The organism is Streptomyces sp. NPDC088400, from assembly GCF_044753355.1.
Classification (GTDB): domain Bacteria; phylum Actinomycetota; class Actinomycetes; order Streptomycetales; family Streptomycetaceae; genus Streptomyces.
Window position 1 is genome coordinate 198,656 of sequence record NZ_JBIVMZ010000010.1, and the last position, 57,455, is coordinate 256,110.

General features: G+C 71.1%; 48 protein-coding genes, 3 pseudogenes and 1 riboswitch (2 of these 52 running past the window's edge). Of the genes and pseudogenes, 25 read left to right on the forward strand and 26 right to left on the reverse strand.

What is annotated here, in order from left to right:
• Positions 1–1,357 carry the 5' portion of an endonuclease/exonuclease/phosphatase family protein gene (locus tag ACIQD6_RS25010; RefSeq protein WP_401885946.1) on the reverse strand. 476 nt of this gene lie to the left of the window's left edge, so the window shows 1,357 of its 1,833 coding nt (coding positions 1–1,357); its start codon is at positions 1,355–1,357; its stop codon lies off the left edge, out of view.
• Positions 1,358–1,567: 210 nt separating this feature from the next.
• Here ACIQD6_RS25010 and ACIQD6_RS25015 point away from each other — a divergent pair, with 210 nt between their 5' ends.
• A complete protein-coding gene (locus ACIQD6_RS25015) occupies positions 1,568–3,076 on the forward strand; it encodes a hypothetical protein (protein WP_401885948.1) in 1,509 nt (502 codons plus the stop codon).
• 83 nt (positions 3,077–3,159) lie between these two features.
• On the opposite strand, the gene ACIQD6_RS25020 is transcribed toward ACIQD6_RS25015, so the two are convergent.
• Positions 3,160–3,924 (reverse strand): SDR family NAD(P)-dependent oxidoreductase, encoded by a 765-nt coding sequence (locus ACIQD6_RS25020; protein WP_401885951.1) that lies wholly within the window; start codon positions 3,922–3,924, stop codon positions 3,160–3,162.
• Between the two features lie 200 nt (positions 3,925–4,124).
• Between ACIQD6_RS25020 and ACIQD6_RS25025 the strand changes: the two genes are divergently transcribed.
• Positions 4,125–5,090 carry an NAD(P)/FAD-dependent oxidoreductase gene (locus ACIQD6_RS25025; protein ID WP_401885953.1) on the forward strand — a complete coding sequence of 322 codons (966 nt, stop codon included), beginning with the start codon at positions 4,125–4,127 and terminating at the stop codon, positions 5,088–5,090.
• Between the two features lie 411 nt (positions 5,091–5,501).
• Positions 5,502–5,729, forward strand: a complete 228-nt coding sequence (locus ACIQD6_RS25030) for a hypothetical protein (protein ID WP_401885954.1) — start codon at positions 5,502–5,504, stop codon at positions 5,727–5,729.
• A gap of 149 nt (positions 5,730–5,878) precedes the next feature.
• Here ACIQD6_RS25030 and ACIQD6_RS25035 read toward each other — a convergent pair whose 3' ends face one another.
• Both ACIQD6_RS25035 and ACIQD6_RS25040 read right to left on the reverse strand, forming a co-directional pair.
• Complete coding sequence (locus tag ACIQD6_RS25035; RefSeq protein ID WP_401885955.1) at positions 5,879–7,075, reverse strand: TerD family protein; 1,197 nt, start codon at positions 7,073–7,075, stop codon at positions 5,879–5,881.
• A gap of 122 nt (positions 7,076–7,197) precedes the next feature.
• Positions 7,198–8,007 carry an NAD-dependent epimerase/dehydratase family protein gene (locus ACIQD6_RS25040; protein ID WP_401885957.1) on the reverse strand — a complete coding sequence of 270 codons (810 nt, stop codon included), beginning with the start codon at positions 8,005–8,007 and terminating at the stop codon, positions 7,198–7,200.
• A gap of 240 nt (positions 8,008–8,247) precedes the next feature.
• On the opposite strand from ACIQD6_RS25040, the gene ACIQD6_RS25045 reads away from it, so the two are divergent.
• A complete protein-coding gene (locus tag ACIQD6_RS25045) occupies positions 8,248–9,240 on the forward strand; it encodes a 5-dehydro-4-deoxyglucarate dehydratase (RefSeq protein WP_401885959.1) in 993 nt (330 codons plus the stop codon).
• Complete coding sequence (locus tag ACIQD6_RS25050; RefSeq protein ID WP_401885961.1) at positions 9,237–10,424, forward strand: hypothetical protein; 1,188 nt, start codon at positions 9,237–9,239, stop codon at positions 10,422–10,424. The genes ACIQD6_RS25045 and ACIQD6_RS25050 overlap by 4 nt, the downstream gene beginning before the upstream one ends.
• Positions 10,425–10,447: 23 nt before the next feature.
• Here the strand turns inward: ACIQD6_RS25050 and ACIQD6_RS25055 are convergent.
• Together ACIQD6_RS25055 and ACIQD6_RS25060 are read right to left on the reverse strand one after the other, a co-directional pair.
• Positions 10,448–10,651, reverse strand: a pseudogene (locus ACIQD6_RS25055) (MFS transporter); the annotation flags it as partial.
• A gap of 166 nt (positions 10,652–10,817) precedes the next feature.
• Positions 10,818–11,150: pseudogene (locus tag ACIQD6_RS25060) on the reverse strand (MFS transporter); the annotation flags it as partial.
• Between the two features lie 290 nt (positions 11,151–11,440).
• On the opposite strand from ACIQD6_RS25060, the gene ACIQD6_RS25065 reads away from it, so the two are divergent.
• Positions 11,441–13,039: a protein kinase gene (locus ACIQD6_RS25065; protein ID WP_401885963.1), complete on the forward strand. Its 1,599-nt coding sequence runs from the start codon at positions 11,441–11,443 to the stop codon at positions 13,037–13,039.
• 52 nt (positions 13,040–13,091) lie between these two features.
• On the opposite strand, the gene ACIQD6_RS25070 is transcribed toward ACIQD6_RS25065, so the two are convergent.
• Together ACIQD6_RS25070 and ACIQD6_RS25075 are read right to left on the reverse strand one after the other, a co-directional pair.
• Entirely contained in the window at positions 13,092–14,540 is a 1,449-nt protein-coding gene (locus ACIQD6_RS25070) for a penicillin-binding transpeptidase domain-containing protein (protein ID WP_401885965.1), read from the reverse strand.
• 78 nt (positions 14,541–14,618) lie between these two features.
• Entirely contained in the window at positions 14,619–15,389 is a 771-nt protein-coding gene (locus ACIQD6_RS25075; protein ID WP_401885967.1) for an IclR family transcriptional regulator, read from the reverse strand.
• A 213-nt stretch (positions 15,390–15,602) separates the two neighbouring features.
• Between ACIQD6_RS25075 and ACIQD6_RS25080 the strand changes: the two genes are divergently transcribed.
• The gene (locus ACIQD6_RS25080) at positions 15,603–17,135 is read left to right on the forward strand and encodes an aldehyde dehydrogenase (NADP(+)) (protein WP_401885969.1); all 1,533 of its coding nucleotides are present in this window, start codon (positions 15,603–15,605) and stop codon (positions 17,133–17,135) included.
• Positions 17,136–17,242: 107 nt separating this feature from the next.
• Here the strand turns inward: ACIQD6_RS25080 and ACIQD6_RS25085 are convergent, their stop codons facing one another.
• Positions 17,243–17,692 (reverse strand): DUF6010 family protein, encoded by a 450-nt coding sequence (locus ACIQD6_RS25085; RefSeq protein ID WP_401885972.1) that lies wholly within the window; start codon positions 17,690–17,692, stop codon positions 17,243–17,245.
• A gap of 528 nt (positions 17,693–18,220) precedes the next feature.
• Here ACIQD6_RS25085 and ACIQD6_RS25090 point away from each other — a divergent pair.
• The 4 genes from ACIQD6_RS25090 (at position 18,221) to ACIQD6_RS25105 (ending at position 22,648) form a co-directional block, all read left to right on the forward strand.
• Complete coding sequence (locus ACIQD6_RS25090) at positions 18,221–19,279, forward strand: iron-siderophore ABC transporter substrate-binding protein (RefSeq protein ID WP_401885974.1); 1,059 nt, start codon at positions 18,221–18,223, stop codon at positions 19,277–19,279.
• 191 nt (positions 19,280–19,470) lie between these two features.
• Positions 19,471–20,550 carry a FecCD family ABC transporter permease gene (locus ACIQD6_RS25095; RefSeq protein ID WP_401885977.1) on the forward strand — a complete coding sequence of 360 codons (1,080 nt, stop codon included), beginning with the start codon at positions 19,471–19,473 and terminating at the stop codon, positions 20,548–20,550.
• Positions 20,547–21,695 (forward strand): FecCD family ABC transporter permease, encoded by a 1,149-nt coding sequence (locus ACIQD6_RS25100; protein ID WP_401885980.1) that lies wholly within the window; start codon positions 20,547–20,549, stop codon positions 21,693–21,695. Before ACIQD6_RS25095 ends, ACIQD6_RS25100 begins: the two co-directional genes overlap by 4 nt.
• Before the next feature lie 152 nt (positions 21,696–21,847).
• On the forward strand, positions 21,848–22,648 hold the full coding sequence (locus ACIQD6_RS25105; RefSeq protein ID WP_401886181.1) for an ABC transporter ATP-binding protein: 801 nt from the start codon (positions 21,848–21,850) through the stop codon (positions 22,646–22,648).
• Between the two features lie 382 nt (positions 22,649–23,030).
• Here the strand turns inward: ACIQD6_RS25105 and ACIQD6_RS25110 are convergent, their stop codons facing one another.
• Both ACIQD6_RS25110 and ACIQD6_RS25115 read right to left on the reverse strand, forming a co-directional pair.
• Entirely contained in the window at positions 23,031–23,225 is a 195-nt protein-coding gene (locus tag ACIQD6_RS25110) for a hypothetical protein (protein WP_401885983.1), read from the reverse strand.
• A gap of 111 nt (positions 23,226–23,336) precedes the next feature.
• Positions 23,337–24,512, reverse strand: coding sequence for a helix-turn-helix domain-containing protein (locus ACIQD6_RS25115; RefSeq protein WP_401885986.1), 1,176 nt, complete (start codon positions 24,510–24,512; stop codon positions 23,337–23,339).
• Between the two features lie 227 nt (positions 24,513–24,739).
• On the opposite strand from ACIQD6_RS25115, the gene ACIQD6_RS25120 reads away from it, so the two are divergent.
• The 4 genes from ACIQD6_RS25120 (at position 24,740) to ACIQD6_RS25135 (ending at position 28,771) form a co-directional block, all read left to right on the forward strand.
• Positions 24,740–25,099, forward strand: coding sequence for a hypothetical protein (locus ACIQD6_RS25120; RefSeq protein WP_401885988.1), 360 nt, complete (start codon positions 24,740–24,742; stop codon positions 25,097–25,099).
• Positions 25,100–25,203: 104 nt separating this feature from the next.
• Positions 25,204–25,443: a hypothetical protein gene (locus ACIQD6_RS25125; RefSeq protein WP_401885990.1), complete on the forward strand. Its 240-nt coding sequence runs from the start codon at positions 25,204–25,206 to the stop codon at positions 25,441–25,443.
• 140 nt (positions 25,444–25,583) lie between these two features.
• Positions 25,584–26,639 carry an aminotransferase class V-fold PLP-dependent enzyme gene (locus ACIQD6_RS25130; protein ID WP_401885992.1) on the forward strand — a complete coding sequence of 352 codons (1,056 nt, stop codon included), beginning with the start codon at positions 25,584–25,586 and terminating at the stop codon, positions 26,637–26,639.
• Positions 26,640–26,776: 137 nt separating this feature from the next.
• The gene (locus tag ACIQD6_RS25135) at positions 26,777–28,771 is read left to right on the forward strand and encodes a sulfatase (protein WP_401885994.1); all 1,995 of its coding nucleotides are present in this window, start codon (positions 26,777–26,779) and stop codon (positions 28,769–28,771) included.
• Positions 28,772–28,919: 148 nt separating this feature from the next.
• Here ACIQD6_RS25135 and thpD read toward each other — a convergent pair whose 3' ends face one another.
• The 5 genes from thpD to ACIQD6_RS25160 form a co-directional block, all read right to left on the reverse strand.
• Positions 28,920–29,816 carry an ectoine hydroxylase gene (gene thpD / locus ACIQD6_RS25140; RefSeq protein ID WP_401885997.1) on the reverse strand — a complete coding sequence of 299 codons (897 nt, stop codon included), beginning with the start codon at positions 29,814–29,816 and terminating at the stop codon, positions 28,920–28,922.
• Between the two features lie 3 nt (positions 29,817–29,819).
• Entirely contained in the window at positions 29,820–30,218 is a 399-nt protein-coding gene (locus ACIQD6_RS25145) for an ectoine synthase (RefSeq protein ID WP_401885999.1), read from the reverse strand.
• Between the two features lie 264 nt (positions 30,219–30,482).
• On the reverse strand, positions 30,483–31,751 hold the full coding sequence (ectB, locus tag ACIQD6_RS25150; RefSeq protein WP_401886000.1) for a diaminobutyrate--2-oxoglutarate transaminase: 1,269 nt from the start codon (positions 31,749–31,751) through the stop codon (positions 30,483–30,485).
• Between the two features lie 202 nt (positions 31,752–31,953).
• Entirely contained in the window at positions 31,954–32,493 is a 540-nt protein-coding gene (gene ectA / locus ACIQD6_RS25155; protein WP_401886002.1) for a diaminobutyrate acetyltransferase, read from the reverse strand.
• A gap of 476 nt (positions 32,494–32,969) precedes the next feature.
• The gene (locus tag ACIQD6_RS25160; RefSeq protein ID WP_401886004.1) at positions 32,970–34,082 is read right to left on the reverse strand and encodes a pyridoxal-phosphate-dependent aminotransferase family protein; all 1,113 of its coding nucleotides are present in this window, start codon (positions 34,080–34,082) and stop codon (positions 32,970–32,972) included.
• 225 nt (positions 34,083–34,307) lie between these two features.
• Between ACIQD6_RS25160 and ACIQD6_RS25165 the strand changes: the two genes are divergently transcribed.
• Together ACIQD6_RS25165 and ACIQD6_RS25170 are read left to right on the forward strand one after the other, a co-directional pair.
• Entirely contained in the window at positions 34,308–35,399 is a 1,092-nt protein-coding gene (locus ACIQD6_RS25165; RefSeq protein WP_401886006.1) for an amidohydrolase family protein, read from the forward strand.
• A 421-nt stretch (positions 35,400–35,820) separates the two neighbouring features.
• Positions 35,821–36,759, forward strand: a complete 939-nt coding sequence (locus tag ACIQD6_RS25170; protein ID WP_401886008.1) for an SCO1860 family LAETG-anchored protein — start codon at positions 35,821–35,823, stop codon at positions 36,757–36,759.
• Positions 36,760–36,861: 102 nt separating this feature from the next.
• On the opposite strand, the gene cobC is transcribed toward ACIQD6_RS25170, so the two are convergent.
• Together cobC and ACIQD6_RS25180 are read right to left on the reverse strand one after the other, a co-directional pair.
• Positions 36,862–37,965, reverse strand: coding sequence for an Rv2231c family pyridoxal phosphate-dependent protein CobC (gene cobC / locus ACIQD6_RS25175; RefSeq protein ID WP_401886010.1), 1,104 nt, complete (start codon positions 37,963–37,965; stop codon positions 36,862–36,864).
• A gap of 293 nt (positions 37,966–38,258) precedes the next feature.
• Positions 38,259–38,738 (reverse strand): annotated as a pseudogene (locus ACIQD6_RS25180) (cobalamin biosynthesis protein); the annotation flags it as partial.
• Positions 38,739–38,810: 72 nt separating this feature from the next.
• Here ACIQD6_RS25180 and ACIQD6_RS25185 point away from each other — a divergent pair.
• Positions 38,811–39,665 (forward strand): ZIP family metal transporter, encoded by an 855-nt coding sequence (locus ACIQD6_RS25185; protein ID WP_401886012.1) that lies wholly within the window; start codon positions 38,811–38,813, stop codon positions 39,663–39,665.
• Between the two features lie 83 nt (positions 39,666–39,748).
• Here ACIQD6_RS25185 and ACIQD6_RS25190 read toward each other — a convergent pair whose 3' ends face one another.
• From ACIQD6_RS25190 to ACIQD6_RS25220, 7 genes are all read right to left on the reverse strand, one after another.
• Complete coding sequence (locus tag ACIQD6_RS25190; protein ID WP_401886014.1) at positions 39,749–41,152, reverse strand: cobyrinate a,c-diamide synthase; 1,404 nt, start codon at positions 41,150–41,152, stop codon at positions 39,749–39,751.
• The gene (gene cobO, locus ACIQD6_RS25195; protein WP_401886016.1) at positions 41,146–41,745 is read right to left on the reverse strand and encodes a cob(I)yrinic acid a,c-diamide adenosyltransferase; all 600 of its coding nucleotides are present in this window, start codon (positions 41,743–41,745) and stop codon (positions 41,146–41,148) included. Before cobO ends, ACIQD6_RS25190 begins: the two co-directional genes overlap by 7 nt.
• Positions 41,745–43,853, reverse strand: coding sequence for a putative cobaltochelatase (locus ACIQD6_RS25200; RefSeq protein ID WP_401886018.1), 2,109 nt, complete (start codon positions 43,851–43,853; stop codon positions 41,745–41,747). Before ACIQD6_RS25200 ends, cobO begins: the two co-directional genes overlap by 1 nt.
• 175 nt (positions 43,854–44,028) lie before the next feature.
• Complete coding sequence (locus ACIQD6_RS25205; RefSeq protein WP_401886021.1) at positions 44,029–45,573, reverse strand: cobyric acid synthase; 1,545 nt, start codon at positions 45,571–45,573, stop codon at positions 44,029–44,031.
• Positions 45,570–46,652 carry a cobalamin biosynthesis protein gene (locus ACIQD6_RS25210; RefSeq protein WP_401886023.1) on the reverse strand — a complete coding sequence of 361 codons (1,083 nt, stop codon included), beginning with the start codon at positions 46,650–46,652 and terminating at the stop codon, positions 45,570–45,572. Before ACIQD6_RS25210 ends, ACIQD6_RS25205 begins: the two co-directional genes overlap by 4 nt.
• Before the next feature lie 34 nt (positions 46,653–46,686).
• A riboswitch (cobalamin riboswitch) is annotated at positions 46,687–46,832 on the reverse strand.
• Positions 46,833–47,019: 187 nt separating this feature from the next.
• Positions 47,020–47,271, reverse strand: a complete 252-nt coding sequence (locus ACIQD6_RS25215; protein WP_401886025.1) for a hypothetical protein — start codon at positions 47,269–47,271, stop codon at positions 47,020–47,022.
• Positions 47,272–47,283: 12 nt separating this feature from the next.
• Entirely contained in the window at positions 47,284–48,567 is a 1,284-nt protein-coding gene (locus tag ACIQD6_RS25220; protein WP_401886027.1) for an anion permease, read from the reverse strand.
• 190 nt (positions 48,568–48,757) lie between these two features.
• Between ACIQD6_RS25220 and ACIQD6_RS25225 the strand changes: the two genes are divergently transcribed.
• The 6 genes from ACIQD6_RS25225 to ACIQD6_RS25250 all read left to right on the forward strand — a co-directional run bounded on the left by ACIQD6_RS25225 (position 48,758) and on the right by ACIQD6_RS25250 (position 56,420).
• Positions 48,758–49,420 (forward strand): class II aldolase/adducin family protein, encoded by a 663-nt coding sequence (locus ACIQD6_RS25225; protein WP_401886030.1) that lies wholly within the window; start codon positions 48,758–48,760, stop codon positions 49,418–49,420.
• Positions 49,421–49,831: 411 nt separating this feature from the next.
• Positions 49,832–50,959 (forward strand): alpha/beta hydrolase, encoded by a 1,128-nt coding sequence (locus tag ACIQD6_RS25230; RefSeq protein ID WP_401886032.1) that lies wholly within the window; start codon positions 49,832–49,834, stop codon positions 50,957–50,959.
• A gap of 421 nt (positions 50,960–51,380) precedes the next feature.
• Entirely contained in the window at positions 51,381–52,712 is a 1,332-nt protein-coding gene (locus tag ACIQD6_RS25235; protein WP_401886034.1) for a hypothetical protein, read from the forward strand.
• A 468-nt stretch (positions 52,713–53,180) separates the two neighbouring features.
• On the forward strand, positions 53,181–54,779 hold the full coding sequence (gene abc-f / locus ACIQD6_RS25240) for a ribosomal protection-like ABC-F family protein (RefSeq protein ID WP_401886037.1): 1,599 nt from the start codon (positions 53,181–53,183) through the stop codon (positions 54,777–54,779).
• Between the two features lie 498 nt (positions 54,780–55,277).
• On the forward strand, positions 55,278–55,499 hold the full coding sequence (locus tag ACIQD6_RS25245; RefSeq protein ID WP_030753304.1) for a helix-turn-helix domain-containing protein: 222 nt from the start codon (positions 55,278–55,280) through the stop codon (positions 55,497–55,499).
• 129 nt (positions 55,500–55,628) lie between these two features.
• Entirely contained in the window at positions 55,629–56,420 is a 792-nt protein-coding gene (locus ACIQD6_RS25250; RefSeq protein WP_401886039.1) for an enoyl-CoA hydratase/isomerase family protein, read from the forward strand.
• Positions 56,421–56,496: 76 nt separating this feature from the next.
• Here the strand turns inward: ACIQD6_RS25250 and ACIQD6_RS25255 are convergent, their stop codons facing one another.
• A complete protein-coding gene (locus ACIQD6_RS25255) occupies positions 56,497–57,351 on the reverse strand; it encodes a hypothetical protein (protein ID WP_401886041.1) in 855 nt (284 codons plus the stop codon).
• Positions 57,352–57,445: 94 nt separating this feature from the next.
• Between ACIQD6_RS25255 and ACIQD6_RS25260 the strand changes: the two genes are divergently transcribed.
• Positions 57,446–57,455: the 5' portion of an Asp23/Gls24 family envelope stress response protein gene (locus ACIQD6_RS25260; protein WP_401886042.1), read on the forward strand. Its footprint extends 482 nt past the window's final position; 10 of the gene's 492 nt are visible here — the first part of the coding sequence; its start codon is at positions 57,446–57,448; its stop codon lies beyond the right edge, outside the window.

Consider the following 57,455-nt stretch of genomic DNA (forward strand, 5'->3'; position numbering starts at 1 on the left):
GGCTGTTGGTCCACGCGTCGTTCGCCGGGTCCACGCGGCCGGGGGAGAGCGTCAGCGCCGCGCGGCCCTTGGTCCGTACGACATCCGTCGCCGTCGTCGCGTCCCCGCCGGGCCGGTCGGTGAAGGAGACGCGTGCGGGGTTGTAGAGGAAGACCTGGCGGATGTTTCCGCCGGGCTCGCCGCCGTCCTTGTTGTTCTCCGGATCGATCGTGCGCCAGGCGTACGAGGGCCCGCCGGCCTTGCTGATCGCCGCCGTGAACCGCTTGATCGTCTCCTCGGCGGACACCGTGCCGTCGTCCTTGGCGCCCGTGCTGTCCTGGATCTCCTCCAGGGCCACGACGTCCGGCGAGGAGAGGTTGTGGACGACGCCCGAGGCGAGCGCGTCGAACTTGCTCTGCGCGTCGGACGGATCGAGGTTCTCGACGTTGTACGTGGCGACGGCCAGTTCGCCGTCCCGCTGCGGGCGGGTGGTCTCGCGGGCGAGCTTCCGGTCGGTGATCTCGCCGAGCGTACGGGCGACCAGCGTGTAGCCGCCGAACTGGTTGAAGTCCAGGGGGCCTTCGGTGGTCCCGGTCAGGGCGTCGCCGACGTTCGCCGCCGGGAACGGCCGCTCGGCGGCGGGCGCGAGCTGCTGGACCTGGAGCCGGCCGGTGTTCTGGGAGGTGTACGAGCCGTAGACCGTACCGCCGCGGCGGCTGTCGTTCTCGTGCGGCTTCACCGTCACCCACAGCTCCGCGTACGGGTCGGTGGCGCCGACCACGCGCGAGCTGCCGATGCGGACGTTCATGCCCTCCAGCGACTCGTAGTAGTCCAGGGCGTAGCTGCGGGGCTTCAGGCGCAGGCCGTTGATGCTGTTGCCGGCGGCCGCGTTCCCCTTCGGGGCGTACGTGGCGGGCACCGACTTCGCCGAGATGGTGACCGGCGCGGGCACTCGGCTGCCGGAGGAGACGACCGTCACCTTGGGCGAGGAGATCTGTGTGAGCGACTGGTTGCCGGAGGCGGCGCCGCCGGGGACGTACTCCGTGACCGTGCCGGAGACCGTGACCGAGTCGCCCACGGCGACGGTCGGTACGGAGCCGGTGTAGACGAAGATGCCCTCGCTGGTGGCGGGGTTGTTGTCGGGGGCCTGGTCCTGGATCCAGAAGCCCCGGGAGCCGGAGGTCCGTACGCCGGTGACGATGCCGGGGACGTCCGTGACGGGGGTGCCCACCAGCGGTGATATCCGGCCGGTGCCCTGGATGCCATGGATCCGGGTCTCGGCGGCGGAGGCGGGGCCGGCGACGGCCAGCAGCCCGGCGGCCAGGGCGATGGCGACGAGAGCCGGCACGGCGGCCGTTCTCGGTACGGAGGAAGGCATCACAGAACTCCGGGGGGAGGGAGGGCGAGGGAAGGGAGAGAGACGGCAATGCCGCATGTCTACGCGCGTCAATCTCTTGGCTGGACGGGGTACTTGTCAAGAGGTTCCAGGTGTAGGGAGGTTGTCGGGTACATGAACCAGGTGGGATGGGGTCAAATACGTCTACGCTGGGGGCCGCCTCGACCCGTACGCCGCAAGGAGAATCGCCAGATGACCGGAGACCACCCGACCCTGCCGCCGGTGCGACTGCCCTCGGACGCGGAGCTGGCCCGGGACGCGCTCGCCGCACCGCTGCTCGTCCGGGCCGTGTCCCTCGCCCGCTGGGCCGGGCCGGGGACACGGGTGCGGGCCGGGGGCGAACTCGTCGACGAGCAGCTGCCGGCCGCGGCCGAACTGCTGGGGCTCGGCGACGAACTGTCGGAGGGTGACGCCGAGGCGTACGCGAGTGAGGCGTGGCGGGTCGCGGTCGACACGGCGCTGGTCGAGGTGGAGGACCAGGACGAGGACGGGAGCCCGGCGGCCGACGGAACCTTGGGTGTGGACCACGAGGCTGCCGAGGGGCGTGTCAGGGCGGGCGAGCAGCTCGCGCTGGTCACCTCCGGCTCGCCCCAGGACATCCTGTCGCTCTGGCTCGACGCCCTGGACGTCGTGTTCGCGGACGCGACCGCGCCGGTCCTGGACGATCTGGCCGCGGCCATCGGCGACGACGGCGAGATCGACTTCGAGACGCTCGACTGGGACCCGGAGCTGGAGGCGGAGTTCCTGGAAGGCGTCCTCGGCAACCTCTATCTGCTCACGGTCGCGGACGGAGGCGCCACGGAAGGGGCCGTACCCCTGCCCGTACTCGCCGCGTCGATGGTCGTGCCCGACGACATGGGCGAACCCACCGACGACATCCTTGAGCAGGTGTCCGAGGCGATGATGCGGCTGGACGACCAGTTCCGGCTGCTGGAGCCGATCGGGCTCGTCTCGTACGTACCCGTGGACGAGGCCCTGATGGCCGAGGAGGACGCGGGCGGCGCACCCGGTGCCGCGGAGCCCGTGGACGAGGAGGATGTCTCGCGGTACGGAATGGTCCGGCTGACCGCCCTCGGACTGTACGGAATCCGGGCCCGGATGCTGGAGGCCGGCGTCGAAGCGCCCCTCGTCGGCGACCTCGCGGACAAGGACGCGCACGCGCTGCTCGACGGCATCGCGCACTTCCCCGAGCTGGCCGCCCGCGCCGAGACGGAGCAGTGGCTGGCCCGCCGTGCTCCGGCCGACGCGGCCCACGAGCTGCTGGCCGCCGCGCGCGGCACTGATGCAGGCGCGCCGCTGCGGCGGCTGCACTGCCAGCAGGCGCTGTCCCTGGTCGGTGCGGAGGCCGAGCCGGCGGTACGGGACGTCCTCGACGACGCGGAACTGGGCGGCCTGGCCCGTGTCTGGCTCGCCGAACTGGGCGCGGGCGACGTGCCGCCGCCGCCCGAGTCGATGATCTTCTGGCTCGCCATCGACACGATCGCCGCGCAGCTGGACTCGGAGGGCGAAGCGGACGAGCTCCAGGAGCTGGTCGAAGGCCTGGTCGGGCAGCACAGCGGGTTCTTCGAAGCGGCGTGGCGGGTGGACCACCCGGCGACGGTGGAGGTGCTGGAGGAGATGGGACGGCTGCACCGGGACCGCGGGGTGTCGAAGGACGCCAGGAAGGCGGCGTTCAAGGCGAGGTCGCGCGGGGGCAGTTGAGGTCTGAGGCTGTGCGGGGGCAGCTGAGGTCGGAGGTCGCGCGGGGGCGGTCGAGGCCGGAGGCGTAGGGCCGCCGGGGTCCCTCAGTGGAGGTACGACGCTCCGTTGAGGTCCAGGACCGCACCCGACGACCACTGCGCCCCCGGCGACGCCAGCCACAGCACCGCCTCCGCGATCTCCTCCGGTTCGGCGACCCGTCCGAACGGGCTCTGCGCGCGGATCGCTTCGCCCGCCTCGCCGGACAGCCGGTGCGCGACGCGCTCCGTGGCGAAGAAGCCCGGTGCCACGGACGCCACGCCGATGCCGTACGGGGCCAGGGAGACGGCCAGGGACTGGCCGAGCGCGTGGACGGCCGCCTTGGTCGCGCCGTACGCCGGGTGGTCCGGTTCGCCCCGGAAGGCGCCCCGGGATCCGATGTTGACGATCCGGCCCGGTGAGGCGCGCTCGATCATGGAGTGGGCGGCGCGGTGGCTGAGCAGGGCCGTGGCCAGGAGGTTGACGGACATGTGGCGCTGCCAGGCCGCCGCCCACTCCTCGTACGACGTCGTGGCCGGCGGGTGGGGCTCGTTCACCGCCGCGTTGTTGACCAGGACGTCGATTCCGCCGAGCGTTTCGGCCGCCTCGTCGGCGACCTGGGCCGCGCCCGCCGGGTCCGACAGATCGCCGCCCACCAGTATGTGGCCCGTGCCGGACAGCGACTCCAGGGTCAGCCGGGCGTCGGAGGCGCGGCTGCCGTAGTGGACGGCGACGCGGTCGCCGTTGGCGGCGAAGGCTCGGGCGACGGCGCGGCCGAGGCCGCGGGAGGCGCCGCTGATGAGGACGCGGCGGCCGGTGGCGGGGAGGTTCATGGGGAAGTGGGCCTCTCGTTGTCGTCGGAACCATGTCGTGGGGACCAGGACCATGATCTCGCACTTGAGGATTCCTCATCCGACAGCGCCGAGCGCTTGGCCGAGGCCGATTTCCCGGGCCATCGGATTGCCGTAACGGCAACAATGTTTGCGCTTTTCGGGGTCGCGGTCGCATGGTCGTCGTCAAGGAGGTGGTCGCAATGACCAACCAGCTGGCGAACAGCTATGACGTGGTCGTGGTCGGTGGTGGCGCCGCGGGGCTGAGCGGGGCGCTGATGCTGGTCAGGGCGCGGCGCTCGGTGCTGGTGATCGACGCCGGTGCCCCGCGCAACGCCCCGGCCGCGGGCGTGCACGGGCTGCTGGCCCGGGACGGGATCCAGCCGGCCGAGTTGCTGGAACGAGGCCGGGCCGAGGTCCGTGGCTACGGCGGGCACGTGGTGTCCGGCGAGGTCGCCGCGGTGGCCCGGGACGACAAGGGGCTGGAGGTGGTGCTGTCCGACGGGCGCACGGTCGGTGCGCGTCGGTTGCTGGTGGCGACCGGGCTGGTCGACGAGCTGCCGGACGTACCGGGATTGCGGGAGCGGTGGGGGCGGGACGTGGTGCACTGCCCGTACTGCCACGGCTGGGAGGTCCGTGACCAGGCCATCGGCGTGCTGGCCGACGGGCCCATGGCGGTGCACCAGGCGCTGCTGTTCAGGCAGTGGAGCGACGATGTCACGCTCTTCTCCCACACCATGGCTCCGCCGGCCGGCGAGGAGGCGAGGCAGCTTGCCGCCCGTGGCATCCGCGTGGTGGACGGCGAGGTGGCGTCTCTGGAGATCGCCGACGACCGCCTTGTGGGAGTACGGCTCGGCGACGGCACCCTTGTGGCCCGCGAGGCGGTGACGGTCGCGTCGCGGATGGTGCCGCGCGCCGGCTTCCTGGCGGGGCTCGGGCTGCGGCCGCAGGAGCATCCGAGCGGGCTCGGTGAGTACATCCCCGCCGATGCGAGTGGTCGTACGGACGTGCCCGAGGTGTGGGTCGCGGGCAATGTCACCAACCTGGCCGCCCAGGTCGGTGCGGCCGCGGCCGAGGCCGCCGCCGCGGCGGCCCAGATCAACGCGGACCTGATCGCCGAGGAGACCCGGGAGGCGGTCGCCGCCTACCGGGACCCCGTTCTCGGCTGAGCCCGAAGCGCCACATCCTCTGGAGGCGCGCCTCCAGGGGATGGCGACGGGTGACCGTCGCCATCCCCTCGTGCCGCAGGAAGCACCGTGACCCCGTGCACCGGGAAACGCCATGACCCGTGAACCAGGGGCGGGTGGCTCGGTACCGGCGCTCAGTACCGTGCGTGACCACCGCCGTGCCGCGCGTGGTGGTCACGCGCTGAAGGACCGGTCGAGCGGTACCCCGGACGGGCACCGCTGTCCGGTGGCGTCAACCGGCGCGTGTTCGGCGGGCTGACCGACGCGTCGTTCCCGACGGTCTCGTCGCCGGAGGCGGAACGGGCCGCGAACCGGCCCTGGAAGGGGTGATCCGGCTGTCCGTCGGTTGCCGGGCATGGCGCGGCGGGGCTTCTTGGGCGCATACTCCAAGTAATGACAAAGTCAGCCGGATCCCGGCGCCACCTGCCGTCCAGTCCCTTCAACCGCCAGGCCCCGGCCTCACCTCCGCCCGAGCAGTTCGATGTGGGGGACCGTGTCTCCCACGACCAGTTCGGTCTGGGCAGAGTCGTCGGAGTCGAGGGCGAACATGCCGTGCTCATCGATTTCTCGGGGCGACAGGGGAGGATCCTGAGCCCCTTCGTCAAGCTCACCAAGCTCTAAAGCCGGGCCTGCAAGCCTGGTGGAGCCTGGAGGCCGAGCCCCCGGGCCGCCGCGGACCGTTCAGGACCCGCGACGGACCGGCGGGCCGGCCGGTGCGCGGCGCGCGACTCGTAGCCCACTCCCGCAAGCCGCTGCTCGTAGCCCGTCGTTCAGAGCGCCTTCGCGGCGGGCTTGACCATGCCGCGGACCGTACGTGACTTGACGAACTCCCCCATGGCGGTCATCTCCCACTCGCCGGAGAACTGCTTGATCAGCTTGGCCATCATCACGCCGGTCTGCGCTTCGGCGCTGGTCAGGTCGAAGCGCACCAGCTCCTCGCCGCTGGCCGCGTCGATCAGCCGGCAGTAGGCCTTGGCGACCTCGGTGAACTTCTGTCCCGTGAAGGAATTGACCGTGAAGACCAGGCCGGTCGCGTCGGCGGGCAGCTGGCCGAGATCGACGACGATCACCTCGTCGTCGCCCCCGCCCTCACCCGTGAGGTTGTCACCGGAGTGCTTGATGGCTCCGTTGAGGATGGACAGCTTGCCGAAGTAGCAGCTGTCCAGGTGGTTGCGGTTCGGGCCGTACGCGATCACGGAGGCGTCGAGGTCGATGTCCTTGCCCCGGTACGCGGGCTCCCAGCCGAGGCCCATCTTGACCTTGGAGAGCAGCGGGCTGCCGCCCTTGACCAGGGACACCGTCTGGTTCTTCTGGAGGTTGACCCGGCCCTTGTCCAGATTGATCTTTCCGCTGCCGGGCGCCGCCGCGGGGGCGGGCGGGGCGGCCGGGGCCGGGGGAGCGGCGACACGCGGGTCGGCGATGGCGGCCGCCGGGGCGGGCGCGACGGGAGCCGGGGCCGGCGCGGGCTCCTCGACCGAGACGCCGAAGTCGGTGGCGATCCCGGCCAGCCCGTTGGCGTACCCCTGACCGACCGCGCGGACCTTCCACGCTCCGTTCCGCAGGTAGACCTCCACGATCACCAGGGCGGTCTCCGAGCCCAGCTGCGGCGGGGTGAACGAGGCGAGCGCGGTGCCGTTGGCCGCGTCACGGACCGTGGCCGTGGGCTCGACGCCCTGGAAGCTCTGTCCCGCCGCGTCCGGACTCGCGGTGACGACGATCTTCTCGATGCCGGCCGGAACGGCACCGGTGTCGATGACGATCGCGTCGGGCGCCGTGCCCCCGCCCGAGCGATAACTGACACCGGGGCCGGTCGGCTGGTTGTAGAAGATGAAGTCGTCGTCTGAGCGCACCTTGCCGTCGGCGGTGAGCAGCAGGCCCGATACGTCGAGCCGCACGGGAGCGGCGACGTCCACCGCTACGTGGGCGGTGGGAAGAGGGATGTTCGAGCCGGGGGTCATAGCTGTCATGCCAGGCGTAACGAACGACCTGGCTTTGCCGTTCCCTTACCTTCCCCCGTTCGCCCCGGCAAATCGTTCCGGCTCGTTCCCCTCCTCTGCCCGGTCCTCCCGGTCCGCCCAGCCCACCGGGCTCAGTGGGGCCACCGCGGCGGGTCGGTGACGAAGCTGCCGCCCAGGTACGCGTGGTCCGGCCTGTCCGGGTCCAGCTCGCCCTGGTTCGCGACGAGCTTCTCCGCGTACTGCTCCGAGTCGTCCTGGGGCTCGTACCCCAGCGCCCGCGCGGACGTCAGGTCCCACCACAGCCGGGTGTTCGCGGACGAGCCGTAGACGACGCTGTGGCCGACGTTCCCGGCGGTGAGCGCGGCATGGAAGAGCCGGGCGCAGTCCCCCGGACTCAGCCAGATGGAGAGCATCCGTACCGAGGTGGGCTCCATGAAGCAGGATCCGATCCGTACGGAGACGGTCTCCATGCCGTGCAGGTCCCAGTAGAGCTGGGCGAGATCCTCGCCGAAGCACTTGGAGAGGCCGTAGTACGTGTCGGGGCGGCGCGGGGTGTCGATCGGGATCAGCGGGTCGTCGCCCTGGGGGCGCGGCGTGAAGCCGACCGCGTGGTTGCTGGAGGCGAAGATCGTGCGCCGGACGCCTTCCGCGCGGGCCGCCTCGTACAGGTTGTACGTCCCCTCGATATTGGCGCGCAGGATCTTGTCGAAGGAGGCCTCCAGCGAGATGCCCGCGAGATGGATGACCGCGTCGACCCCTCGCACCGCCTCGCGCAGCGCTTCCTTGTCCGCGAGATCGGCGGTGATGGCGTCCGGCTCGCCCTCGATGGGGGTGGCGTCGAAGAGCCGCAGTTCGTAGCCGTACGCGGGCAGCAGGCCGCGCATCAGGGTGCCGAGGCCGCCGGCGGCGCCGGTGAGCAGGACGGTACGGGGTGCGGGCATGGGCGGAATCTCCTTGACGGCTCGGACCTGTGGACATAATTCACATGCTTGGACGCGCTGGGGGGTGCGGCGGAACATCGTCAAGTGTCGCCCGAACGGGGCGAATCCGCTTCAGGGTTGCGGCATCCCGTCTTGACCCGCCCGAGCGGCTGCCTTAGCGTGACGGAGTTCAGAAATATGGACATCAATCATAATTGTGCACGAGCGTCAGTGCTCGATGCTTGGCCAAGGGAGCGCCCCGTGACCTCAGCCCCGCTCGCCGTCCGTCTCACCGGAGGGTCCGGGCCGCTGTTCTTCCCCGTCACCGCGTACGGTCCCGACGGCGCCCTCGACCTCGACGTCTTCCGCGCGCATGTCCGCGCGGGCATCGACGCGGGAGCCGCCGCGGTCTTCGCGTGCTGCGGCACGGGTGAGTTCCACGCTCTCGCCCCGGACGAGTTCCGCGCCTGCGTCACCGTGGCCGTAGAGGAGAGCGCGGGCCGGGTGCCGGTCGTGGCGGGTGTCGGTTACGGAACCGCGCTCGCCGTCCACTACGCGAGGATCGCCGAGGAGGCCGGCGCGGACGGACTCCTCGCCATGCCTCCCTATCTGGTCGCCGCGGACCAGGCGGGGCTGCTGCGCCACTACACCGTGCTGGCCGGCGCCACCGGCCTGGAGACCATCGTCTACCAGCGCGACAACGCCGTCTTCACACCGGAGACCGTCGTCGAACTCGCCAAGGTGGACGGCGTCGTCGGCCTCAAGGACGGGTACGGCGACCTCGAACTGATGCAGCGCACCGTCAGCGCCGTACGCACCGAACTGCCCGGCCGGGACTTCCTCTACTTCAACGGCCTGCCCACCGCCGAACTCACCGGCCTCGCCTACCGGGGCATCGGCGTCACGCTCTACTCCTCCGCCGTCTTCTGCTTCGCCCCCGAGATCGCCCTGGCCTTCCACCGGGCCCTGGCCACCGGCGACGACACGACCGTGAACCGCCTCCTGGACGGCTTCTACCGCCCGCTGGTCGAACTGCGCGGGAAGGGCCGCGGATACGCCGTCTCGCTCGTGAAGGCGGGCGTCAGGCTGCGCGGGCTCGACGTGGGGGAGGTACGGCCCCCGCTGAGCGAACCGCCGCCCGCGCACATCAAGGAACTCACCGGGATCGTCGAACGGGGCTACGCCCTGCTCGCGGACACCCCGCAGACGGACGGCGCGGAAAGTCTTCTCAGGGACAAGGAGGCGAGCGCGTGAAGGCCTCCGTCTTCCTCTACCCCTGGGACGTCGTGGGTGATCCCGACGCCCCCGCCCGCGTCGCGGACCTCGGTGTCCAGCAGGTCACCCTCGCCTCCGCCTACCACTCGACGCGCGCCCTGACCCCGCGTCATCCGCGCCACCGCGTCGTCACCGCCGAGTACGCCGCCGTCCTCTACCCGCCGGACAGCGCCCGCTGGGCCGGGCACGAACCGCGTCCGTACCCGGCGGGCGACTGGGCGCCCGGCGACGCGTACGGAGAGGCCGCGAGGGCGCTGTCCGCCGCCGGTCTGGAGGTGCACAGCTGGGTGATCCTCGCGCACAGCTCCCGCCTCGGCGCCGAACATCCGGCGACCTCCGTGGTGAACGCCTACGGCGACCGCTACCCCTGGGCGCCCTGCATCGCACGGCCCGCCGTCGCCGCGTACCTGGTGGAGCTGGCGGCCGAGGCCGCCGTACGTCCCGGGGCGCGCGGCGTCGAGCTGGAGTCCTGCGGCTGGTACGGCTTCGGGCATCTGCACGCCCATGACAAGACCGCCGGTATCGGCCTCGGTGACGCGGCGCGGTATCTGATGTCGCTCTGCTTCTGCACCGTCTGCCGGGAGGGATACGCCGGCCTCGGGGCGTCCCCGGACGAACTGGCCGCCGCCGTACGGCGCGCGCTGGAGCCCGTCTGGGCCACGGGCGGCTCGGCCGAGGCGGGACGGGCCGCCGTCGAGAGGCTGCTCGGCGAGGATCTCGCCGCCGTCACCTTCGACTGGCGTTTCGGAGTCGCCCGTACGCTCCAGGAAACGGTGGTCGCGGCCGTACGGGCGGAGGCCGGCCCCGGCTTCCAGGTGCTGCTGCACGCCGACCCGGAGCCGTACCGCACGGGAGCCAACGTGGGCGTGGAACCGGCGCACATCCTGGGGGTCGCGGACGGGGTCGTCCTGCCGTGCGCCGGGGGCGCGGCGGAGGCGATGCTGAGCCCGTTCGCGGGCCACGGCACCGGATCCTCCGTACTGGCCGCCAACTTCAACGTCGTGAGCGGCATGGGCGGCAACCCGGCGGGCCTCGCCGAGGACGTGGCGCGGGCACGGTCGCTCGGAGCGACCGAACTGCGGCTGTACCACGCGGGTCTGGCCTCGAACGCGGACCTCGCGGCCGTCGCCGACGGACTCAGGAACAGCCGGACCGGCGGTTGAGGTGACGGGCGGCCAGGGCCGAACGCTGTCAGTAGCCCGGCCGCCCCGGCCACGGGCAGCAGTACGGTCAGGTCCACGACCGCGACCAGGCCCGCGCCGAGCGCCAGCGCCACCGCGTTCGGCACATGCATCAGGGTGTTGGCGGTGGCCACCGTCCGGCCGAGCACGGCGTCCGGGACATCCCGCTGCACCGCCGTCAGCGCGGCGATCAGTACACACGGCAGCCCCTCGGGCCTGCCCGGCGGATCTTCGCGGGCCCGCGACGCCCGGCACCGCACCTCGCTGCGTTGTCGGAGTCGTCCGAGTACGTCCAGTACGCGAACGATCCTCCGCCTTGCGAGGCACGGCACCAGACGCCGCGGGCTGATCCGCGAAGATCCGCCGGACAGGCCCGAGCCCCACACCGGCTGCGCTCGCCAGCACCACCGCGTCGTACGGCAGCGCCCGAGCACCGACCGACAGCGCGAACAGAGCGATGCCCACGGCGGCGAACACCCGCTCCGGCAGCCGACGCAGCAGTGGCCCCGCGAACAGCCCGGTCAGTACGGACCCGGCGCCCTGGACCGCGTACAGCACCCCCACGTACGTGGAGGAGTGGCCGAGCCCCCGGTCGACGACCGCGTAGATCGCCGTACCGTTCACTCCGGCGAGCAGCATCGTGGCCGACGCGGCGAGCACCAGCGGACGTACGGCGGGGGAGCCCCGCAGCCGGCGGACGCCCTCGGCGGTTCCGGACAGCGCGCGGCCCCGGAAGACGCTCAAGAGACGTACACGCGTGCGAGGTTGTCAGTGCTCGCACCTACTATGTGATCTCTGGTCCGGGCGCGAAGTTCAGGTCCTGTCAGGTCGGTCCCGCCGGATCAGCCAGGCCCTCCGGGCCCGGTACGTATCGGCGGGACAGGACCTGGGCGGGCCTACGGGGAGCCTGGCGTGACTCTGCCGCGAGGCAGCAGGGGCGCGCCCTGTCGAGCCGCGGGTCGTACATCTCTGGTCGCTGTTCTGGGAGGGCGTTTTCGGTGTACCCGCTGCATGAGACCGATCCGACGGAGATGGGCCGCTACCGTTTGGTCGGCCGGCTCGGTTCCGGCGGCATGGGGCGCGTCTATCTCGGCCGTACACCGGGGGGCCGGCCGGTCGCCGTCAAGGTGATCAACGACCACCTCCATGCCGACATCCAGGCACTGAGCCGCTTCCGTCGTGAGGTGGAGACGCTCCGGACGGTCCACAGCGCGTACACCGCGTCCCTCATCGACGCGGAGGTGACGACAGCGCCGTACTGGATGGCCACGGAATACATCCCGGGACCGACCCTCCATCAAGCGGTTCTGAAGACCGGCCCTCTGCCGTCGGAGCTGTGCCGGGCGGTGCTGGCCGCGCTCGCCGAGGGGCTGGCCGACATCCACGTCCACGGGGTGCTGCACCGCGACATCAAACCGCAGAACGTCATCCTCTCCACCACCGGACCCCAGCTCATCGACTTCGGCATCGCCCGGGGAGCGGAACCCTCCGACCTCACCCAGGTCGGCGCCGCCATCGGCACGCCCGGCTTCATTGCCCCCGAGACGATCACGCAGAGCGAGACCGGCCCGGCGGCGGACATCTTCGCCCTCGGCGCGACCCTCGCGTACGCCCTCACCGGGCGTCCGCCGTACGGCGAGGGGTCCATGATCACGGTGTCGTACCGCACGGTCCACGAGGAGATCGACCTGGCGGGGGTCCCCGCCGACATGGTCGAGCTGATCACCCAGTGCACCCACCGTGACCCGGAGCGTCGCCCCGACCCCGAGCGGATCGTGGAGCTCTGCCGGGCCCAGACCGATCTCGTGCGGCACCCCGCCTACCAGCAGGCCGCGGCCGCGGCGTTCTCGTCCCTGCCCGACGACCCCGCGCCCGCCCAGCCCGCCGCACCTCAGCCGCCCGCCGCGCTCGTCGCCGCACCGGTCGCCGCGGATGCCATGACGATGCCCGGTACGCATCCGGTACCTCCACCGACCGCCGCGTTCGACACGGCGCCGCCGGACACCCTCGCGGCGGCGGGATCCGCGAGGCGCGGCCGTCGTCGGTCGCCGCTGGTCCTCGGCGCGGTGGGTGCCGTGGCCGTGGCGGGGGCCGCGGTGGCGGCGCTGCTCATGTTCCAGAGTTCCGGCGGTGGCTCGGAAGCCAGGGCCGACGAACCGTCCCCGGCCCGCAGCGGGGCCAAGGCCGCGGCGGCGGGCGCCGCGGGCAAGCCGGAACAGGACGCCGAACAGGCCGGCGCCGTACCCGAGAAGGCCGGCGCACTGCCCCAATCGCTGACCGTCAAGGCCCCACGCGTGCTGCGGACCGGTGAGTTCCTTCAGACCGCGCGCGTGAAACTGACCCTTCAGCCGGACGGCAACCTGGTCCTCTACGACGAGAACGACAAAGCGCTCTGGGCGAACAACATGTTCGGCCATGACCACAGCGCCGTCTTCCAGCCGGACGGCAACCTGGTCGTCTACAACGCGGACTCGGCCCCCGTGTGGGCCAGCGAGACGGTCGGCAGCAACGGCGCCGTCCTCGAACTGCGCGCCGACGGAAACGCTGTCATCACCAAGGACGGCCAGGACGTCTGGCAGACCGGCACGGCCCACTGACCCGCGAAGATCCGCGACACGTGAGCGACGGGACAGAGCAGGCCTATCACCGTCACTTCAGCGCGGCCCGCATCATCCTCTCCGCGATCGGAGCCGCCAGACCGTTGCCGCTGACCTCCGAGCGCGCCGCGTCCGAGTCCTCCACGACCACCGCGACGGCGACCTCCTTGCCGGTGGACGAGTCCTTGGCGTACGACGTGAACCAGGCGTACGGCGTGTTGCTGTTGTCCACGCCGTGCTGTGCCGTGCCCGTCTTGCCGCCCACCTCGGCGCCGTCGATCCTGGCGTTCGTGCCCGTACCGTCCTCGACGACCGTCACCATCGCGCTGCGCAGCTGCTCGGCCGTCGTCGAGGAAACGATCCGCTCGGTGTCTCCGTCCGGGTACGACCGCAAGGTGTCACCCTTCGAGTCCACGACCTTCGACACCATGTGCGGCGAGGCCAGGAGCCCGTCGTTGGCCAGGGCCGACGAGACCATGGCCATCTGGAGCGGTGTCGCCGTCACGTCGAACTGGCCGATCCCCGTCAGTGCCGTCTGCGCCTTGTCCATGCCGGACGGATAGACGCTCTCCGAGGCCCGTACCGGCATCTCCTGCTCGGAGTCGTTGAAACCGAACTTCTCCGCCATCGCCCGGACCTTCTCCTGGCCGAGGTCGTCGGCCATCTTCGCGAAGACGGTGTTGCAGGAGTATTCGAGCGCGGTCCGGATCGTGGCGTTCTCGCACGGCGCGGAGCTGTTCTCGTTCCGCAGCACCGTGGACGTGGTGGGCAGGGTGTACGGGTCCGGGCTGTCGGTCCGGTCGTCCACCGAGGCGTACAGGCCGTCCTCCAGGGCAGCCGCGGCGACGACCAGCTTGAAGGTCGACCCGGGCGGCAGCGGCTGCCGCAGCGCCCGGTTGACCAGCGGCTTGTCCGCGTCCTCGGACAGCTTCCGCCAGGCGTCGCCGTCCGTGGTCCCGCTGATCTTCGTGGGGTCGTACGAGGGGGTGCTGACCACCCCGAGGACGCGCCCGGTCTTCGGGTCGATCGCGACGGCCGCGCCCTTCTTGCCGCCCAGCGCCTCGTACCCGGCCTTCTGTACGGCGGGGTCGATCGTCGTCAGTACGTCGCCCGGCTCGGTCGCCTTGCCCATGAGCGCGTCGAGCGGGTTCTGCAACCGGGTGTCCGTGCCGTCGAGCACGTCCGTGTAGATGCCCTCCAGCTGCGTGGAGCCGTAGGCCTGCGAGCTGTACCCCGTGACGGGGGCGTAGAGGTCACCGTCGGTGTACGTCCTTTCGTACGCGAGGTCGCCGCTCGCCGTCTTCCGTGAGCCCGTCACCGGCGAGCCGGCCACGACGATGTCACCGAGCGGCTGCGCGTACTGCGCGATGATCTTCCGCCGGTTGTACTGGTCGTCGGCGAGGGCCTTGGATTCGTACGCCTGCACCCAGGTCGCCCGCACCAGCAGGGCGAGCACCAGCAGCAGACAAATGACCGCTGTGTGTCTGATCGTCTTGTTCATCCCGTATGAGGGACGAGCGGGGGTGGGAGCGGCGTTCCCGCCCGGCCCCCTTCTCAGGAACTCTTCATGCTCGGGGCTTCAGAGCCTGCGGGTGGCGAGCGTGAGGCGGTCGCGCGCGTCGAACAGGGCGTCCTTGATCATCTGCTCGTGCCCGGGGGTCAGCCGGGCCACCGGCACCGAGCAGCTGATCGCGTCACGCGCCGGTGTCCGGTAGGGGATCGCGATACCGAAGCAGCGCAGCCCCAGTGTGTTCTCCTCGCGGTCCACGGCGAAGCCCTGCTCACGGATGGAGCGCAGTTCCTCGATGAGCTTCTCGCGGTCCGTGATGGTGTGTTCGGTCAGTGCCGGCATCGTCTCGGGCAGCATCTTGCGTACCTGCTCGTCGCTGTGCGTCGCGAGCAGCGCCTTGCCGAGCGAGGTGGAGTGGGCGGGCAGCCGGCGGCCGACGCGGGTGAAGGGCCGCAGGTAGTGCTGCGACTGGCGGGTGGCGAGATAGACGACATTGGTGCCGTCGAGACGCGCGAGGTGGATGGTCTCGCTGGTGTCGTCGGAGAGCCGGTCCAGGGTGGGCCGGGCGGCGGCGACGACCTCGTCACCGTCGATGTACGAGGTGCCGACCAGCAGCGCCCGTACGCCGATGCCGTACCGCGTGCCCGTCGCGTCCGTCTCCACCCAGCCCAGCTCGACCAGCGTGCGCAGCAGCATGTAGAGGCTCGACTTGGGGTAGCCGACCGCTTCCTGGACCGCCGCGAGGGAGTGCATCCCGGGGCGCCCGGCGAAATATTCGAGCAGTTCCACCGTCCGTACCGCGGACTTGACTTGCGCTCCACCGGTTTCCGCAGCCGACATCTCGCCTCGCCCTTCTTCCCTGCTTGACCACACAGCTCGACCACTCTTGACCACACAGAACGCGCGGAAATAGAGTCCTTACAGATTCACTATCAAGAATCCTGTTCAGAATACCGAACGACTGCTGGTGAATGCACCGAATGTGCCGGATGGCAGAGGTCCGGGGGCAGGCCAGGCCAATCCGTAAGCCGGGAAGTCGGGAAGGAAGCAGCGGTGGCAGCAGTACCAGTCTGGAGTGTCGACCCCCGAACGGGGAAGCAGCGCGAGCAAGTGGCGGACGAGGCCACGGCGGAGGAGGTCGACCGCGCCGTGCGCGGCGCGTACGCCTCCCGGGCGGCGCTCGCCGACCGCACCGCGCGCGCCGCCCTGCTCCGTACGGCCGCCGACCTGCTCGACGGGGCGAGTGAGCACGTCATCGAGGCCGCGGACGCCGAGACGGCGCTCGGTCCGGTCCGGCTCACCGGTGAACTCGCCCGAACCACAGCCCAGTTGAGGGCCTTCGCCGAGGTGGTGGACGAGGGCGCCTTCCTCGACATCCGTATCGATCACGCCGACGGCGACCGCACCCCGCCCTGGCCCGACCTGCGCCGCTGGAAGCTGCCGCTCGGCGTCGTCGCCGTCTACGCGGCGAGCAACTTCCCGCTCGCCTTCTCCGTCCCCGGCGGCGACACCGCGAGCGCGCTCGCGGCCGGCTGCCCGGTCGTCGTCAAGTCGCACCCCGACCACCCGGCCACCTCCGAACTGTGCGCCTCCGTGCTGCGCAGGGCCGCCGCCGAGGTCGGGCTGCCCGAGGACGTGGTGACCCTGGTGCACGGCTTCGAGTCGGGTGTCGAGCTGGTCAAGCACCCGCTGGTGGCCGCGGCCGGCTTCACCGGTTCCGTACGTGGCGGGCGCGCCCTCTTCGACGCCGCCGCCGCGCGGCCCACGCCCATCCCCTTCCACGGCGAACTGGGCTCCCTCAACCCCGTCGTGATCACCGAGGCCGCCGCCGCCGAGCGCGCCGAGCAGATCGGCGCCGGACTGGCGGGCTCGATGGCCCTGGGCGTGGGGCAGTTCTGCACCAAGCCCGGTTTCGTCCTCGCCCCGGCCGGCGAGGCCGGGGACCGGCTGCTCAAGTCCCTGACGACGGCGGTCAGCGAGACCGAGCCCGGCGTGATGCTTGACCACCGCATGCGGGACGCCTTTGTCGAGGGAGTACGGGAACGGGCCGAACTCCCGGGCGTGGAAGCCCCGATCACCCCTGGCGCGGGCGGCGAGCACACCGTCAGCGCGGGCTTCCTGGCCCTGCCGGCCGAGCTGCTCACCGCGCCGGGACCGTACGACCTCCTGCTGGAGGAGTGCTTCGGCCCGGTGGCGGTCGTCGCGCGGTACACCTCGACCGACGAGATCAGCTCGGTCCTCTCCCGCCTCCCCGGCAACCTCACCGCCACTCTCCAGCTCGCCGAGGAGGAGGCCGAGGGCACCGAGCCCGGCACCGCCGAACTGCTCGCCGAACTGACCGCGCTCGCCGGACGCGTGCTGGTCAACGGCTGGCCGACCGGCGTCGCGGTCGCCCCCGCGCAGCACCACGGCGGCCCGTACCCGGCGACCACCTCCACCTCGACATCGGTCGGCGCCACGGCGATCGAGCGCTGGCTGCGCCCGGTCTCGTACCAGTCGACGCCGCCCGCGCTGCTCCCGCCGGAGCTGCGTGACGACAACCCGCTGGGCCTGCCGCGCCGAGTCGACAGCCGGCTGGAGAGCTGAGTACGCGGGTCGCCCCGGAGGACCGAGTACGTCCGAGGGACGGCCGGTGACGTGACCGTCCGGGACAGTCCCCGGGGCCCGGCCCCGGGGACTGTCCCACGTCCCGCCTAACGCGGTGGGGCGGGCTGCCCCTCCGGCCGGGGTACGGCGTCGCCGGACCCCGAGCGCCCGAAACGCGCACGGATCACCTCCACCACCGACGGGCCGCCGACGAGGCACCACACGGCGATCACCGGATCGCAGATGGCACAGCCCAGCGACGAGTGCTCCACGAACGGGATGATGGGGTTTCCGTACACGTGGTGCAGCGCGTCCCACGCCGTGTGCAGCAGCCAGGCGATCCCGATGAACGTCCAGGAATCCAGGCCCCGGTAGGCGCAGTAGGTGACGACGGCGGTAAAGGCGAACTCCCAGAGACCGAAGCCCCCGCCGCTCAGGTACGCGGCTCCGGCGCCCGCGACCATCACCGCGTTCAGGCGGCGCCGGTGCGGTTCGCGGATCAGGGAGTTCAGGCAGACGTAAGCGACGCCGATCAGGATCGGCGCGACGATGGTCATGATGAGGTGGTGGCCTTCCTCGTGGGAGCGGTTGCCCCGGGCTGTCACGTCGAACGCTAAATCCGGGTATCACCGGGCGACATCGGGAAAAGTGACAACCACCAACGGGATCTCGACAGGGGGCGCGGCCGTCCGCGGCTGGAGGTCTTCGAACCCGACACCCGCGCCCGGTCGTTCTACGCCCGGCACCGCTGGTATCCCGACCCGGACAACCCCCGCCACGACACCCACCTCGTACTGCGGCTGGACGTGCCGTACCCGGCGCCGCCCGGGGGTCGGTCGGTCTAAGTGGCCGACGGATGGGGAAGGTTGGCCGGGTAGCGCCGGGGGAACACCGGGCGGGGAGCGCCGGGACGGGGTGAGCCGGGGAGGCGCAGGCCGGGTGAGTGGTGCGCCTTTCGTGGGGGCGGTTGAAAGCGAAATCGCACTTAGCTTAGGCTTGCCTAATAATTCGCGATCCGAGTTGCGCCGGGACGCGACCGCGCCGCACACGAAGACCTGTCGCTCACGAAGACTTGAGGAACATCGATGCCATCCTGGTTCACCCGCGTGCGTCATCAGAGACTGGCCGTCTCGGCCACCGCCGCCGCGGCCGCGTTCGTACTCGTTCTGAGCGGTTGTTCGTCGTCCGACTCGGAGTCCACCGGCACGTCCGGTACGTCGGCGAAGGGTGACGGGGCGTTCCCGGTCACGATCAAGAGCTCGCTCGGCGAGGCGAAGATCCCCGAACAGCCCGAGCGGGTCGTCACGTTGGGGCAGGGTTCGGCGGAGACCTCCATCGCGCTCGGCCACACGCCCGTCGGTATCGAGAAGTACGAGTGGGGCAGCGACAAGACCGGCTATCTGCCGTGGATCCACGATGCGGTGACCAAGTCCGGCGACAAGCTGCCGACCCAGTTCACGGGTGGGGAGGACATCGACTTCGAGGCCATCACCGAACTCGAACCCGATGTGATCCTCGCCCCGTGGTCGGGCATCACCCAGGAGCAGTTCGACATCCTGTCGGACATCGCGCCCACCGTGGCCTATCCCGGTCTGGCGTGGTCCACGAACTGGGACGAGCAGATCGAGATCATCTCCAAGGCGCTCGGGCAGCCTGACCAGGCGAAGACGCTCACCTCGAAGATCAAGAAGCAGCTCGCCGACGCCGCCGCGACCCGGCCGAAGTACAAGGACGTCTCGTTCTCGTACATCTACACCTCCGGTCCGGGCACCCTCGGTGTGTTCCAGAGCGAGGAACAGCGGGTCAAGATGGTCTCGTCCCTCGGCCTCAAGGTCGATCCGGTCGTGAACACCTTCAAGGAGACCAAGGGCACGGACTCCGCGCTCATCGGCCTGGAGAACGCCGAGAAGCTCTCGGACAGCGACCTGATCTTCACGTTCTACACCGATGACAAGACCCGCAAGGAGATCGAGGCGCAGCCGCTGTACGGGGCGATCCCCGCCGTCAAGCGCGGCACCGTGGTCGCCAGCGACGACGCTTCCTTCGTCACCGCGTCCTCGATCATCAACCCGCTCACCGTCCCCTGGGTCATCGACCGCTACCTGCCGCAGATCGACAAGGCGGTCGCCAAGCTCGACAAGTGAGACGTGGCCGACCCGGGAAGCGGTCGGCCCGAGACATGGCCGACCCGAGACGCGGCCGACCGAGACGCGGCCCGGACGTGTGACACCGACGCGTCCGGGCCGCGTCCGGGCCGCGTGACGTGTGACGCGTGACAGAGACGTGACCGAGATGCGCGACCGAGAACGCGCGACCGAGACGTGTCAGGACCCACATGACCCCGACCTCGACCCCAACCCCGACCTCCAGCAGCACCAGCAGGACCACGACGCGCCCCCGGCCGCGCGGCGCCGGCACCTCACGTGCCGGCACCGCGCGGCGGGTGTACGCCCTGATCATCGGGCTTGTCGTCCTCGCGCTCGCCGTGATCGCGAGCGTGATGTTCGGCAGCAGGACCACCTCGTTCGGCGATGTCATGGACGTGCTGTCCGGCACCGCCGACCCCTATGTCGCCACCGTGGTCGAGAGCCGTTACCCGAGGACCGCGCTCGGCCTGCTCGCCGGCCTCTGTCTCGCCGTGGCGGGGACCCTGATGCAGGGGGTCACCCGTAATCCGCTGGCCGACCCCGGTCTCCTCGGGATCAACGCGGGCGCGTCCGCGAGCATCGTCGCCGCGACGGCCTTTCTGGGAGCGTCCGGCAGGTCGGACACCATGTGGTGGGCGCTGCCCGGCGCCCTGCTCGCCGGTCTTCTCGTCCACGCCATCGGGTCGGCGGGGGCGAGTACGAGCCTGGTGAGACTCGTACTCGCCGGCGCGGTTCTCTCCGCCGTGCTGATGGCGTTCATCCAGGCCGTGACGCTGAGCAGGCCGAAGGTCTTCGACAGCTACCGCTACTGGGTGGTCGGAGCGCTCGGCGGCAGGGACTTCGACGTGTTCCTGTCGGTCCTGCCGTTCGCCGTGGTCGGCTTCTGCGTCGCCGTACTGCTGGCCCCCGGCCTCAACGCGCTCGCGCTCGGCGACGAGTCCGCGGCGTCCCTCGGGGCGAACCCGCTCCTGGTGCGCGCGGGCGGGCTGTTCTCGGCGACGCTGCTGAGCGCGGCGGCGACGGCGGCCGTCGGCCCCATCGCCTTCGTCGGCCTGGCCGTTCCGCACATCGTGCGGGCCCTGGTCGGTGTCGACTTCCGCCTCCAGGTCGCGTTCTCGGCCATCGCCGGACCCGCGTTGCTGCTCCTCGCGGATGTCGTGGGACGTATCGTCCTGCGCCCGCAGGAACTGATGGTCGGTGTCGTGACCGCGTTCGTCGGAGCGCCCGCACTGCTCATGGCCGTACGAAGGATGAAGGGGAACGCGTGACGTCGACCCGGACCAGCCGGACCACCCGGACCAGCCGGACCAGCCGGACCGCCCGGACCGAGGACCGGACCGAAGCCGGTGGCACCGCCTCGCGTGGTACCGGTGGTACCCCCTCGCCACGCGGGTACCTGACGATCGGCCGTACGGTGGCGGTCCCGGTCCGCCGCGTGTCGGTCGTCATGGCCGTCGTCCTGGTGATCCTGATCGTGGCGGCCGCGACCGCCACGCTGTCGCTCGGGCGGCTCGGTATCCCGCTCGCCGACCTCCCCGCCGCCGTGACGGGCGGGGCGCAGGGCGCGGACTCGTTCGTGATGGAACGCCTGCGCGGCCCGCGCCTCGTCGTCGGCATCGGCACCGGCGCCGCGCTCGGGCTGTCGGGGGCGCTGTTCCAGTCGGTCACCCGTAACCCGCTGGGAAGCCCGGACGTGATCGGCCTGGGAGCCGGAGCCGGAGCGGGCGCCGCGATCGTCGCACTGCTTCTGCCCGACACCCTGCCGGTGTCCGTCGGCGCGCTCGCCGGGGCCGTGCTGGCCATGGCGCTGGTGTACGTGTCCACCGGGACCGGATTCCGTAACCCCGGGCGCCTGGTCGTCGCCGGCATCGGCGTCGCGGCGATCGCCACGGCGGTCACCCAGTACGTCGTCTACGCGGTGGAACGGGACAAGGCGACCGTACTCACCGCCTATGTCAACGGCAGCCTGGCGGCGCGGTCCTGGGACCACGCCACCACGATCTGGCTGGTCCTTCTCGTCGTGGCCCCGCTCACCGCGCTGATCGCGCGCCGGCTGGACGTCGGAGAGATGGGCGACGAACTCGCGGGCGGGCTGGGTGCCGAACCGAGGAGCACGAAGAGCATCGCCGTCATCCTGTCGATCGTGCTCTCGGCGGGCGCCGTCAGCGTCTCGGGCCCCATCGCGTTCATCGCGCTGACCGCCCCGCAGATCGCCAAACGGCTCACACGCGGCAGCGGCCCGCACCTGATGCTCTCGGCGCTGGTCGGCTCGCTGTTGCTGGTACTCGCGGATCTCGCGGCGCAGCAGCTGCCCCTCTTCGAGGACCTGCCCGTCGGTATCTACACGATGGCGATCGGGGGCGGGTACCTCGGATACCTGCTGACCCGCGAATGGAGGAGGGGAATACTGTGACGACGGAAGCGGGACAGGCCGAGGTGGAACGGACCGGGACGGAGCTGTCCGCAGCGGGACGGACCGAGACGGAACAGACCCGGGCGGAACAGACCGCGGCGGAACAGACCGAGACGGGACCGGCAGCCGGAACAACGCCCCGCGAACAGGGCCTGAGCGCCCGCAACGCGACGATCTCGTACGGTGGCGCCCCCGTCGTGCACGACGTCAGCCTGGACATTCCGCACGGCGGGCTCACCGTGATCATCGGCCCCAACGGATGCGGCAAGTCGACGCTGCTGAAGGGGCTCGCGCGAGCGCTGAAACCCGACAGCGGACACATCACCCTGCACGGCAAGGACATCCACGCGTACCGGGGGAAGGACGCGGCCCGCCACGTGGCACTCCTGCCGCAGAGCCCGCAGGCGCCCGAGGGAATCACGGTGCGGGGCCTCGTACAGCGCGGCCGTTACCCCCACCACACCCTGCTCCGCCAGTGGTCCCCCGACGACGACACGGCGATCGGCCTCGCACTCGACCGCACCGGCCTGGCCGAACTGGCGGAGGCACAGGCCGGCGAGCTCTCCGGAGGCCAGCGCCAGCGCGCGTGGATCGCGATGGTGCTGGCACAGGAGACGGAACTCCTCCTGCTGGACGAGCCGACCACCTATCTCGACATCGCGCACCAATACGAACTGCTCGAACTGTGCGCGGAGTTGAACAGGGAAGGCCGAACGATCGTCGCCGTACTCCACGACCTCAACCAGGCCGCCCGCTTCGCCACCCACCTGGTCGTGATGCACGGCGGAAAGGTGTTCGCCGAGGGCCCGCCGTCGAAGGTGATGACGTCCGAACTCGTCGAGGAGGTCTTCGGACTGCCCTGCGACATCGTGCCGGACCCGCAGACCCTCACCCCGATGGTGGTCCCGCACGCCCGGCACAAGGCCGAGGCTCCGGAGGGTGACCAGCCGTAGTACGAGGAACACTTCCGGGCCGAGCCGGGCGAACCCCGGCCTGTCCGCCGCTCACACCCCACCCCGGCTGCTGCGCTTGTTCCGTTCCGCCAGGCGTGCGCCGAGGCTCTCGGGCGACGCCCCGGTGGGAGTCTCGGGGGCTCGGTGAACGGGCTCCCGGGAGGTGGGGTCCTCGGGAACGGAGTCCTGTGGAACGGAGCGCTGTGTAACGGGGCCCGGGTAGTCGGGGCATTTCGGTTGCCCGCACCGGCACTTGGGCCACCTGAGAGCTGCCCCGGGCACAAGGTCCGCGCCTTCCGCCCCGAGGACGTCCTTGCGTGCCAGAAGCCTGCCGTCCACCCCGAACGCGGCGATCAGCAGGGACAGGAAGCGCCGCGATTCGCTACTCCTCATCGAGTGACCGCCTCAGTCCGTGCTCCACCTGTTGGGTCAACTCGACGGTGACTACGGTGAATTCGAGGGGCCACCACTCCGGGACGAGGCGCCAGAAGACTGCCGCCGTGATCGCACCGGTCAGTTTTTCAGTGTTGGCCTCGGACGGTGCCGTGAGGTCTGCCACCGTCTCTGTTTTCGACATGTTGTCTCGCCCGCCCTTGTTCGTTGGGTGACGAAGACGCTACGGAGAGGTATCTTCCGTGTCTGTGGCACTTTGCCGCACCGCCAATACGAAGTGCCGCAACAGGGCTTTTCAGAGCGGCAGTCCCACCACGTCGGCCATGCTCCGCATCTCGGGGGTCAACGTGCGGCGTCCCTTGATTACCCTGTCGAGGATGTCGCGGGCGTAGCGCTGATTGGGCAGCCATTCCGGGCTGTCCGCGTTGATCTGTTCCAGCTTCTCGAACGCGTCGGCGTACTGCTTGGTCCTGGCGTAGGCGTCGGCGACATCGAGCAGGTGCCGATTGCGGTTGTTGCTCGTGGATTTGAGGCCTGCGAACGGAATGCGTTCCGCCAGCCTCAGCACCATGTCCGGCCGACCGATCACGGACGCGTTCTCGGCGGCCTTGAGTTTTACCGTCGTCGGTCCGAACCGTAGAAGGAAATCGTCCTGCGGGGTGTACTCACGCCCCAGCGCGACGGCTGCGGCACGGGCGAACCTGAGCGCGTCGGCAGCTTCGCCCGGCTGGGCGTTACGGATGGCGGCAGCGGAGGCGCGCAGCAACATCCATCCCCACGTGCTCAGTTCGGCCGGGGTCGCCCGGGACACACGTGGCTCCGTCTCGTCCGCCCACTGAACCGCGAGGTCGTAGGCCTTGCCCAACTCGCCCTGCCGCAGGAGCAACCAGCAGAGTGTGTTGACCGTTGCCGCACCCTCCATGGTGTCTGCGGCGGTGTCCAAGGCACGCTCAAGGGCCGTCTCGGCAGCCTTGAACTGGCGTGTCTGCACCATGAGCCACCCCGCCAACTGCAACAGCCGCACGCGTACGGCGCGGCCCTCCGGGCCCAGCGCGGCGGCATCCCTGAGCAGCTGCGGGAGGATGACCGACAACTCGGCGAACCGGTCTCCGGTGAAGAGTGGCAACGCACCCTGCACGGTCCTGCGAACCCCCGCGACGGTCGGCGGTTCGTCGTTCAGCTCCGCAGGCACGGTCGGGTGCTCCAGAGCATCCCTGACGGCTGCCCAGCGATCCGAGGTGGCCGCGGTCGGGTCCTCCTCGTTCGGACTCGAGCTGGGGGCGAGGCGCATCGTCGGTACATGGAGCGCGGCTGCGAGCATCCGAAGTGTTTCCAGCCGGGCCCCTTCCCGGTCACCCTGCTCAAGCTTCCGGATGGTGGACAGCGATACCCCGGAAGCGTCCGCCAACTCCCTTTGCGTCAGGCCCCGACGCTTGCGGACCACCTTGATGTTCTGCCCAGCACTGGCCATGAACCGAGAGTACGCCGCCGCCCCGCCACCTGGCATGCGCTCATTTTGCGCGCTAACGGCAGGCCCGCCGGGCCTGCGGAGTGCCTCTGGGCCGAGTCATCCCGGAGGGTGACGCGGGAACGATTCTGCGCACTGCTTTCGAGTGATGTGACGCCTGCCCACGCAGCTATCCGTATCCGCTGGGCAACTCTGAGGGGCCTGATCACCACCCACGACAAAGGACCCTCATGCGTCTTCGCTCCACCCTGGCGGCCGCCATCGGCGCCGCCGCCCTCCTCGTCTCGGTCCCCGGTTTCTCCTCGGCCTCTTCCTCGGCCTCCGCCGCCGTTGGCGAATTCCACTACGTGTACACCGACATCGCCGGACACCCGAAGCCCGGCAAGCTGGTGAACCCGCCGAGCCGCCGGTGCATCACGATCCCCGAGGCCGCCGGCGAGTACGTACCGCCCGCGCACTCGCCGCGCAACCTCACCAAGTCGACCGCGACGGTCTTCACGGGAGCGCGCTGCGACGGTGAGCACTACACCCTCGACCCCGGCAAGTCGGCGTCCAGCCGTCTCAAGCTGCGGTCCGTCGTCTTCTCCTGAGCTCTCCTGAGCGACGCCCACGAGACCCCGAGGCCGTGAGGCCCTGCCCCGTCCGGCTCACCGAGCCGGGCGGGGTTTTCTCCACACCGGTCAGGAGATACAGCATGGAATACGAAATGCGCGCGGAGTACGTGAACGGCGCCTCGCCCCGTGACCCGGATTCCCGCTTCGAGGTATGGCACATGACGCGACTGAACGAGTCGACCGCGCTGTGCGGACGCACCCTCGACCCGGCCGCCGCCACACAGTCGTCCGACGCGTGGGGTACGGCGGAAGGGCGGCCCCTCTGCCACGCGTGCGGCGCCTCCTACATTCACCAGGTCCCCCACCAGGACCCCTCCTGACGGGAAAGTACCCGCCCGGGCGCACTGTCCGTCCGTGAGCCGTGTCCGGGCAGGTCAAGGCCCATTCATAAGGATCGCTTGGCCGAGCCCTTCAACAATGCGTAATTGACTATGAGGTGTCCGCCTTCCAGGGTGGATTCATGGACACCCTGGGAGGCGCCGAATTCGCGCCGGATATGACGTACCTGAACACGTCCAGCTGCGGCCTGCTGCCCCGCAGGGCCGTCACCGCCGTGCAGGAGTTGGCCGAGGCGAACGCGACCGGGCGCCGTGGCGAAGGCGCGGGGAGTTTCGAGTCGGTGGACATGGCGCGCCGCACCTTCGCCCGGCTCGCCGGGGTCCCCGCCGAGCGGGTCGCCGCGGGTGGCTCGGTCTCCGTGCATGTCGGGCTGATCGCGGCATCGATTCCGACGGGCGCCGAAGTCCTCTTCGCCGAGGGCGATTTCAGCTCGGTGATCACCCCCTTCGTTGTACGGGGCGACCTCAAGCCGCGGTACGTACCGCTGGAGAAGCTGGCCGAGGAGGTACGGCCCGACACCGCGCTGGTGGCCTTCTCCGCGGTTCAGTCGGCGGACGGGAGGATCGCGGATCTGGACGCGGTACGGGCCGCTGCGGCCGCGCACGGCGCCCGTACGCTGCTGGACGCCAGTCAGTCGGCCGGATGGCTGCCGCTGGATGCCGGGGCGTACGACTACACCGTCACCGGTGGGTTCAAGTTCCTCCTCTGCCCGCGGGGTACGTCCTTCCTCACCGTGACCGAGGAGGCACAGGATTCACTGGTGCCGCTGCACGCGGGCTGGGTGTCCGGCGAGGACCTCTACGGCAACACGTACGGCCCCGTCGAGCGGTTGGCCTCCTCCGCGCGCCGTTTCGACGAGCCACCGGCCTTCCTCTCGTACCACGGCGCCGAACAGTCCCTCGCGCTGCTGGAGGAGATCGGCATCGAGACCATCCACGCCCATGACACGGCTCTCGCGGCCCGGTTCAGGGCGGGACTGGTCGCCCTCGGGCACGAACCGGTCCCGGTGGCCGGGGAGTCCGCGATCGTGTCCGTCCCGGGACTGGAACACCGGCATCCGGATCTTCGGCGGGCGCTGGTGGCGGTGTCGGTGCGCGCGGGCTATGTGCGGGCCGCGTTCCATCTCTACAACTCCACCGCCGATGTGGACCGGGCGCTGGATGTGCTCGCGGGCTGACCGGCCTGCGCGTGCGCGCGTACGACCCCGGTGATTGAACTGAAGCCGTCGGCAAACCGTACAGATAACGGCGGCCCCGACCTCCCGAGCCTGGTCCGCCGTGCCACCACCGGGCTTCGCACGGAAGGACCTTCGGGTTGTCGCGCTTCAAGGGCTCTCACGAGCTGCCGCATACGGAAGAAGAATCCACGGAGGAGGGCACTCCCGCCGGTGACGCCCTCGCCGGTGACACCGCCGGAGCCGGCCCGGACGGTGCCGTCATGGGCGGTACGGGCCCGGGCGAGGCCGACCTGGATGGTACGGATCCGGACGAGTCCGCCCCGGACGGTGCCGCCCCAGACGAAGTCGCCCCGGACGAAGCCGTCGCGGGTGGCGGTGGCCGGTGGTACAGGCGCCCGGCCGTCGCGCGGGTCGCGTCGCGGGTGACCACCGTCCTGGCCGCCCTGCTCGTACTCTTCGCCCTCCTCCTGCCGAACCAGCTCACCCGCCTCACACCCGGTGCCTTCGTCCGTATCCCGGTGGAGGGGATCTTCGTCGCCGCCGTGCTGCTCGTCCGGCAGCCGGTGGCGCGGCGGGTGACGGCGGTGCTCGCCGGGGTGGCCCTCGGCCTGGTGACCCTCCTGAACTTCCTCGACCTGGGCTTCTACTCGGTCCTCGACCGGCCGTTCGACCTGGTGCTCGACTGGATCCTGTTCGACGACGCCGAGTCGTTCCTCAGGGACCTGTTCGGTCCGGTCGGCGCGACCGCGGCCGTGATCGGGGTCGGGGTCCTTGTCCTCGCCCTGCTCGTCCTCATGGCGCTGGCGGTCGTCCGGCTGAGCCACCTCATGGTCCGGCACAGCGTCGCGACGACCCGTACCACCCTGGTACTCGGGACCGTCTGGGTCACCTGCATGGCGCTCGGCGTGCAGATCGCGGGCGTACCGGTCGCCTCCAGGAGCGCTGCCGAGCTCGTCAACAGCCATGTGAACCTGGTGAGCGAGGGCCTGAAGGACGAGCGGGTGTTCGCAAAGGAGGCATCCGTCGACGCCTTCCGGGACACCCCGCCCGACCAGTTGCTCACCGGGCTGCGCGGCAAGGACGTCATCTTCGCCTTCATCGAGAGCTACGGCCGCAGCGCGGTCGAGGACCCGGCGATGGCGTCTCAGGTCGGCACGGTGCTCGACGACGGGACCAGCCGGCTCAAGGCGGCCGGGTACTCCTCCCGGAGCGGTTTCCTCACCTCGCCGGTGGCGGGGGCCGGGAGCTGGCTGGCGCACTCCACCTTCCTGTCCGGCATGTGGATCAAGAACCAGCAGCGCTATCGCAGCGTCACGTCGAGCGACCGCATGACCCTCACCAGCGCTTTCCGGAGCACCGGTGACTGGCGGACGGTCGGCATCATGCCGGGCGTCACCCGGTCCTGGCCGGAGGGGAAGTTCTTCGGCCTCGACCACATCTACGACTCCCGGGACATCGGCTACCAGGGCCCGAAGTTCAGCTGGTCGCCCGTACCCGACCAGTACAGCCTCGCGGCCTTCGAGCGCCTGGAGCACGGCAAGCCCGGTCACGAGCCGCTGATGACGGAGATCGTCCTGGCCTCCAGCCACAACCCCTGGGCGCCCATCCCCAAGATGATCGGCTGGGACGAGGTCGGTGACGGCTCGGTCTACCACGCCATCAAAAAGGCGGGCAAGGACCCCCAAGAGGTGTGGAAGGACCCCGCGAAGGTGCGCACCGAGTACCGGCGTGCCATCGAGTACTCGCTGAACAGCCTCGTCTCCTACGTGGAGAACTACGGCGACGACAACACCGTGCTCGTCGTCCTCGGTGATCACCAGCCCAACGCGACCGTCACCGGCCCCGGCGCCGGCCGGGACGTACCGATCTCGATCGTCGCCCATGACCCGGCCGTGCTGGACCAGATCTCGGACTGGGGCTGGCAGGACGGTCTGAAGCCCGGCCCCCAGGCCCCGGTCTGGAAGATGGACAGCTTCCGCGACCGCTTCCTGACGGCGTACGGCCCGAAGTCCGGCCCGAAACCTGGCCCGAAGTCCGGCCCGAAGCCGGGCTCGGGGGCCGCACCGAAATCCGCTCCGAAGTCCGACTCCAAGTCCGGCCCCGCTCCGTCCCGTTCAGCTTCCACGCCGTAATCGCGAGGGTCGGCGCCGGACGAGCCGGACGTACGCGGAAGCGCGGGGCGGTCATGTCGACCGGCCCCGCGCTTCCGCTGTACCTCTACGTCTCTGCTACGTCTCTGCTTCTGCTCTGCCCGCGGTTGCGGAACCTGCCGTCGTACGGTCAGCGCACCGGCGTGAAGTCCCGGGCGCCGATGAAGCTCGGCCGGGGCGACGGTGCCGCGAACGGGTCGACCGCCGTGTTCTCCACGCTGTTGAACACGATGAAGACGTTGCTGCGCGGGTACGGGGTGATGTTGTCGCCCGAGCCGTGCATGCAGTTGCAGTCGAACCAGGTCGCCGAACCGGCCTTGCCCGTGAAGAGCTTGATGCCGGCCACGTCGGCCATGGACGTCAGCGCCTCGTTCGACGGGGTGCCGGCACCCTGCATCTTCAGCGACTGCTTGTAGTTGTCCGCGGGCGTCTCGCCCGCGCAGCCGAGGAACGTCTTGTGCGACCCGGGGATGATCATCAGACCACCGTTGGTGTCGAAGTTCTCGGTCAGCGCGATCGAGACCGACACGGTCCGCATGTTCGGCAGGCCGTCCTCGGCGTGCCAGGTCTCGAAGTCCGAGTGCCAGTAGAAGCCCGAGGCTCCGAAGCCCGGCTTGACGTTGATCCGTGACTGGTGGACGTATACGTCCGAGCCAAGGATCTGCCGGGCGCGGCCGACCACTCGCTCGTCCCGCACGAGTCCCGCGAAGATCTCACTGATGCGGTGGATCTCGAAGACCGACCGTACGTCCTGTGACTTGGGCTCTATGATCGAGCGCTCGTCGGCCCGGATCACCGGGTCGGTGATCAGCCGCTCCAGCTCGGCGCGGTAGAGCGCCACCTCGTCCGGGCTGATCAGCTGCTCGACGGAGAGGAAGCCGTCCCGCTCGAAGCCGCCGAGACCCACCGGGTCGATCGGTCCCGCCGCTTCGGGCTTGGACCAGACGACCGGGTCCTGACGGGGGGTGGTCACCTCGCCGACGCCACGGGTCGGGTACAGGTCGGTACGTGCAGGTGCGGTGGTCATGAGTCAGCCCTCCTCTGTCAGCAGCGGGTAGACGCCGTTCTCGTCATGGTCCTCCCGCCCTGTAACCGGCGGGTTAAAGACACAGACGCATCGGAAGTCGGTCTTCGGACGGAGCGTATGACGCTCGTGCTCGTTGAGCAGGTACATCGTGCCCGGGGCGATCCAGTGGGTCTCACCGGTCTCGTCGTTGGTGAGCTCGGCCTCGCCCTCCACACACAGCACGGCCTCGATGTGGTTGGCGTACCACATCGACGTCTCCGTACCGGCGTACAGCGTGGTCTCGTGGAGGGAGAAGCCGACCTTCTCCTTCGCGAGCACGATGCGCTTGCTCTCCCAGGTGCCCGAGGCCGACTTCACATGACGGTCGGTGTTCTCGATGTCCTTGAACGATCGGACGATCACGGTGGGTGGTGCCTTTCTCTTCTGCGGTCGCTATGTGTGCGCTTTCCTGTGGGTGGTCTTATGCCCCAAGACGTACGGGATACGAATGCACCGTATCCCGTACGTGTCGAAGGTGCCGTCCGGGCGGGGAAGTTTGCCCGTCGGGCTGTTGCGGCGGCGCCGGTCAGACGAGTTCGGCGCCGGTCGGGTGGTCTGAGGGTGGGTCGGGCCGTGGGCCCGGCCGGGGCGGGCGGTGGTGGGGCCGCCCGCCCCGGCCGGGACGGGTCAGGCGGTCTCTCGGACGGCGCGGGCCAGCGTGCGCAGGCCCTCGTCCAGTTCTTCGGGAGTGACGGTCAGCGGCGGCAGCAGCTTCACGACCTCGCTCTGCGGACCCGAGGTCTCCAGCAGCAGCCCCAGCTCGAAGGCGCGGGCGCAGACGGCGGACGCGCGGTTCTTGTCCGCGAACTCCACGCCCCAGACCAGGCCGCGGCCCCGGATGTCGGGGGGCGTGCCGGTGCTCTCGGACTGGATCGCCCGCAGGGCGCGCTCCACCTGCTCACCGCGGGCGAGGGTCTGCTTCTCCATCTGGCCGTCGGCCCAGTAGGTGTTGAGCGCGGCGGCGGCGGTGACGAAGGCCGGGTTGTTGCCGCGGAAGGTGCCGTTGTGCTCGCCCGGCTCCCAGACGTCCAGCTCCGGGTTGAACAGGCAGAGCGACATCGGCAGGCCGTAGCCGCTGATGGACTTCGACAGCGTGACGATGTCCGGCGTGATGCCCGCCTCCTCGAACGAGAAGAAGGCGCCGGTACGGCCGCAGCCCATCTGGATGTCGTCGACGATCAGCAGCATGTCCTGGCGGTGGCAGAGGTCGGCCAGCGCGCGCAGCCACTCGGGGTTGGCGACGTTGATGCCGCCCTCGCCCTGGATCGTCTCGACGATGACGGCGGCCGGCTTGTTCAGGCCGGAGCCCTGGTCCTCCAGCAGCCGCTCGAACCAGAGGAAGTCCGGCGTCTGGCCGTCGAGGTAGTTGTCGAACGGCATCGGGGTGCCGTGCACCAGCGGGATACCGGCCCCGGCGCGCTTGAACGCGTTGCCGGTGACGGCGAGCGAGCCCAGCGACATGCCGTGGAAGGCGTTGGTGAAGGAGACGATCGACTCGCGGCCCTTGACCTTACGGGCCAGCTTGAGGGCGGCCTCGACGGCGTTGGTGCCCGTCGGGCCGGGGAACATCACCTTGTACGGGAGGTCACGGGGCCGCAGCACCACGTTCTGGAAGGCTTCCAGGAAGGCGCGCTTCGCGGTCGTCGCCATGTCCAGGCCGTGGGTGATGCCGTCACGCTCGATGTAGTCGATCAGCGCGCGTTTCAGTACCGGGTTGTTGTGGCCGTAGTTGAGTGATCCGGCACCGGCGAAGAAGTCGAGGTACGTATGGCCGTCCTCGTCGGTGAGGCGGGCGCCCTGCGCGCGGTCGAACACGGCGGGCCAGCTGCGGCAGTAGCTGCGTACCTCGGACTCGAGGGTCTCGAAAACACTCAGGGCGGGCGGGGTGATGGTCACGGGAGTCTCCTGCCGATGGGGGTGTGAGATGAATGCGGGAGTGTGCTCGGGGCTCGGATGCTCGCGCCCCTGGGCCTGACGGCTCAGAGCCCTGGGCGGTGCGGCTCGGATCCTGGGTGGGTGCTCGGGTCCCGCGCGTGGCGCCTCGGGGGAGCGGTACGGTCCCAGGTGGGCCGCTGTTGCTCAGGGTGAGCGGTTGCGCTCAGGGCGAGAGCGGTCCGATGCGGTACAGCACCTCCGGCTGGTGCACCCCGTCGGGGAACAGCGCGCCGTCGAAGAGGACCTCGCGCTCCAGACCGGCGTCGTGGCGCGCGGCATACGCGGTGAACAGGCGGTCCGAGGCGGTGTTGTCGGGTGTGATGGTCGTCTCGATCGCCGTGACGCCCAACTCCTTGACCACCCGGGCGGTCAGCTCGTCGAGCAACGTGCCCGCGAGCCCCTTGCCCCGCTGGCTCGCGTCGACGGCTACTTGCCAGACGACCAGTGCTTCGGGGCGCTCCGGCCGTATGTATCCCGTGACGAACGCGACTGGTGCGCCTCCGTCGTCGCGGGCGACGACAGAGGTGGCGGCGAAGTCACGACACCAGAGCAAGTAGCTGTACGAGGAGTTGAGGTCCAGGACCTCGGAGTCGCGGGCGATGCGCCAGATCGCGGCTCCGTCCTCCACTCGTGGGGCGTCGATCGTGAAGGATCGGGTGAATTCGCTTCGGGCGCCTGCAAGGTCTGCTTGTGCGGCGGTCATAGGGATTGAATTTACCCAGCAATTTCAAAAGATGCATCTCGGCCTGGGGTTGGTGGATTGGCCGAGATGTGTTATCGCGCGGGCACGAGCGTGCAGGCGCGCCCCCGGGGAGTGGGGTGTTATGTGTGGAAAATTTGGGGCAAAACGGTCAGATTTGTGGACCCGGTCACATGTCCGTAACGCTCGGGGGGCTCCCTGAAATCAGGCGGATGGTCCTGACGAAACCTTGGCGTTTAGGGTAATCGAAAGCGGGCAGAAGAATACGGGAAGCTGCTCGAAATAAAGCACCTTCCCGTATTCGCGAATTAATGTCGCCTTCAATTTCTGGATGCTACGGCCATAACTGCGGTGCTATCTACGGCTCTTGCGGCGCCACGGCTTCCGTGACTCGCTCCGTGACTCGCACGGTCCGCGAACCCGCCCGGCGACTCCCACGGGTCCGCGAACCCACCCGGCCGGTTACCGTCAGGCGCCGGTTACCGCCAGGCTTCGTCTGCCGCCCGCGCGGCCGCGTTCAGGTCCGGCGCCGTACCGGATCCGCCGGGCATCCCGTCGAGAGCGGCGCCGAGCGCCAGGAGCGAGGAGCGCACCACGTCACGGGTGGCGTCGGCGCCGTAGTGGTTGACCCGGATCATCTCCGTGGCCAGGGTCCCGCCGCCCGCGATCAACGGCAGCGACGGGCCGGCGGCCAGCGCCTTCGCCACCAGCTCGGCGGCGTCGACGCCCGCCGGGGTGCGGAGCGTCGTGGCGACCGGAGCGGCCTCGGCGGCCTCGTGGACGAACGGTTCCAGGCCGCCGCCCAGCGCCAGGGCGCCCGCGCGCGTGGCCGCGGCGGCCGAGGCGTGCCGGGCCGTCACGGAGTCCAGCCCCGCCGCCTCGATGCGCTGCACGCAGGCCTCCAGCGCCAGCATCTCCAGCTGCGCGGGGGCGTGCGGCAGCGCACGGCGGCCACCGTCGATCCAGCGCTCCTTCCAGTCGAGCAGGGAGAGGTACGAGCGACGGGGCGCGCGCGGATTGGCGGCGAACCGCTCCCAGGCGCGCTCGCTCACCGACACCGCCGAGACCCCGGCGGGACCGCCCATGGCCTTCTGCGCGCCGATCACGCACAGGTCCACACCCCAGGCGTCGGTCAGCAGCGGCTCCGCGGCCACCGAGGCGACGGCGTCCACCATGAAGAGCGCGCCATGGGCCCGTACCACCTCACCGATCGCCGCGACCGGGTTGGTGTTGCCGGTGGCCGCCTCGGCGTGCACCAGTGAGACGAAGTCGATCTCGGGGTGCGCGGCCAGGGCGTGCTCGACCTGGGCGGCCGTCACGGCGGTGTGGAACGGCACCTCCAGGTCGACCACCGTCGCGCCGCAGTCGCGCAGCCAGTTCCCGAAAGTCTGCCCGTACGGTCCCGTGACGACGTTCAGCGCGGTCGAGCCGGGCCGGGCACCACCGCGGATACAGCCCTCCAGAGGCAGCAGGGCCTCGCCCTGCATGATCACGACATCGTTCTCGGTGGCGAGGAGCGAGGCGACGCGGCGCTCGATCGCGGCGAAGCGCTCGGCGGTCAGCGGGGGCAGGTCCAGCAGCGGATGTGTCACAGGGGAGCTCTCTTCGAGGTCTTCGGGGTCTTCGGGGGTCTTCGGGGTCTTCGGGGGTCTTCGAGGGTCTTCGAGGGGGAAACCGGTTCGGGGCCGGAGGCGGGGTGTGTGTCGGGGTCGGCGGTGGTCGTATCGGGTCCGGGCCGGGCGGTGGGACCGGGCGTTCGGACCGGTGTTCGGGATCTTCCCGATCGAGGGTACTCATGGCCTCGTACAGTGCTGTTCATGAGCGATCACACGGTGCTGCGGGTGAAGGGGCGGGTGCTGGTAGGCCCCGAGGACGCCAGGGACGAGCTGTGGGTGGTGGGGGGCCGGGTCACCTACAAACGGCCCGCCGGAGCCCGTGACGTCCGTATGGTCGAGGGCTGGGCCCTGCCCGGCCTGGTCGACGCGCACTGCCATGTCGGCCTCGACCGCCATGGCGCCGTCGACGCCGGGACCAGCGAGAAGCAGGCGATCGGTGACCGCGAGGCGGGCGCCCTGCTGCTCCGGGACGCCGGATCGCCCGCCGACACCCGCTGGATCGACGACCGTGCGGACCTGCCGAAGATCATCAGAGCGGGCCGGCACATCGCCCGTACCCGCCGGTACATCCGGAACTACGCCCATGAGATCGAGCCGGACGACCTCGTCGCCTATGTCGCCCAGGAGGCCAGGCGCGGCGACGGCTGGGTCAAACTCGTCGGTGACTGGATCGACCGCGACGCGGGCGATCTGGCCTCCTGCTGGCCGCGCGGCGAGGTCGAGGCGGCCATCGCGGAGGCGCACCGGCTCGGCGCCCGGGTCACCGCGCACTGCTTCGCCGAGGTCGCGCTGCGTGATCTCGTGGAGGCGGGGATCGACTGTGTCGAGCACGCGACCGGGCTCACCGAGGACACCATTCCGCTCTTCGCCGAGCGCGGCGTCGCGATCGTCCCGACCCTGGTCAACATCGCGACCTTCCCGAAGCTGGCGGCGGGCGGCGCGGAGAAGTTCCCGCGCTGGTCGTCCCATATGAACCGGCTGTACGAGCGCCGCTACGACACCGTGCGCGCGGCGTACGACGCGGGCATCCCGGTCTTCGTCGGCACGGACGCGGGCGGCGTCCTGGCCCACGGCCTGGTGGGGGCGGAGGTCGCGGAACTGGTGAAGGCCGGAATCCCGCCGGTGGAGGCCCTCTCGGCGACGACGTGGGGAGCGCGGAGCTGGCTGGGGCGCCCGGCGCTGGAGGAGGGCGCCCCGGCGGATCTCGTGGTGTACGAGGAGGACCCGCGGGCGGATGTACGAGTGCTGACGGCACCGCGGCGGATCGTGCTCAACGGGCGGATCGTCGGCTGAGGCGGCCCAGCGGGCGCGGAGGTGGATGGGGAGGTGGGTGGGGGATTCCGCGGGCGGGTGGTGCGCGGGACGGGGTGGTGCGCGGGACAAGGCGCTGTGTTGACAGAGCGTGACGCGGGGGTGTGTGGCGTCGTTGAAGGTTCTTATGCGCTCGTGATGTGCCGGTGATGCGCTCCTGATGTTCCACGGTCGGGATCGCCCGGCGCACGCCCCCGACACCGGTGATTCGTCGTCCTCGGAAGAACGCACGCACGAGAAGAATCGAATCTGTCCCCGAAAACCCCACTTTGGAGTGAACTCACTCCAGGTGTCCGTCAGTTCACTCTTGGTGCGTAAAGATTCCGGTGTCTCGGTCGCCGCCGCCACGTGTCCCCGTATCGGCGGGTCGGCGACGCCATTTCTCTGTGGGGGTTCCACCATCTTGAACAGCAACACCTTCCGCATGCCCGCACGCCGCTGCGCCGGCGTCGTGGCCGCCGCCGCGCTGACGGCGGTGCCGGTGCTCCTCGCCGCTCCGGCGCGGGCCACCGAGGGCGCGGGCGAAGGACGGGCGAGCGCGGTCGTGCTCCGGACCGGCCTCGACGTCTCCCTGCTCGGCAAGACCGTCAACGTGCCGCTCAGGGCCGCGCTCAACGAGGTCACAGCGCCTGCGAGCGCGGAGAAGACGACGCTGAGCGTCCAGCTGGACGGAGTCGACCAGGGCAGGCCGTTCAGCGTGCTGCGTGCCGACGTGGCCACCGCGAAGGCCACGGCGAACCGGCACAAGGCCGAGGGAAACACCCACCTCACCCACGCGAAGGTGCATGTGCCCGGACTGCCCCTGCTCTCGCTCGTCGAGGTCCAGGAGGTCACCTCCAAGGCGGTCTGCGAGGCCGGGAAGCGACCCGTCGCCGAATCGAATCTGCTCGGCCAGGTCACCGTGCTCGGCAAGAAGGTCACGCTCTCGGCGGGCGGCCCGACCCGGGTCGAGGTGCCCGGCGTGGGCGGGGTGACGCTCGACCTGTCGACGACACGCACCACGTCCCGTACGGCCGCGTCCACCGCCCTCGAACTGAAGGTGGCGGTGAATCCCCTCAAGCTGAACGTCGCCGAGGTCGAGGGCTCCGTCACGCTCGCCGGGGCCACCTGCGAGTCACCGAAGGCACCGAGGGCGCCGGAGGCCCCGGAGGCGGTGGTGGAGAAGCCGGAGGAACCGGTGAAGGCGGACCTGAAGCCCCAGAGCGCCGCCGAACCTGCCAAGCCGAACCTCGCGGAGACCGGCGGCAGCTCGACGACCCCGTACCTGGCGGGCGGCGCGGCGGCCCTGCTCGCGGCGGGCGGTGGCGCCTACGCCCTGGCGAGGGCCCGGTCCCGGCGCTGACGGGTTGACCGGCCGGGCTTCCCGGCCTCCCCGGGCCGCGTCCCACGGCCCGGGGAGGCCGACGGCAGGGGGCGGGACGCCTCCAGCGACGCGGCCCGGTGGTCACCTTTCCCAGCCGGTGCCCCCAGGTTGCTGTGAGGTTCTGTAGCCGCCGACCGAGGTCAGTGCCTGGTCAAGGGCCTGGAGGAAGCGGTTCGTCGTGGACCGGTCGCGGACCGCGAGGCGCAGCCACTCCCGGCCCAGGCCCGGGAAGGTGTCGCCACGGCGGGCGGCGAAGCCGAGGGTGCGGAGGCGGGCCCGTACCGCGTCCGCCCGTTCCATGCGGACGAGGACGAAGGGACCCTCCGCCGCCTCCACCGTCCGTACCTCCTCGAACTCCGCCAGTCCCGCCACCAGATGGGCCCGCTCCACCGCCGTCCGTCGCGCGGCCTGCTCCGCCTCCGCGAGCGCGGCGGTCGATACGCACGCCTCGGCGGCGGCCAGCGCGGGCGTCGAGACCGGCCAGAGCGGCTGTGCGCGCTCCAGCGCCGTCACCGGTTCCGGCTCGGCCAGTACGTAGCCGATCCGCAGGCCGGCGAGGCCCCACGTCTTGGTGAGGCTGCGGAGCACCACGAGCCCCGGCACATCCGTACGTCCGGCCAGTGCCTCGGGCTCGCCCGGCACCGCGTCCATGAAGGCCTCGTCCACCACCAGGGTCCGCCCCGGACGGGCGAGCTTCGTGATCATCTCGGCCGGATGCAGGACGGACGTCGGATTGGTCGGATTCCCGAGCACGACCAGATCCGCGTCGTCGGGCACCGCGTCCGGATCCAGCCGGAAGCCGTCCTCGGCGCGCAGCAGCACCCGCCGCACCTCGTGACCCGCGTCCCGCAGCGCCGCCTCCGGCTCGGTGAACTGTGGATGCACGACGACGGGCCGCCGGGCCGGCAGCGCGCGGGCGACCAGGACGAACGCCTCCGCCGCTCCAGCCGTCAGCAGCACCCGTTCCACCGGCAGCCCGTGCCGCTCCGCGACCGCCGCGCGCGCCGCCCGGCCGTCGGGGTAGGCGGCGAGCCCGGCCAGCGAATCGGCGATACGGGCGCGCAGCCAGGCCGGGGGAGTGCCCGTACGGACATTGACCGCGAGGTCGACGAGTCCCGTCGCGCCGTCCCGCATCTCGGCGTCGCCGTGATGGCGAAGATCGTGGATGTCAGCGCGCGTAGACATGGCAGTCACCGGATCGGTCGCCGACTATGCCGACCACGGCGGACGGTGCGTACGGCGAGGCGGGCGGAGCCGACAGCGGCCGGCGGCACGATGCCCGTTCTTGGCGCGTCATTCTCTCTCCGCTCTCGATGGGCACGGTCTGGACGACGAGGGTCACCGGGCTCCTTTCTTGTGCCGCCGGTAGCCCCGGGGCCTCACCATGCGGCCCGCGATGCCTCGCGTGGCCGTTGTTGTCTCTGTCAGTACCGACATCATGTCCGTCCGCGTCGGTTCCACTCCGCGTGGCCTCTGTACGCCACGACACGGGGCGCCACGACACGGGGCGCCGCAACGCCGGGCGCCGCAACGCGGGGCGGCCGGGGGAAGGACGCCACGGCGCAGGTGACCGCCGCCGGCCGCCCCTCGGGATTCGATTTCCTCTTCGGTACGAGGAGCTCGCCCCCGGCCGCCAGCGCGGCGGCCTCGGCGACGGACGGAGTCCCCACGGCCGCCAGCGGCGCGCCCGACGGATTCGGTACGGCGATCCCGGCCAGCAGGCCGGCCGCGTACCCCCGTACCGGAACCCCGAGCCGCGCCGCCGCCCCCGCGATCCCCGGCTCGTCGGCCTTGGTGCCGACGGTCGCCAGACCGGCGACGGAGAGCGGCGAGAGCCCGGCGTCCCGCAGGGTGTCCTCGATCAGCCCGAGCACTTCCCCGACGGAAGCGCCGCTGCTCGCGCCGATTCCGACGATCAGTGCCGGTTCGCGTTCCGGCTCCGGTCCGCGTTCCGGCTCCGGCTCCGGCCCTGGCCCTCGCTCCCGTCCCGGATGTGCGAAGTACCGGCCCGATCGGCTATGCAGGGGCGCATGGCGGTCTTCGTCGCGCTCGGCGCGTTCCTCATGACGCTGTTCGGCGGCTGGACGGCGCAACGCGTCACCGACCGCCGCCATCTCGTACTGGGCCTGGCCGGTGGGCTGATGCTCGGCGTGGTCGGCCTGGACCTGCTGCCGGAAGCGATGCACGCGGCGGGCGAGGAGATCTTCGGTGTGCCGCAGGCGCTGCTGCTGTTCGTCGGCGGGTTCCTCGTCGCCCATCTGGTGGAACGGCTGCTGGCCGTCCGCCAGGCGTCCCACGGAGCCGACCCGAAGGAGAGCGTCCCGCACGGCAAGGACACCGCCGCCACGACGGAAGCCCGCACGGCAGACGCCCGCGCAGGAGACGCCACCGGTACCGGTATGGCGAACCGGGCGGACACCGTGCCCGCCATGGCGAACGGCGGCCGGGTGCCCCAGGTCGGGCTGACCGCCGCGGCCGCCATGGTGGGCCACAGCGTGATGGACGGCATCGCGCTCGGCGCGGCCTTCCAGATCGGCGGCGGCATGGGGGCCGCCGTCGCCCTCGCCGTCATCGCCCACGACTTCGCGGACGGCTTCAACACGTACACGATCACCAGTCTGTACGGGAACGACCGCCGCAAGGCGCTCACCATGCTGTTCGCGGACGCCGTCGCGCCGGTCGTCGGCGCCGCGTCCACCCTGCTGTTCACGCTGCCGGAGGAAGTGCTCGGCAGCTACCTCGGGTTCTTCGGCGGCGCCCTGCTCTATCTCGCCGCCGCCGAGATCCTGCCCGAGGCGCATCACGAGCATCCGGCGCGCTCCACGGTGCTGTGCACGTTCCTGGGGGTGTGCTTCATCTGGCTGGTGGTCGGTGCCGCCGGCTGAGGCACCACAGGATGCCGCCCCGGCTGAGCCGCCGGCTGAACAGTCAACTGTGCCGTCGGCCGGGCGGAGAGGCGTCCTGCGCCTCACGTCACACATCTCCCGACGAACCGCCGCGCCAGGTCCGGCGTCGCCGCCCAGTGCGTATGCAGATAGCTCGCGTGCACGCCGCCCTGTACGAAGCCCTCCACCCGGCGCTCCGGGTGTACGACGCCCCACGCCGGATCCGCCCCGGCCCCCGGCTCCAGTACCGTCCGGTGGAACTCGTGTCCCCGTACCCGCGTCCCCGCCGGCGCCAGCGCGTTGTCGCCGATCGCCACCGCCTCCCGGTAGCCCAGCGTCAGCCGCCCCGACATCCGGGCGTCGGCGGCCAGCACCCCGCACATCGGCTTCCCGTCCAGGGAGCGCGCGAGATACAGCAGCCCGGCGCATTCGGCGGCCACTGGAGCGCCGGAGTGCGCCAGCTCGGCCACGGCCTTGCGCAGCGGCTCGTTGGCCGACAGCTCCGGCGCGTACACCTCGGGGAATCCGCCGCCGATCACCAAGCCCCGTGTTCCGTCCGGGAGTTGCTCGTCGCGCAGGGGATCGAACGGGACGACGTCCGCGCCGGCGGCCGTCAGCAGCTCGGTGTGTTCCGCGTACGAGAAGGTGAACGCGGACCCGCCGGCGACGGCCACCACCGGCCGCTCACCACCGTTCGGTACGACGGGTACGGGTTCGATCTCCGGCTCCCAGGCCGTCGCGTCCAGTCCGGGCGCACTGCGCGCCAGCGCCAGCAGCGCCTCCAGATCGCAGCCCGCCCGTACCCGTTCCGCCAGCTCGCGCATCGCTTCGAGGGCGGCCGTGTGCCGCTCGGCGACCGGCACCAGCCCCAGGTGGCGCGAAGGGGCGCTGACCTGATCCGTACGCCGAAGCACCCCCAGCACCGGCACACCCGACCCGTCCAGCGCGTCCCGAAGCAACCGCTCGTGCCGGTCGGTGGCGACCTTGTTGAGGATCACCCCGCCGATCCGTACCTCCGGATCCCAGGACGCGAAGCCGTGCACCAGCGCCGCCACCGAACGGGACTGCGACGAGGCGTCCACCACCAGCACCACCGGTGCCCGCAGCAGCTTCGACACCTGTGCGGTGGAGGCCAGTTCACCCTGGTCCGAGGCACCGTCGTACAGGCCCATCACGCCCTCGACGATCGCCAGGTCGCAGCCCGCCGCGCCATGCGCGAACAGAGGCCCGACCAGACCGGGACCGCACATGTACGCGTCGAGATTCCGGCCGGGGCGCACCCATGTGCCCCGGCCGCTCCCGGCGGCGGCTGCCCCGGACGAAACCGCCAGCGCGTGATACCCCGGGTCGATGTAGTCGGGCCCCACCTTGTGCGGAGACACGGCCAGACCGCGCTCCGAGAAGGCCGCCATCAGACCCGTCGCGACGGTGGTCTTGCCGCTGCCCGACGAGGGCGCGGCGATGACCAGGCGCGGGACGTTCACCACTCGATGCCCCTCTGGCCCTTCTGGCCCGCGTCCATCGGGTGCTTGACCTTCGTCATCTCCGTGACGAGATCCGCGAAGTCCGTCAGCTTCTCGGGTGCGTTGCGCCCGGTGATCACCACATGCTGGCTGCCGGGGCGCGTCCGCAGCACCTCGATCACCTCGTCGGTGTCCACCCAGCCCCAGTGCAGCGGGTAGGCGAACTCGTCCAGGACGTACAGCCGGTGCGTCTCGGCCGCCAGGTCCCGCTTGACCTGCTCCCAGCCCTCACGCGCCGCCTCCTCGTTGGACAGCTGGCTGTCGCGCTGCACCCACGACCAGCCCTCGCCCATCTTGTGCCAGGCGACGGAACCGCCCTCGCCGCTCGCCCCCAGCACCTTCAGCGCCCGCTCCTCGCCGACCTTCCACTTCGCCGACTTCACGAACTGGAACACGCCGACCGGCCACCCCTGCGTCCACGCGCGCAGCGCGAGCCCGAACGCCGCCGTCGACTTGCCCTTGCCCGTACCCGTATGGACGAGAACGAGCGGACGGTTACGGCGCTGGCGGGTGGTGAGACCGTCGTCCGGTACGGATTCCGGCTGTCCCTGTGGCATTAAGCGGCCCTCCTGGGGTGCGAGTTGCTGACCTGCTGTACGTCCCTGACCAGACCGGCGATGCTGTCGGCGCGCAGTTCGTCGAGCGTGATCGCGGTGCCTTCCAGATCGGTGGCGAGGGAACCGGCCAGGCCGAGCCGTACCGGCCCCGACTCGCAGTCCACGACCACCGAGGCCGTCCCGTCCGCCGCGTGCAGCCGCGCCGCCCGTGAGGCGAGCGCCACCGGATCGGGGCCGCCCGTCGCCCGCCCGTCCGTCACCACGACCAGCAGAGGCCGGCGCGCGGGATCGCGCATCCGCTCCACCCGCAGGACGTCATGGGCCTTGAGCAGCCCGGCGGCGAGCGGGGTGCGTCCGCCCGTCGGCAACGATTCGAGCCGGGTCGCCGCCGCGTCCACCGACGAGGTCGGCGGCAGTGCGACCTCCGCCTCCTGCCGCCGGAAGGTGACCAGGCCGACCTTGTCGCGCCGCTGGTACGCGTCCAGCAGCAGCGAGAGCACCGCGCCCTTCACGGCGCTCATCCGCCGCCGGGCCGCCATCGACCCGGACGCGTCGACCACGAACAGCACGAGGTTCCCCTCGCGCCCCTCCCGGGTCGCCTGCCGCAGATCGTCCTTACGGATCATGAGCCCCGGGCCGCTGCGCCCACGTGCCCGCTGGTGGGGAGCCGCCGCTTGCACCGTCGCCGCGAGATGCAGCTTGGTGAGGGAGCCTCTGGGCTGCCGGGATCCCGTCGTCCTGCCGTGGTCGGTACGGGCCCGGGAGCGGCGCCCGGCCGCGCCCTCGCCCAGCCCCGGCACGCTCAGCGTCTTCGTACGGAACGGCTCGGAGGCCCGTACGGCGGACTGCTCACCGGCGCCGGGGCGCTGAGGCTGCTCGCCCTCGGGCCGCGGTTCCGGCTCCGCTTCCGAGGGCGCGTCGTCCCGCCCGGACGAGGGCTCCTGCGGTGTGTCGGAGTCGTTGGAGCTGTCGGATCCGTCGGAGGCGCTGGAGTCGTCGGGCCCGTTCCGCGGCGGCTGACCGCCACCGCCCCCGCCTCCGTCGGGGCCGTCGGGATCGGTGTCGTCGTCCCCGTCGCCCCCGCCGTTCTCGTCCTCGCCGCCGAACTCCTCCAGCGTGTCGTCCAGCTTGTCCTCGTCCAGCCCCGGCGCGTCGAACGGATTACGGCGCCGCCGGTGCGGCAGCGCGAGCAGCGCGGCCTGCCGCACATCCTCGGCGAGCACGTCCGTACGTCCCGCCCACGCGGCCAACGCCGTGGCCGTCCTCGCCATCACGATGTCCGCGCGCATCCCGTCCACCTCGAACGCGGCACAGGTCGCGGCGATCTGCCGCAGCGCGGCGTCCCCGAGCCGCACCTGGGGCAGCAACGCCCGTGCGGCGACGATCCGTTCGCGCAGCGAGGTCTCCTCGTCGGCCCACCGCGCGGCGAAACCCGCCGGATCGTCGTCGTACGCGAGCCGCCGCCGTACGACCTCCACCCGCTGATCGGGCTCCCGGGAGGCCGCGACCTCCACTGTGAGCCCGAAGCGGTCCAGCAACTGCGGCCGCAGCTCGCCCTCTTCGGGGTTCATCGTCCCGACGAGCAGGAAGCGCGCGGCATGCCGTACGGAGACGCCCTCGCGCTCGACGTACGAGGCGCCCATGGCGGCCGCGTCCAGCAGCAGGTCGATCAAGTGGTCGTGCAGCAGGTTGACTTCGTCGACGTACAGCACGCCCCGGTGCGCGCCGGCGAGCAGACCCGGCTCGAAGGCCTTCACGCCCTCCGAGAGCGCACGCTCGATGTCCAACGCCCCGACGAGCCGGTCCTCGGACGCGCCGACGGGCAGTTCGACCATCCGGGCGGGCCGGGATATGCCGGGCGCGGTCTCGTGCGGTCCGTCCGGGCACTGCGGATCGGGCGCGACGGGATCACAGCTGAACCGGCAGCCCGCGACGACCGCCAGCTCGGGCAGCAGCGCCGAGAGAGCCCGTACGGCCGTGGACTTCGCCGTGCCCTTCTCGCCCCGCACAAGGACGCCGCCGACCGCCGGACTGACCGCGTTGAGCAGCAGACCGAGGCGCAGATCGTCCATCCCCACCACGGCGGTGAACGGATAAGGGGTGCTCATATGCTGATCGCTCCTTCGAGTGGCTCTCGTACGGCGGCACGTGGCTCTCGTACGGCGGCACGTGGCTCTCGTACGGCGGCGCGGGTACAGAAGCCGGTGGTTGTGCGAGTGAGGCTGGTGGGGCGGCCGGTGTTCGTGCGTGCGCTGCGACCGGTGGTCCTGGCACTCCCTCTGGTCATGGCGCTCCCGGCGGAATGAAGGGCATCCCGGCCGGCGCCCCCTCCTCGATCAGCCGCAACAGCGCGTCCGTGTCCGCGTGCTCCTCGACGAGGTCGCCGAGGAGGTCGAGCTGTTCCTCCCGCAGAGCGCCGAAGCTGGTGTCGGGCGCCGGTACGAAACGCCGGCCGCCCGCCCGCGCCACCTCCGTCAGGAACCGCCGCCGGAACGCGTCGCTCTCCAGCGCCCCGTGCCAGTGCGTGCCCTGGACGGCTCCGACCCGGCAGCCGTCCAGCGCCCGACCGCGCCCGTCGGAGACGAACGCCTCGCCGCCCCGCACATCCGCGACGCCATGATGGATCTCGTACCCCTCGACGGGTGCCCCGAGCGCCACGCCGACCGGCCTGGCCAGGGTCTTCTCCCGTTCGAACCGGATCCGTACGGGCAGCAGCCCGAGCCCGGACACGGCCCCCGCGCGGGACTCCACCTCGTCGTCGATGTGCTCGCCGAGGATCTGGTAGCCGCCGCAGATCCCCAGGACGGGACGCCCCTCGGCGGCCCGCCGGGCGATCGCGTCGGCGAGCCCGCGCTCCCGCAGCCACGCCAGCGCCTTCACCGTGCCGCGCGTGCCCGGCACGATCACCAGATCCGCGTCGGCCAGCTCCTCGGCCCGGTCCACGAACCGCACCACGACCCCGGGCTCCGCCGCCAGCGCGTCCACATCGGTGAAGTTCGACATCAGCGGTACGGCGCAGACCGCGATCCGCAGCACGTCCTCGCCGTACGGGGGAGCCACCAGGGACTCGCGTACGGCGCCGCGCATCGAGACCCGCAGCCCGTCCTCCTCGTCGATGCCCAGCCCGTGCCGCCACGGCAGCACGCCCAGCGTGGACCGGCCCGTCAGCCCGCGGAGCATCTCCAGGCCCGGCTCCAGCAGCGACACATCGCCCCGGAACTTGTTGACGAGATAGCCCGCGATCAGATCCTGGTCCTCGGGGCTCAGCAGCGCGGTCGTCCCGAAGAACGAGGCGAAGACCCCGCCGCGGTCGATGTCCCCGACCACGACCACCGGCAGCCGCGCGGCCCGCGCGATGCCCATGTTCACGATGTCGGTACGGCGCAGATTGATCTCGGCCGGACTGCCCGCCCCCTCACAGATCACCGCGTCATACGTGCCCCGTAGCTCCTCCAGGCATTCCAGGACAGGCCCGAGCAGGGCTTCCTGCCGGCCGCCGTGGTAGCCCTTGGCACTCAACTCGCCCACCGGCCGCCCCATCAGCACCACTTGGCTGCTGCGGTCGCTGCCCGGCTTGAGCAGAACGGGATTCATCAGCGCGGTCGGCTCCACCCGGCACGCCTGGGCCTGCATCGCCTGCGCCCGCCCGATCTCCGCGCCTTCGCGTGTCACGAACGAGTTCAGGGACATGTTCTGCCCCTTGAAGGGCGCCACCTTCACGCCCCGGCGCACGAGCCAGCGGCAGATCCCCGCCGTGACCACGCTCTTGCCCGCGTCGGAGGTGGTCCCGGCTATCAGCAGCCCGCCGCCGCGCCTGCCCCGGCTCATCCCCGCACCTTTCCGGCCGATGTTCCGGCCGATGTCCTGGCTGAAGTCCTGTGCCGCAGAGCGCCGTACGCGAACCGCCCCGCGAAACGTCCCACGACGCACACCGCGAGCGCGAGGGCGTTCACCCGGCCCGACAGGCGCACGGCCCGCTCGATGTCCGCGACCTCGACGGGCCGCCCCGCCTCGTTCAGTACGGGCCGGTGCTCCACCCGCCCGCCGTACGCGAGCGTCCCCCCGAGCCGTACGCCCAGCGCCCCGGCGAACGACGCTTCCACCGGGCCCGCGTTGGGGCTCGGATGCGTACGGGCGTCCTGCCGCAGCGCACGCAGCGCGCCGCGAGGATCGCCGCCCGCCACGACGGCCAGCGCCGCGGTCAGCCGGGCCCCGGGCCAGCCGGCGACATCGTCCAGCCGGGCCGAGGCCCAGCCGAACCGGAGGTACGTGGGCGACCGGTGCCCCACCATCGCGTCCAGGGTGTTCACCGCGCGGAACCCCACCAGACCCGGTACTCCCGCGACCGCTCCCCACACCAGCGCGCCCACGACCGCGTCGGAGGTGTTCTCGGCGACGGACTCCACGACGGCCCGCGCGATCTGGGGTCCGTCGAGTGCCTGCGGGTCGCGCCCGCACAGATGAGGCAGTCGTTCCCTGGCCGCGTCGATGTCCCCGGCGGCGAGTGCCCCGCCGATGGCGCGGGCCTCCCGGCCCAGCGTGGTGCCGCCGACGACGGCCCAGGTGGCGGCGGCGGTCAGTGCCATGGATGTGACGGAAGAGGCCGACGTGAAGGAAGGGACAGAGCCGATGGAGCCGGTACGACGGCTCCGTACCCCCTGTATCCCCCGTACTCCTCGGGCCGCGAGCGCCGCGATTCCGGCGGCGCCACCGGCGCACACGGCGGTGTGCAGCGCGCCCCACCCGCGGTGGTCGCGCCACAGTGTCCGCTCAACAGCCCCCGCGGCCCTGCCGAACGCGGCGACCGGATGCCCCCGGCGCGGATCGCCGAACAGCCGGTCGCCCAGGAGGCCGAGGGTGGCGCCGTAAGCGAAGACCCGATCGGCGGCCGAACCGCAGCCAGGCATGGCGAATGGTGTCCTCACTCAGGGTCCGCGCCCTGGCTCGACGTGACGCGGCGGCAAGAGTTCCTGGCTCCTGGAGACGTGGCTCGCAGTGACAGTGGCGGGACCGCGCCGGATTCGCACCGGCTTCCTCTTTCATGCCGCCGTGTATGGCCTCGGCAGTCCACCACGGTGCGCGAACACCCGTCAACTCCTCCCTGACCTGCGACGGGACAGTGTGCCGAGCCCCACATGACGCGCGACACCACCCGTTCTCCGCGCTCCGGCGAGGGCTCTTCGAAAAAGCCGGTCCCGGCGCACCCGAAGTGCGCCGGGACCGGCTGGTGTTGTCTCAGGGGACTGGTGTTGTCTCAGGGGGAGGTGGCGGAGGTCAGGCCACGATCATGTAGATGCCGTACGCCACGGCCGCCGCGCACAGCGCGAAGCAGGCGTACGCGCCCGCGCGCGCCAGAGCCACGGAGCCGCCCGCGCGTACGGAGTCGCCCGCGCCCTGCGCAGCCGTTCCCACGGTCTCCTGCTTGGCGAGGCCCACGATGCCCAGGGTGAACAGGCCCACGAGGCCGACCGTGGCCAGCAGGCTGACGCCGAAGACGGAACCGAGGGCCGCCCAGTCGATGTTCATGCGGTTCTTCCCTTACACCGAGGCGGTTCGCGCCGGCTCGCCGGCGGGGCCCGCGGGGGCCTGGATGGTGGTGGAGAGGTCCTGGGCGGCTGTGCCGGCCGTGACGGGCGGCGGGGAGACGGCCGCGACAGCGGTGGTCACGACATCGGCCGGCTCGGGGATCCCGGAGTCCGGTCCCGTTCCGTCCGTCCCGGTCTCGCCCGGCGTGACGTTCGTGTGGTCGACCGGACGGCGGCGCGACGCGAGCCAGATGGCGGCGGAGAACGCGACGAGCAGTACGGCGACGACCGCGATGCCCCAGGTGCCCTGGCCGGTCAGGAACTCCGCGCCGGCGGCGACCAGGCCGGCGGCGGGCAGCGTCAGGCACCAGGCGACGAACATCCGGGTGGCGGTGGACCACCGGACCACCCCGCCCTTGCGCCCCAGGCCCGCGCCCATCACGGCGCCGGAGCAGGACTGGGTCGTGGAGAGCGAGAAGCCCAGGTGGGAGGAGGCCAGGATGACCGTCGCGGCGCTGGTCTGGGCGGCGAAGCCCTGCTGCGGCCGGAGGTCGGTGAGCCCGCTGCCCATGGTGCGGATGATGCGCCAGCCGCCCAGGTACGTACCGAGCGCGATCGCCATGCCGGCGGAGACGATGACCCACAGCGGCGGGTTGGAGCCGGGGGACAGCACGCCGCCGGTGACCAGCGCGAGGGTGATGACGCCCATGGTCTTCTGCGCGTCGTTGGTGCCGTGGGCGAGCGAGACGAGACCGGCGGAGGCGATCTGTCCGGCGCGGTAGCCCTTGGCGGTCGCCTTGTCGTCCGTACGGCGGCCGATCCGGTAGGTCAGCCGGGTGGCGAGGAGCGCGGCGAGACCGGCGACGACCGGCGCGGCGAGCGCGGGGATCAGAACCTTGGTGATGACGACTCCGCCGTTGACCCCGGAGGTGCCGACGGACATCAGAGTGGCGCCGATGAGTCCGCCGAAGAGTGCGTGGGAGGAGCTCGACGGCAGGCCGAGCAGCCAGGTGAAGAGGTTCCAGAGGATGGCGCCGACGAGCGCCGCGAAGATCACTTCTGTCTGGATGCCCTGTTCGTTGATGAGTCCGCCGGAGATCGTCTTGGCGACCTCCACGGACAGGAACGCGCCGACGAGATTCAGGACGGCCGACATGGCCACCGCTGTCTTGGGCTTCAGGGCGCCGGTCGAGATGGTCGTCGCCATCGCGTTGGCGGTGTCGTGGAAACCGTTCGTGAAATCGAACACGAGAGCTGTCACGATCACAATCGCGAGCAGCAGGGTGATGTGTTCCATTTACCCAGGCAATCGTTGGACGTCAGTGGCCTTGGTGAACGTAAGGAGTCAGGGTGAACGGAAGGTGAACTCAGCAGGACTTCGGGGTGACCCTAATGGAGTGTCCTCGGCGGGCCCGTGACCACCGCCGGATCGAGGCCGACTGGCGCCGGGGGAGCGCTCGTTCGGCGCAGCCTGACAGGATTTCAGTATGACGAATCAGCAGCGGCAGGAAGCACTCGGACAGGCCTGGCAGGACGTGGTGTCCACGGCCCGCAGAACGGCGTCGGAAGGCCTTGTCGTCGGCACCTCGGGCAATGTCTCGGTACGGGTCGGCGACCTGGTCCTGGTCACACCGAGCGGGGTGCCGTACGAGCGGCTCGGCCCCGAGGACGCGATAGCCGTCGACCTCGAAGGTCAACAGGTCCTCGGCGAACTCACCCCCACCAGCGAGCTGCCCATGCACCTCGCCGTCTACCGCGCCACCTCCGCGACCGCCGTGGTCCACACCCACGCGGTCCACGCCACCGCCGTCTCCACCCTCGTCCCCGAACTGCCCCTGATCCACTACATGTCGGCGGCCTTCGGCGGCGCCGTCCGGGTCGCTCCGTACGCGCTGTACGGCACGGACGAACTGGCCGCCAACATGCTCCACGCCCTGCGCGACCGCACCGCCGTCCTGCTCCAGAACCACGGCACGGTCACCTACGGCGACACTCTCGACCAGGCCTACGACCGTACGGCCCAGCTGGAGTGGATGTGCCGCCTCTGGCTCACCGCCGGAGCCGTCCCCGGCCACACCCCCACGCTCCTGTCCGAGGCCCAGGTGCGGGAGACCGGGGAGAAACTGAAGGGCTACGGCCAGCGCGGCTGAGCCGGGCCGTACCGCTGAGCCGGGCCCGGCTCAGCGGTACCAGTCTGAGCGTGACCAGGCTGAGCAGTGGCCCGACCGAGCGTCGGCCCGGCTGAGTGGCCGACCGATCGCGAGCCGGCCGTCGCCTCCCGGGGAGCCAACTCCGCCCGGGAAGCGGGTCCGTCCGGAGAGCGAGCCCGGCCGGGGCTGCGAGCCGCCCCGGCCGGGCGCCCTCCCGGCGCGGACCGACGTGGGCGTCCCTGGCGGGTTCTCGCACCCGGCGGCCAGGTGCGCCAGCGGCGCTCCGTAACCCGGTAGCCCCGTACACCAGCGGCTTTGTACCCCAGTAGCCCCTCGTACCCCAGCAGTCCTTCGTACCCCGACGGCCCCCGTCCGCTGGCCGTGGCGGGTGGGCGTGGCGACACTGTGACAGTGCGCCCGGCTACAGCGACGGCAGCGGCCGTCTCCACAGTGCTCGGGGTCGGCGCGGCTGCGGTCGCGGTCGGCCGGTACGCCGGCGATGCCGCGCTCAAGGCACCGCCCGGACGGCCCCTGCCCAGCGACCCCCGTCTCACCGTGCACGCGACGGCCGCCGGACAGGTCACCCTGACCCGCAGCCTCGCGTCCCTGCGCCCCGGCACGTACGGACTCGAAGCACCCGGCGTCCACGCGGTCGTCGGCCCCGTGCTGGAGGGCGTCGAGCACGCCGCCCACACCGTCGTACGGCGGCTGGTACGGGTCACCCACGGCAGCCTCGTGGCCGGCTCGCGCGTACGCCTCACCCCGTGGGTGCACAGCGGCGATCCCACCACCGCACTCGGCCTCGCCCACAAGGATGTGTGGATCCCGGGCGAACTCGGCTCCCTGCCCGCCTGGTTCGTCCCCGGCGCGCGCGAGACCTGGGTGATCACCGTGCACGGCCTCGGCGCCACCCGCGAACACCCCATGAACATCATGGAGTTCCTGGCGGAACAGCAGATCCCCGTGCTCGACATCGCCTACCGGGGCGACCCCGGCGCCCTCCGGTCGCCGGACGGCCTCGGCCACCTCGGCGACTCGGAGTGGCGTGACCTGGACGCGGCGATCCGGTACGCCGTCCGCTACGGCGCGCGGCGCGTGATCCTCCACGGCTGGTCCACCGGAGCCTCGATGGCCCTGTTCGCCTCCGCCGACTCCGCTCTCAGGGAGCGGATCTCCGGGCTGGTCCTCGACTCGCCGGTGCTGGACTGGGAGGCCACCCTGCGGGCGCTGGCCGCCGCCCGCCGTATCCCCGGAGTCCTGCTGCCGCTCGCTGTCCGGGCGGCGAGCGGCAGGGCCGGTCTGGACGGCGACCGGCTGCTCAGGGCCGCCGGACGGGGCGCCCTGCGTGTCCCGACGCTGATCATCCACGGCCCCGACGACACCCTCGCGTCCTGGAACTCCTCCCGCGAACTCGCCGCGCGAGGCCCAGGACTGATCAGCCTCCACGCGGTGCCGTACGCCCCGCACGCCGCGATGTGGAACGCGGATCCCACCGGTTACGAAGAGACGCTCCGCCGCTTCCTCACCCCTCTCATGTAGCCCGTATTCCTCCAGCCCGTATTCCTCCTGGCCCCAGCGCCTGCCGCCGGACGTCGGACCTCGGTACTCGGACCTCCGCCTGCCGCGCGACGCCCGGCAGGCGAACTCGCCGCGTCGGCGAAGACGCCCACGTCGCCAGGTGCGCCAGGTGCGTCCGGTGCGTCCGGTACGAGAGTGATCCCCCGCCCCGCGATCACCCGCGCCGGGCGCCGTGCGGCCCCGCCCAGCAGGCATCTTCCTTCCCTTCCGTGCCCCCGCGTCCCGTCCGTAGCAAGGCCCCCGCCCGCCGGTCCGGTACCGAGGGAATGGGTTCCGTTTGGGCTTTCGGGCAGTCAGCGGGAAGACTGCCCCTGTGACGTCCCGAAAGCCTGATGAGCAATTGGCGCGCAACTCCAGACTCCGCCTCGTCCGCACGCGACCGTTGACCACGGCCCGACGGGCTGTGAGCGATGGCCGCAGCCGACCGGCACCCCGGCCGCCGGAGGGCACTCCGCCTCCGGCGGAGCTGGCCCGGCAGGCGAGGGCGGTCCTCGCGGATGCCGTACGAATCGCCCGCTGGGCGGCCGTCGACCGGGACCCCGGAGCGGGTCCGCTCGCCGCGGCAGCCCAGGAACGGGCCGCCGCAGCACTGGAGTTGACCCCGGACCAGGTGCGCGCGGGCTGGGACCGCGCCCGGCTGGCCGGCCTGGTCGAGCTGCACGGCGGCACCGTACGTCCCGGCTGGCGGCTCCAGGCCTGGGACCGCGACGACAGTGCCGTCCAGCGCGGCTGGGTCGCGCTCTTCGACGCCTGGTCGCTCGTCCACCCGGCCCCCGACGATGTCGCCGCGGCGACGGTCGCCGAGGTCGTCGAGGCCGTCCCGCAGGTGCTCTCCCTCCTTCAGCTCTCGGCCGGACCCGTGCTCGTACCGGCCCTGCTCGACCTGCTCCAGCAGCGGGTCGTGGAACTCCACGAGGAGCGCTGCGAGGTCCCCTACGGCCCCCAGCCCGCCCCCACCGGGCCCGTGGCCCCCGAACCTCCCGTGGCCGACGCTCTCCTTCCTCCGCTCCTCGACTGGGCCCTGGAGGGCCTGGCCGCCGTCGGGGCACTGACCCTGGGGGAGGGCCAGGCCACCCTCACCCCGCTCGGCAACTGGGCGGTGTGGGTCAAGCTGGAGCAGATCTGCGTCGCCGCGCAGAGCCCCGCCGGCAACATCGAGCAGTCCGCCCAGCACATGCTGCGCGGCTGCGCCGGCCTCACCCCCGGCCCGGCCCGCGCCGAATACCGGGCCTGGCTCGCCGCCCGCACGGTCGGCAGCGCCGTCACCGAGCTCCTCGCCGTCGCCCGCGGCGAGGACGCGCTCCTGCGCGGACTCGCCTTCGAGGCGCTGCGGGTCGTCGGCGCCCCCGCGGAGGCCGAGGTCCGGGCGGCGGCGGACGACACCTCTCTGCGGCCCTACGCCCTGCTCTGGCTGGCGGAGTACGAGGGCGCCGACCCGGAGGACGCGTCCGAGGTCCTCACCCGCGAGGAGTCGACCTGGCTCTGGGTGGACACCGCGGCGGCCGTCGCCGACCACGGCGAGAGCGATCTGCTGGTCCGCCACCTCGACTCCGCGGTGCAGGGCAATGTGCCCGCCCTGCTCGACGAGGTCAGGGCCATCGGCCACCCCCGTACCGTCCAGGTCCTGGTCGCCCTGGCCGCCGCACACCCGGATCCGGCCCTGGCCAAGGCCGTACGCCGGGCGGCCTTCCAGGTGCACACCGGAGGCGCCTGACCTCTGGGCACCGGAGCGGCTGGGGCGGGAGCGGCTGTGACGGGGGCGGCTGTGACGGGGGCGGCCGACGCCCCCTCAGCCGCCCGCGCCCCGCGTACGTACCCAAGACCCGGCAGACGGCCCGAACTCCGGTCCTTCCGGTCCTTCCGGTCATGCTGATCACCTCTTCGTGGATCTTCGTGGATCTTCGCGGACTCGGCTTCGATCTGTGTGATCTGGATCTCAGTCTGGCACCCGCCACTGACAATCGGCCTCCGTTCCCCGGGTAGGCGCTCCGTGCGGCCGGGTCCTCGCGCGGCCGTTCGCCGCACCGCCCGTCGGCCGGTGGTCCTCGCGGCAGCGCAGCCAAAGCAGTTGCGCGGCCCGGCTAGACTGGGCCCATGGCATTTCTCCTTGTGCATTAGCCGGCGTCGAAGAATCTCCTCCGCCTGCCCTCTTCCGCCGTCCATACCGCCCTGGAGTTTTTCCGTGATCACCGCAACCGGCATCGAGCTGCGTGCCGGCGCCCGCATCCTCATCGAGTCCGCCTCGTTCCGTATCGCCAAGGGCGACCGCATCGGCCTCGTCGGCCGTAACGGAGCGGGCAAGACCACCCTCACCAAGTGCCTCGCCGGTGAAGGCGTCCCCGCCGCGGGCACCATCACCCGCTCCGGGGAAGTCGGCTATCTGCCGCAGGACCCGCGCACCGGCGACCTCGACGTCCTGGCACGCGACCGCATCCTCTCCGCCCGCGACCTCGACTCCGTACTGAAGAAGATGCGGGAGAACGAGGACCGGATGGCGAACGGCCAGGGCGCCACCCGCGAGAAGGCGATGAAGAAGTACGAGCGCCTGGAGACGGAGTTCCTCACCAAGGGCGGATACGCCGCCGAGGCCGAGGCCGCCACCATCGCCGCCGCGCTCGGCCTGCCCGACCGGGTGCTCGGCCAGCCCCTCCATACGCTCTCCGGCGGTCAGCGCCGCCGGGTCGAGCTGGCGCGCATCCTCTTCTCGGACGCCGACACCCTGCTCCTCGACGAGCCCACCAACCACCTCGACGCGGACTCGATCGTCTGGCTGCGCGACTACCTCAAGACGTACCGCGGCGGCTTCATCGTCATCTCCCACGATGTCGAACTGGTCGAGACCGTCGTCAACAAGGTCTTCTATCTGGACGCCAACCGCTCGAACATCGACGTCTACAACATGGGCTGGAAGCTCTACCAGCAGCAGCGCGAGTCGGACGAGAAGCGCCGCAAGCGCGAGCGCGCCAACGCGGAGAAGAAGGCCGCGACGCTGAACTCCCAGGCCGACAAGATGCGGGCCAAGGCCACCAAGACCGTCGCCGCGCAGAACATGGCCCGCCGCGCCGAGCGGCTGCTGTCCGGTCTGGAGCAGGTACGCCAGTCCGACAAGGTCGCCAAGCTGCGCTTCCCCGAGCCCGCGCCCTGCGGCAAGACCCCGCTGACCGCCGAGGGCCTGTCGAAGTCGTACGGCTCCCTGGAGATCTTCACCGACGTGGATCTCGCCGTCGACAAGGGCTCCAGAGTCGTCATCCTCGGCCTCAACGGCGCCGGCAAGACCACGCTGCTGCGCCTGCTGGCCGGGGTCGAGAAGCCGGACACCGGACAGGTGACCCCCGGCCACGGCCTCAAGCTCGGCTACTACGCCCAGGAGCACGAGACCCTCGACCCGGACCGCTCCGTCCTGGAGAACATGCGGTCCTCCGCCCCCGACCTGGATCTGGTCTCGGTCCGCAAGACGCTCGGCTCCTTCCTCTTCTCCGGGGACGATGTCGACAAGCCGGCCGGGGTGCTCTCCGGCGGCGAGAAGACCCGGCTCGCGCTGGCCACCCTGGTCGTCTCCTCCGCGAACGTTCTGCTGCTCGACGAGCCGACGAACAACCTGGACCCGGCCAGCCGCGAGGAGATCCTCGGCGCGCTGCGCACGTACAAGGGCGCGGTCATCCTCGTCACCCACGACGAGGGCGCGGTCCACGCGCTGGAGCCGGAGCGGATCATCCTGCTGCCCGACGGGGTCGAGGACCTGTGGGGCGCGGACTACGCGGACCTGGTCACGCTCGCCTGAGCCCGGCAACCGTCCGGGGTCAGGCATCAGCCCGATGCCTGATGCCCGCCCCGATGCCCGTCCGCCCACAGCCCATCGCCCGCCGAAACGGCCGGGCGGTGGGCTGTGCGCTGCCCGGAGGCGGTTCGGTGGGACGCCGGTGCCGTGATCCACTCACATGATCACTCTCGTGATCCACTGCGTATGGATCATTCGGCTCACGAGTGATCCATCATCTGAGTGAGGGTGTCTCGTACTGTCGGCGTGCCTCGTGACGGTTCGTTTCGTCCTGGCCATCATCCGCCCCGCCCTCTTCGGCACGGCCGCTGACCTGGTACTTCGCCCGGGTCTCCGGGCAGCGGCGCATATGACCAGCTCTGGAATCAGGGATTCCGGTCGTGCCGAAATCTTGAAGTCTGCCAAAGCTTGTCGTATCGACCTTGCCGAATGGGTGGCCAGGACGCCCGCGAGGGGTGATCATGGGAATTCCAGAGCGCACTTCCCATAGAGGAGGCACGGGTGGCCGAGACTCTGAAGAAGGGCAGCCGGGTAACCGGCGCCGCGCGTGACAAGCTCGCGGCAGACCTGAAGAAGAAGTACGACAACGGTGCGAGTATCCGGGCGCTGGCCGAGGAAACCGGCCGCTCCTATGGATTCGTTCACCGGATGCTCAGTGAGTCCGGAGTGACGCTGCGGGGACGCGGCGGAGCGACGCGAGGCAAGAAGGCCGCATCGGCCTGACTGCTGAGCGCTTCTCCGCCCGGCCGCCGGTTCGGCCGGTGCCACCCGGGTCGTTCTCACGATCGCTCAGGTGGTTACTGTGCAGTCACTTAGCTTGTTACGGCTGACTGCCCGAACCGGAGGCGCCCCATGACTTCGATCGACCCAGTACTCGACAAGAACGGCGTACGGCTCACCGTCGAGGACGCGGTTGCCACGGTGACTCTGACCAACCCGGACAAACTCAACGTCCAGTCTCCCGCTCTGTGGCGGGCGTTGACGGAAGCCGGAAGGTCGCTGCCGGGCAGCGTGCGGGTCGTGCTGCTGCGCGCTGAAGGCAAGTCCTTCTCCGCAGGGCTCGACCGGCAGGCGTTCACTCCCGAGGGCTTCGACGGTGAGCCGTCGTTCCTGGATCTCGCGCGGGGTTCCGACGCCGAACTCGACGCGGTCATCGCCGAGTACCAGGACGGGTTCGCCTGGCTGCGCCGTAGCGACATCGTGTCGATCGCGGCCGTCCAGGGGCATGCGATCGGGGCCGGCTTCCAGCTCGCCCTCTCGTGCGACCTCCGGGTCGTCGCGTCCGACGTCCAGTTCGCCATGCGCGAGACGAGTCTCGGCCTGGTCCCCGACCTCACCGGCACACACCCGTTGGTGGGGCTGGTGGGTTACGCCCGTGCGCTGGAGATCTGCGCCACGGGCCGCTTCGTACTGGCCGGTGAGGCGGAGCGCACCGGGCTCGCCAATCTGGTGGTGCCCGCGGAGGAACTCGACGCCACCGTCCTGGACCTCGCCGGCGCACTGCTGACCGCACCGAGGGACGCGGTGATCGAGACCAAGGCGTTGCTCCAGGGCGCGCACGGCCGCTCCTTCGAGGACCAGCGGGCGGCGGAGCGCGCGGCGCAGGCGCGCCGCCTGCGCGACCTTGCGGGCCTTGCCGACTGATACCGGCTGATACGGCTGATACACGCGGCTCCGCGTGATGAGCGCGGCTCCCCGCGCCCCCCATTCCGCAAGGCTCTCAGGGCGCGACGTCCACCGCTGTGACCAGTACGGTCACCGAAGGCCCGCCGGGCAGCTCTGCCATGAGTTTCTGCCGCACCGCCCGCGCCACATCCAGCGGGCGGTGACCGGCCGCCGTCGCCAGCTCCACCCGGAGATGTTCCGGAGTGTCGGCCGTCGCGCCGCCCAAGGTCCGCGTCAGGCGGGCCACGCCGGGAACCGAGGCCGCCAGGCGCGCCGATTCCCCTTCCAAGGCAGCGGACTTCGGGGTTTCAGGCTTCGGGGCGCCGGGCCCCGGGCTGTCGGGCTCCCGGCTGTTGGGCTCCGAGGCGCCGGCGGTGGTTCCTCCCCCGGCCGGCCCAGCGGGCGCCGGTGATTCACCCGGCGTGTCCAGCAGGCCCGTTACATGCAGGTCGATCTCCTCCACCCGTAGCCCCAGTTGGTCTGTCGCGCAGGTGAACAGCGCTCCGCGCAGCAGTTCCGCCACGGTGGGCAGCGGTTCGCTCGACACGGCCGTGAACTCACCGTCGATACGGAGCGGGCCCGGCGGCAGCGCGCCGGGCGGTGGCAACGGTGGTGGCGTGGACGGCCTCTCGTGCGCGGTCTGCCGTTCCGTACGGTCACGATCATCCGAACGGTCACGCTCATCCGGACTGTTCTGATCATCCGGACCGGTCAGGTCGGCCGGGGCGATCCGCAGTGTGCCGAGCACGGCTCCCGGCATCCCCGCCGTGGCGCACCGCAGCTGCGTGACCGCCGCCCGTTCCGCCAGCCACGCGCCGTCCGCCGATCCGCCCAGCGGGAGCAGTCGGCCCAGGCCGAGCCGTTCCCGTACCGCCGCCGTCCAACCGTCGGTGCCGTACGCAGTCGTCATTGGTCCAGCCTGCCGCATCCACGGCGCGGGACGGGGCAAGCACACCTAATGTGGGCAAAGGAGCCCATCACCGCCCGGAAAGGGATGAATGGCCATGACGGAGA

Coding starts and splice junctions, on each gene's coding strand:
- ACIQD6_RS25070 (WP_401885965.1), bottom strand. CDS start 14,540: ATGAACAAGACGATCAGACACACAGCGGTCATTTGTCTGCTGCTGGTG.
- ACIQD6_RS25110 (WP_401885983.1), bottom strand. CDS start 23,225: ATGTCGAAAACAGAGACGGTGGCAGACCTCACGGCACCGTCCGAGGCC.
- ACIQD6_RS25215 (WP_401886025.1), bottom strand. CDS start 47,271: ATGAACATCGACTGGGCGGCCCTCGGTTCCGTCTTCGGCGTCAGCCTG.
- thpD (WP_401885997.1), bottom strand. CDS start 29,816: ATGACCACCGCACCTGCACGTACCGACCTGTACCCGACCCGTGGCGTC.
- ACIQD6_RS25040 (WP_401885957.1), bottom strand. CDS start 8,007: ATGCCCGCACCCCGTACCGTCCTGCTCACCGGCGCCGCCGGCGGCCTC.
- ACIQD6_RS25085 (WP_401885972.1), bottom strand. CDS start 17,692: ATGACCATCGTCGCGCCGATCCTGATCGGCGTCGCTTACGTCTGCCTG.
- ACIQD6_RS25205 (WP_401886021.1), bottom strand. CDS start 45,573: ATGAGCCGGGGCAGGCGCGGCGGCGGGCTGCTGATAGCCGGGACCACC.
- ectA (WP_401886002.1), bottom strand. CDS start 32,493: ATGACCGCCGCACAAGCAGACCTTGCAGGCGCCCGAAGCGAATTCACC.
- cobC (WP_401886010.1), bottom strand. CDS start 37,965: ATGTCTACGCGCGCTGACATCCACGATCTTCGCCATCACGGCGACGCC.
- ACIQD6_RS25015 (WP_401885948.1), top strand. CDS start 1,568: ATGACCGGAGACCACCCGACCCTGCCGCCGGTGCGACTGCCCTCGGAC.
- ACIQD6_RS25220 (WP_401886027.1), bottom strand. CDS start 48,567: ATGGAACACATCACCCTGCTGCTCGCGATTGTGATCGTGACAGCTCTC.
- ACIQD6_RS25020 (WP_401885951.1), bottom strand. CDS start 3,924: ATGAACCTCCCCGCCACCGGCCGCCGCGTCCTCATCAGCGGCGCCTCC.
- ACIQD6_RS25030 (WP_401885954.1), top strand. CDS start 5,502: ATGACAAAGTCAGCCGGATCCCGGCGCCACCTGCCGTCCAGTCCCTTC.
- ACIQD6_RS25200 (WP_401886018.1), bottom strand. CDS start 43,853: ATGAGCACCCCTTATCCGTTCACCGCCGTGGTGGGGATGGACGATCTG.
- ACIQD6_RS25125 (WP_401885990.1), top strand. CDS start 25,204: ATGGAATACGAAATGCGCGCGGAGTACGTGAACGGCGCCTCGCCCCGT.
- ACIQD6_RS25210 (WP_401886023.1), bottom strand. CDS start 46,652: ATGCCTGGCTGCGGTTCGGCCGCCGATCGGGTCTTCGCTTACGGCGCC.
- ACIQD6_RS25185 (WP_401886012.1), top strand. CDS start 38,811: ATGGCGGTCTTCGTCGCGCTCGGCGCGTTCCTCATGACGCTGTTCGGC.
- ACIQD6_RS25035 (WP_401885955.1), bottom strand. CDS start 7,075: ATGACAGCTATGACCCCCGGCTCGAACATCCCTCTTCCCACCGCCCAC.
- ACIQD6_RS25165 (WP_401886006.1), top strand. CDS start 34,308: ATGAGCGATCACACGGTGCTGCGGGTGAAGGGGCGGGTGCTGGTAGGC.
- cobO (WP_401886016.1), bottom strand. CDS start 41,745: ATGCCACAGGGACAGCCGGAATCCGTACCGGACGACGGTCTCACCACC.
- ACIQD6_RS25250 (WP_401886039.1), top strand. CDS start 55,629: ATGACTTCGATCGACCCAGTACTCGACAAGAACGGCGTACGGCTCACC.
- ACIQD6_RS25130 (WP_401885992.1), top strand. CDS start 25,584: ATGGACACCCTGGGAGGCGCCGAATTCGCGCCGGATATGACGTACCTG.
- ACIQD6_RS25095 (WP_401885977.1), top strand. CDS start 19,471: ATGACCCCGACCTCGACCCCAACCCCGACCTCCAGCAGCACCAGCAGG.
- ACIQD6_RS25090 (WP_401885974.1), top strand. CDS start 18,221: ATGCCATCCTGGTTCACCCGCGTGCGTCATCAGAGACTGGCCGTCTCG.
- ACIQD6_RS25115 (WP_401885986.1), bottom strand. CDS start 24,512: ATGGCCAGTGCTGGGCAGAACATCAAGGTGGTCCGCAAGCGTCGGGGC.
- ACIQD6_RS25075 (WP_401885967.1), bottom strand. CDS start 15,389: ATGTCGGCTGCGGAAACCGGTGGAGCGCAAGTCAAGTCCGCGGTACGG.
- ACIQD6_RS25225 (WP_401886030.1), top strand. CDS start 48,758: ATGACGAATCAGCAGCGGCAGGAAGCACTCGGACAGGCCTGGCAGGAC.
- ACIQD6_RS25120 (WP_401885988.1), top strand. CDS start 24,740: ATGCGTCTTCGCTCCACCCTGGCGGCCGCCATCGGCGCCGCCGCCCTC.
- ACIQD6_RS25255 (WP_401886041.1), bottom strand. CDS start 57,351: ATGACGACTGCGTACGGCACCGACGGTTGGACGGCGGCGGTACGGGAA.
- ACIQD6_RS25025 (WP_401885953.1), top strand. CDS start 4,125: ATGACCAACCAGCTGGCGAACAGCTATGACGTGGTCGTGGTCGGTGGT.